The sequence below is a fragment of the Bradyrhizobium sp. KZN70725 genome (assembly GCF_055264925.1).
This window is the reverse complement of record NZ_JBUYWT010000014.1, coordinates 1-56,619: the sequence shown is the minus strand read 5'-3', so window position 1 is coordinate 56,619 and position 56,619 is coordinate 1. Positions and strand designations below refer to the sequence as shown.

The following is a 56,619-nucleotide window of genomic DNA, read 5'->3' as shown; positions in this document are numbered from 1 at the left end:
AGACGCCCCATTCGATCGAGGCGCGGCCGTTGCCGTCGACGCCGACGATGCCGAACGGATTGCCGTAGCGGCCGAGGAAGCGCCGGGCATTCTCGGGCGAGTCCTTGTAGTTGATGCCGATGATCTGGAAGCGCTTGTCCTTGCCGAGCTCGGTCAGCAGCGGCGCCTCGTCGTGACAAGGCACGCACCACGACGCCCAGACATTGACGACCGAGACCTTGCCCTTGAAGGCGGCGGGATCGAGCCCCGGGACCGGCGCGCCGTCCCGCACCAGGCCGTCGAGCGCGGGCAGGGCGGTCTGCGGCGCCGGCCGGCCGATCAGCGCCGACGGGATTTTCGAGGGATCGCCGCCATAGAGCCGCAGCAGGAACAGCCCGGCGAGGCCGAGGAAGATCAGCAGCGGCAGCACCACCAGCAGGCGGCGGGCTTGCGGCGGGCTGTTGGTTGCCTGATCGCTCATCTTATATCCGCCGCGCTGCGGCCGGAGCGACGCGTCACGCCGCTGGCCTCGATCTCCCTGAGGCGCGCCTGTTGCCGGCGATAGTCGGCGATGATCCAGACGATCAGCAGCAGCACGACCGCCGCGACCAGCGCGTAGGAGGTCACGATGAAGGAGGCGTAGGGACCAAGCGCCATCGTGTCACGCCGCTCCAATTTCGTTTGACGCGCTTTGATCGCGCGAACCGGTCGTGAACGAGACGCGGCTGGCCTGTATCATCTGCAGGCTGCGCACGCGCCGGCGCAGGATCTCGTTGCGCATCGCCGCCAGGTGCAAGGTGATGAACAGCAGCGAGAACGCGATCGCCATCACCAGCAGCGGCCACAGGAACGCCTTGTCGAGCGTCGACCCGCCGGCGCGAAACACCGAGGCCGGCTGATGCAGCGTGTTCCACCAGTCGACCGAGAACTTGATGATCGGGATGTTGATCGCGCCTACCAAGGTCAGCACCGCCGCCGCCCGTGCCGCACGTGACGGATCCTCCACCGCGCGCCACAGCGCCATCAGGCCGAGATACATCAGGAACAGGATCAAGACCGAGGTCAGGCGCGCATCCCACTCCCAATAGGTGCCCCACATCGGCCGGCCCCACAGCGAGCCGGTGACGAGCGCAAGGAAGGTGAAGGCGGCGCCGATCGGAGCGGCGGTCTTTCCGGCGACGTCGGCGAGCGGATGCCGCCAGACGAGCGTGCCGAGCGCGGCCACGCTCATGACGCCCCAGACGAACATCGACAGCCACGCATTCGGAACGTGGATGAACATGATCTTCACCGTGGCGCCCTGCTGGTAGTCGTCGGGCGCCATCGCCGACTGGTAGAGCCCGATCGCGAGCAGGATCGCGGTCACGCCCGCGAGCCACGGCAGGATGCGCGCGGTCAGCGCCAGAAACTTGGTCGGGTTGGCGAGGTCGGTCAGCGTCATGGCACCCTGATAATCGTCCGACGTGTCGCAGGCAATTGGCCGATTTCCTCCGGGCGAGATTTGATCGGGCTCATTTCAGTCCAGCCCGTGCCGCAGGCTCGCGGCGGCGGCAAAGGGGCCGATCACGAGGCTGGCAAGCGACAGCGCGCAGAGGATCGAGAACGGCGTTCCAAACGGCAAAGGGCCCGATATCGCCGCCTGCGAGGCCGCAACCCCGAAGATCAGCACCGGGATCGACAGCGGCAGCACCAGCACCGCCAGCAATAGCCCGCCGCGATGCAGCGTCACCGCCAGGGCCGCGCCGATCATGCCGGTGAAGGTCAGCGCCGGTGTTCCCGCCAGCAGCGTCGCGGCGACCGCAAGCGTCGCGGTGCCGTCGAGATTGAGCAGCAGGCCGAGCACCGGGGTTGCGATGATCAGCGGCAGGCCGGCGGCGATCCAGTGCGCCAGTGCCTTGGCGGCGCAGGCGAGTTCCAGCGGCGTCCGGCTCATCACGATGAGGTCGAGCGAGCCGTCCTCGTGGTCGGCCGTGAACAGGCGGTCGAGCGTGAGCAGGCTCGCCAGCAACGCGCCGAGCCAGAGGATGGCGGGCCCGAGCCGCGACAGCAGCGCGAGATCCGGTCCGACCGCGAACGGCATCAGCACCGTGACGGTGAGGAAGAACAGCACGCCGATCAGCGCACCGCCGCCGACGCGCAGCGCGATGCGGATGTCGCGCCGGATCAAGGCGCCAAGCGCGCTCATGCCGCGCCTCCCATCCGCAGATCGCGCGCATCGATGCCGAGCGGCAGATGCGTCGCCGCGACGATCAGGCCGCCCCGTGCGAGATGGTCGCGCATCAGGTCGATGAACAGCGCCTGTCCGGCCGCATCGAGCGCCGATGTCGGCTCGTCCAGCAGCCACACCGGTCGCCGCACCGAGAGCAGGCGCGCGATCGACAGGCGGCGGCGCTGCCCGGCGGAGAGGTAGGCCGCCGGCAGATGCGCGGCGTGGTCGAGCGCCACGGCGGCAAGGCACTGCCCGGCATCCTTGGTCTCGCCGCCGAGGAATTCCCGCCAGAAGGACAGATTTTCCGCAACGCTCAGCGCCGGCTTCAGGGCGTCGCGGTGGCCGAGATAGTGGGCCTGCTCAGGCAGGCTGAGCTCGGCGTCGCCGCCTTCGAGCGCGACCACACCCTCGGCGGGAACCAATAGCCCGGCGAGGACGCGCAGCAGCGAGGTCTTGCCGGCGCCGTTAGGGCCGCTGATGGCGAGCGCCTCGCCTGACGTGGCCGACAGATCGAGGCCGGAAAACACCTCGCGTCCGCCGCGCACGCATTTCAGATTTCGTCCCGAGAGCCGCATGGTTCGTCTTGTCACAGCCCTCTGAAATCTTTCGCTACCGCGTGAGAATTTTTGGGTCGCGCAACGCTGTCGCACGCTTGTCGGTGTGGCGGCGCTTCTAGAAAGGTTCTATAAGCCCGGAACTTGATGCAGCACACACAATCGGCGGCCGCAACCCACCCCAGGCCATCCCTTGGCCAGTGTCGATCGCCGGTGTTTAGTTACCCTTGCCGGGTATAACTGAGAATTGGGATTCCTCGCATGACCTCGCTCGACAGCTTCAAATGCCGCAAGACCCTGAAGGTCGGCGGCAAGTCCTACGTCTATTACAGCCTGCCCCAGGCAGAGAAGAACGGACTGAAGGGGATTTCGAAGCTGCCGTATTCGATGAAGGTTCTGCTGGAGAACCTGCTGCGCAACGAGGACGGCCGCACCGTCAAGAAGGAAGACATCGTTGCGGTGTCGAAGTGGCTGAAGAAGCGCCAGCTCGAGCACGAAATCGCGTTCCGCCCGGCGCGCGTCCTGATGCAGGATTTCACCGGCGTCCCGGCCGTGGTCGACCTCGCGGCGATGCGCAACGCGATGCAGAACCTCGGCGGCGATGCCGAGAAGATCAACCCGCTGGTGCCGGTCGATCTCGTCATCGACCACTCGGTGATCGTCAACTTCTTCGGTGACAACAAGGCGTTCGCGAAGAACGTCACCGAGGAATACAAGCAGAACCAGGAGCGCTACGAGTTCCTCAAGTGGGGCCAGAAGGCGTTCTCGAACTTCTCGGTGGTGCCGCCCGGCACCGGCATCTGCCACCAAGTCAATCTCGAATATCTCGCGCAGACGGTGTGGACCAAGAAGGAGAAGATGACGGTCGGCCGGAAGACCGGCACCTTCGAGGTCGCCTATCCCGACTCGCTGGTCGGCACCGACTCGCACACCACGATGGTCAACGGCCTCGCCGTGCTCGGCTGGGGCGTGGGCGGCATCGAGGCGGAGGCCTGCATGCTCGGCCAGCCGCTGTCGATGCTGCTGCCCGAAGTGGTCGGCTTCAAGCTCAAGGGCCAGCTCAAGGAAGGCGTCACCGCGACCGACCTCGTGCTGACCGTCACCCAGATGCTGCGCAAGCTCGGCGTGGTCGGCAAGTTCGTTGAATTCTTCGGCCCGGGCCTCGACTATCTCTCGGTCGCGGACAAGGCGACCATCGGCAACATGGCGCCCGAATACGGCGCGACCTGCGGTTTCTTCCCGGTCGATGCCGCGACCATCGATTACCTGAAGACCTCGGGCCGCAAGGCCGATCGCGTCAAGCTGGTGCAGTCCTACGCCAAGGCGCAGGGCCTGTTCCGCACCGCCAAGTCGACTGACCCGGTGTTCACCACCACGCTGACGCTCGACCTCGGCGACGTCGTGCCGTCGATGGCCGGGCCGAAGCGCCCCGAAGGCCGCATCGCGCTGCCGGCGGTGTCGACCGGTTTCGCGACCGCGCTGGTCGGCGAATACAAGAAGCCCGAGGGCGAGCAGAAGCGTTATGCGGTCGAGGGCCGTGACTTCGATCTCGGCCATGGCGACGTCGTGATCGCGGCGATCACCTCCTGCACCAACACCTCCAATCCGAGCGTGCTGATCGGCGCCGGCCTGCTGGCGCGCAAGGCGGCCGCCAAGGGCCTCAAGGCCAAGCCGTGGGTGAAGACCTCGCTCGCGCCGGGCAGCCAGGTGGTGGCGGAGTATCTCGCCAATTCTGGCCTGCAAGCCGATCTCGACAAGGTCGGCTTCAACCTCGTCGGCTTCGGCTGCACGACCTGCATCGGCAATTCCGGCCCGCTGCCGGAAGACATCTCGAAGTCAATCAACGAAAACGGCATCGTCGCCGCCGCCGTGCTGTCGGGTAACCGCAACTTCGAAGGCCGCGTCTCGCCCGACGTGCAGGCGAACTACCTCGCCTCGCCGCCGCTCGTCGTCGCGCATGCGCTCGCCGGCACCGTGACCAAGGATCTCGCGGTTGAGCCGCTCGGCATCGGCAAGGACGGCAAGCCGGTGTTCCTCAAGGACATCTGGCCGACCGCCAAGGAGATCAACGCCTTCATGAAGAAGTACGTCACCGCGACGATCTTCAAGAAGAAGTACGCCGACGTGTTCAAGGGCGATACCAACTGGCGCAAGATCAAGACCACGGAAAGCGAGACCTATCGCTGGAACATGAGCTCGACCTATGTGCAGAACCCGCCCTATTTCGAGGGCATGAAGAAGCAGCCGGATCCGGTCACCGACGTGGTCGACGCGCGGATCCTCGCGATGTTCGGCGACAAGATCACCACCGACCACATCTCGCCGGCCGGTTCGATCAAGCTGACCTCACCCGCCGGCAAGTTCCTCAGCGAGCACCAGGTGCGTCCCGCCGACTTCAACCAGTACGGCACGAGGCGCGGCAACCATGAAGTGATGATGCGCGGCACCTTCGCCAACATCCGCATCAAGAACTTCATGCTGAAGGGTGCCGACGGCAATATTCCGGAAGGCGGTTTGACCAAGCACTGGCCCGACGGCGAGCAGATGTCGATCTACGACGCCGCGATGAAGTACCAGCAGGAGAGCGTGCCGCTGGTGGTGTTCGCCGGCGCCGAATACGGCAACGGCTCGTCGCGCGACTGGGCCGCAAAGGGCACGCGCCTGCTCGGCGTGCGCGCGGTGATCTGCCAGAGCTTCGAGCGCATCCATCGCTCCAACCTGGTCGGCATGGGTGTGCTTCCGCTCACCTTCCAGGACGGCACGTCGTGGTCCTCGCTCGGCCTCAAGGGCGACGAGAAGGTCACGATCCGCGGGCTGCAGGGCGACCTGAAGCCGCGCCAGACGCTAACGGCCGAGATCGTCTCCGCTGACGGCGGCAAAAAGGATGTCCCGCTGCTCTGCCGGATCGATACGCTGGACGAGCTCGACTACTATCGCAACGGCGGCATCCTGCATTATGTGCTGCGCAAACTCGCGGCCTAAGGCCCCTTTGTTTGAGCATGGTCTGTCCGGAAAACCGTTTCACACTTTTCCGGACCATGCTCCAACGCGGATTTGTGATCGGTGCCTCACTGCTTAGTGAGTAGCGGCTAAAAAGAAGGCGGCCTATGAAAAGGCCGCTTTCTCGCGTTTTGGGGCACGCAAGTTCAGGGACAGACTTCATGCTCCGTACAATTACGGATGGAAATCATCACGACTGGTTCGCAGTATGACAGCGATGATGGCCTATAACTGTATCTCGCGATGGTCCAGCGCCCTTGGTATCTGCGCAATCGTCGCGATCATCCGCCCCGCCCACGCCGATCCGCGTGCCGTCGTCGAACTCTTCACCTCGCAGGGATGCTCGTCCTGTCCGCCCGCGGACAAGATCATCGGTGACCTCGCGAAGGACCCCAACGTCATCGCGCTGAGCATGCCGATCGACTATTGGGACTATCTCGGCTGGAAGGACACGCTGGCCGATTCCCGTTTCAGCGCGCGCCAGAAGGCCTATTCGCATGTTCGCGGCGACCGCGACGTCTACACGCCGCAAGCCGTGATCAATGGCTCCGCGCATGTGATCGGCAGCGATCGCGCCAGTATCGAGGACGCCATCAAGGACACCGAAAGGAGCGGCAGCGTGATGTCGGTGCCCGTGACGATGACGCTGAGCGGCAAGCAGATCAACGTGTCGGTCGCCGCATCGAAGTCGCCGGCCGTGTCGCGCGGCGAGGTCTGGATCTGCTCGATCTCGAAGTCGGTGCCGATCTCGATCGCGCGCGGCGAGAACCGCGGCCGCGAGATCACCTACCACAACGTCGTGCGCAATCTCCTCAAGGTCGGTGACTGGAACGGTTCGTCCGGGAGCTGGACCGTGCCGCTGGAGAACATCACGCGTGACGGTGTCGATGCTGCGGCGGTGTACGTCCAGGACGGCAACCGCGACAAGCCGGGCCCGATGCTCGGCGCTGCCTTCACCTCACTTCACTAGCGCCTCGCTGCGGTAAGGCGCGATGCGCTGGCTTCCGCCGGTCGCACGCATGTTTTCGTGCAGCCGCATGGCGACAAACCTGCATTCAGTGATCTGCCGAAAGGAAGGCGCCGGTGCTTGGCGCGCGCGTCTTGCTTGCGCAGGTCCCAAAACAAAAAGGACCAACTTTCGTTGGCCCAGTGTTGGGATTTGACTCCCCTGCGAACAGGCCCGATCCCGACGGCCCCGGGGGGCTGGGGGCTGAGGAATCCGGAACCGAAAGGACCGGGCCAACGCAGGATTTCCTTTTCGCAGGGCAGCGGGGCGGGCGATGGGCGGAAGTGGGGCAGCAATATGATTCCGCTAACGTTCCCGTGACTCTGCGGTTTTTCGGACAATCCGCCGCGCGCGGCGGTGGTTAAGGCCCGGTTGCATTGCGATTGGCCCCTTGCGGGCCCGCGCGCTTAGCGCGATCATGTTACTCTCGTGACGATCCCGAAGAGGGGCCTTCGGAACCCGATCGCCACCGAGGTGACAGGAGGCGCTCGATGAGTTTGATCTCGGAGGACACTGATCCGAGCGGGAGTCGTGCCGCGGCGCGCACCGCCGCCGCGACCCCTCAGCCCAATCGCGTGACTTTCAATCGACTTGAACTCAACCGCATTCTCAATCTCTACGGCCGCATGGTCGCCGACGGCGAGTGGCGCGATTATGCGATCGACTTCCTGAAGGACCGTGCCGTGTTCTCGGTGTTCCGGCGCGCGTCGGAAGTGCCGATCTACCGGATCGAGAAGGACCCCCGGCTTGCGCGCAAGCAGGGCATGTACAGCGTGATTTCCGCGACCGGCCTGATCCTCCGTCGTGGCCATGAACTCGAACGCGTGCTGTTCGTGATCGATCGCAAGCTGTCGCTGGTGTAAGCGCGTCAGGTCAGTCCGCTTGTAGCCCGGATGGAGCCAAGGGGCCGCGCGAACGCGCGCCCGATGACAGGCTCCGCGCAATCCGGGGAAGCTGTACTCGCGTGGTAAGACCGTCCCGGATGTCGCTTCGCTCATCCGGGCTACAAATCCGCTGATCCGGCGGCACAGTTGTGCCCGAGTTTCGTAGCCCGGAGGAGGCAACAGGGCGCGCGAACGCGCTCGATGGCAGGCTTCGCGCAATCCGGGGCCGTTGAAGCCCGGATGAGCCTGTCCCGGATTTCGCTTGCGCTTCATCCGGGCTACATCACATCTCGCCTCGCCCAAAAGAAAAGCCCCGGCGGAATGGCCGGGGCTTGGATTTGATCGGCTCGCTCGAGGCGCTTAGTCGCGCTGGCCGAGCAGCTGCAGGAGCAGCGTGAACAGGTTGATGAAGTTCAGGTAGAGCGACAGCGCACCAGTGATTGCCGCACGCTCTGCCATCACGCCACCCTGCGAGGCGTAGCCGTAGATGTAGTCGTTCTTCAGCCGCTGGGTGTCCCAGGCGGTGAGGCCCGCGAACACCAGCACGCCGACCACCGACACGATGAACTGCAGCGCCGAGCTCGCCAGGAACAGGTTGACCAGGCTCGCGATGATGATGCCGATCAGACCCATGAACAGGAACGAGCCCATGCCGCTCATGTCACGCTTGGTGGTGTAGCCGTAGAGGCTCAGCGCACCGAACGTTGCCGCGGTGATGAAGAACACGCGCACGATCGAGGTGTGCGTGTACACCAGGAAGATCGACGACAGCGACAGACCCATCAGCGCCGAGAACACCCAGAACAGGAGTTGGGCGGTCGCGGGCTGCAGGCGGTTGATGCCGGCCGAGATGACGAACACCATCGCCAGAGGGGCGAGGATGAACAGCCACTTCAGCGGGCTCACGAACATCGCGTAGCCGAACTGCGTCAGATAGGCGTTGCCGAACTTGGCGACGGCGGCCGACTGGTCGGTCGTCACCGCACCCATGTAGACGCCGAGCGCGGCGAGGCCGGTGATGGCCAGGCCGATACTCATGTAGTTGTAGATGCGCAGCATGTAGGCGCGCAGACCGGCGTCGACGGCCGCAGCGTCAATGCGCCCGGCGGCCCGGCCGAAAGGAGAAGCGTAGTTGCGGTCTAGGTCCGACATGGTCGAATTCCCGTGGTTGGTCCCGGTGGAGCGCAAGGGATTTGCGGCGCCGGTCGTAAATCTATCTCAGATGGCTCGGTTTGCGGAACATTAATTCCGTGTCATTCAAACCGACTATCCGACCCGATTGGTATGTGGGAAATTAACACATCCGACGCAAGCTTCCACGCGCGGCCGAATGTCGCTCTGCCCTAGCATCATAGGCAAAAACGGCGCTCGCGCCGCTACATTTTGTCACAAATTCCGCAACACTGAGGCCGGCTTCTGGTTTAGCGCGAGCAGCGTCCCGGCGAGCCCCAGTCCGACCGTGACGACCAGCGCGGCGACCACGACCAGCGCGGCGCTGCCGGCCTGCCAGATAAAACTCAGCGTCATCAGCCTAGTCACGATCAGCCAGGCCGCGATCGAGCCGGCGATCACCCCGAACACCGCGGTTGCAAAACCGATCATCAGATACTCCAGCGCGTAGGCGCCGAGCAGTCGCACCCGCGTGGCGCCGAGCGTCTTGAGAATCACGGCGTCATAGACGCGGTGGCGGTGTCCGGCGGCGAGCGCGCCGCCGAGCACCAGGATCGCGGAGATCAGCGTCACGGCGCTGGCGCCGCGGATCGCCAGCACCAGATTGCTGACCACGCTGCCGACCGTCTCCAGCGCCTCGCGGACCCGCACGCTGGTCACCATCGGGAACGCGTCGGCGACCTGCTTGATGATGCGCGCGTCGTCGGCGGAATCGGCGTGTGGTTCCGTCAGGGTCGCGACATGGCTGTGCGGCGCACCCCTGAAGGCATTCGGCGAGAACACCAGCACGAAATTGATGCCGAGGCCCTGCCAGTCGATGTTGCGCAGGTTGGCGATTTTCGCCGGCACGTCGCGTCCGAGCACGTTGACGACGATCTCGTCGCCGATCTTCAACGACAGGCCGTCGGCGATCTTCTTCTCCATCGAGACCAGCGGTGGCCCGCTGTAGTCCGGCCCCCACCATTCGCCCTCGACGATCTTCGAGCCCTTGGGAATTTCGCCGGTGTAGGTCAGGCCCCGGTCGCTCTGCAGCACCCACTCCGAATCGACCGACGGCTTGAGCTGGTCGGCCTTGACGCCGCGCGCGGCCACGATCCGTCCGCGCAGCATCGGTACATCCTCGACGGTCGAGCCGGCGGCGACCTTCGCCAGGAAGGCATTGAAGCGGTCGGCTTCGGTGGAGGGGATGTCGATGAAGAAGAACGACGGCGCCCGCTCCGGCAGGGCGGCCAGGAATTGCCGGCGCAGATTGCCGTCGATCTGGGTGATGGTGACGAGCACCGCCAGCCCGAGCCCCAGCGACAGCACCACCGACGGCGTCAGCGCGCCCGGCCGGTGGATGTTGGCGATCGCGAGCCGCAGCATGGTCATGCGGCTGCGCGGCAGCCGCCGCGCCACCGCCATCAGGAGCTCGGCGATTCCGCGCAGCAGCAGGAACACCGCGATCGACGAGGCGACGAACACGGCAGCGACCCGCTTGTCATAGGCAAGCCCGATCGCGACTCCGATCAGGAGCGCGATCACCACGGCCATCAGCGCCAGATAGCTCCAGCGCGGGCGATGCCACTCGCTGGCGACGGTCTCGCGGAACAGCGCGGCGACCGGCACGTCATGGACACGGCCGAGCGGCCACAGCCCGAACGCCAGCGCGGTGAGCTGGCCGTAGAGGAAGGACAGCGCGAGCTCGTCGGGATGCAGCGCGGGCACCACCGGCAGCGGCAGCAGCTTGCCGAACAGGCCGACGATGACGAAGGGGAGCGCGGCGCCGAGCACGAGCCCGATCACCGAGCCGATCCCGGCCAGCACCACCACCTGCGTGCAGTAGATCGTGAAGACGTCGCGGCCGGTGGCGCCGAGCGCCTTGAACGAAGCGATGACGTCGCGGCGCCGGTCGATATGGCTCTTCACCGCGTTGGCGACGCCGACACCGCCGACCAGTAGCGCCGCGAGGCCGACCAGGGTCAGGAACTGGGTGAAGCGGTTGATGGTGCGCTCGAGCTGCGGCGAGGCATTGCTGCGGCTGCGGACCTCCCAGCCGGCCTCCGGCGCGGCGGTCCGCGCGCCGTCGATCAGCGCGGTGGTGGCGCGATCGTCGTTGGCGCCGTCAGGCAGCTTCACGCGGTAGATCCAGCGCACCAGGCTGCCCGGTTGCAGCAGGTCGGTGGCGTGCAGGCTGGCTTCGCTGACCAGGAAGCGCGGCCCGAGGCCGACGCCGCCGGCAAGCTTGTCGGGCTCGGCCACCACCACGCTGCGGATCTGGTAGGTCGCACTGCCGATGGTGACGCGGTCACCGAGCTTCAGGTCGAGCCGCGCCAGCAACGTCGAATCGGCGGCCGCGCCGTAGACGCCGTCGCGTTCGGCAAGCAGATCGGCGACCGGCATGTTCGGCTCGAGCGTCAGCTCGCCGAGCATCGGATATTTGCCGTCGACGGCCTTCAGCTCGACCAGCGCCAGCTTGCCGTCATTGCTGCGGGCCATCGCGCGCAGCGTGGCCGCGATCGAAACCTCGCCGCGCGTGCGCAGATAGGCGACCTCGTTGGGTTTGGCCTCGCGCGAGATCAGCGAGAATGCGACGTCGCCGCCGAGCAGCGTACGTCCCTCGCGGGACAGGCCGTCGCCAAGGCTCGCGGCGACCGAGCCGACGCCGGCAATCGCCATCACGCCGAGCGCGATGCAGGCGATGAACACGTAGAAGCCGCGCAGGCCGCCGCGCAATTCGCGCAGCGCATAACGGAAGGCAAGCGACGACGCGCGGCTCTGCACCGCGGCTTCGGACGCGATGCTCATGTCGTGGATTGTCCGTCGATGCGGCCGGAGCGCAGCCGCACGACGCGGTCGCAGCGCTGCGCGAGCGCGAGATCGTGCGTCACCAGCACCAGCGTCATGCCGCGCTCGGCGTGCTTGGTGAACAGCAGGTCGACGATCTGCTTGCCTGTCGTCTCGTCGAGATTCCCGGTCGGCTCGTCGGCAACGAGGATCGCGGGATCGGGCGCGAGCGCGCGCGCGATCGCGACGCGCTGCTGCTCGCCGCCGGAGAGTTGCGTCGGATAATGATGCAGCCGCTCGCCGAGCCCGACCGATTGCAGCTCCTGCGCGGCGCGCGCAGCGGCATCGGGATTGCCGGCGAGCTCGAGCGGCACCGCCACGTTCTCCAGCGCCGTCATGGTCGGGATCAGATGGAATGACTGGAAGACGATGCCGACCTGGCGGCCGCGGAAGCGCGCCAGCGCATCTTCGTCGAGGGCATTGAACGAGGTGCCGTTGACGACCACTTCTCCACTGTCAGGACGTTCGAGCCCCGCCATTACCATCAGCAAGGTCGACTTGCCCGAGCCCGACGGGCCGATCAGGCCGATGGCCTCACCCGCTGCCACACGAAGGCTGATATCTTTGAGGATATGGACCCGTGCCGCGCCGGTGCCGAGCGAGAGATTGACGTTCCTGACGGCAATGGTGTCCGGCTCGACGTCGGTCAGTGAAGAGGATTCGATGAGACTGTCCATGGTTCGGTCATATGGCACTTCCGCGTCTGCGGTCGAGGGCCGGTTGAGAATCTTCGTGCACATACTCGTGTTGCTTATGGGCTTGATGACGGCGGCCAGCGCGCAGACGCCAAGGCTGGAGAATGGCCCGGAGAAGGGCCCGGCGAAGCCGATCAAGATGGTGGTTCTGGGCGATTCCCTGAGCGCCGGGTACGGCCTCCCGGGCCCGGCGGCATTCCCGATCCGGCTGCAAAAGGCGTTGGAAGCCAAGGGGATAAAGGTCGAGATGAGCAATGCCGGGGTGTCCGGCGACACCGCCTCGGGCGGCCGCGAGCGGCTCGACTGGTCGGTGCCTGATGGAACCGATGCCGTGATTGTCGAGCTTGGCGCCAATGATGCCTTGCGCGGCATCGATCCCGCCGTCACGCGTGCCGCGCTCTCCGACATCATCACAAAGTTGCAGGCGCGCAAGATCGCCGTGCTCTTGTGCGGCATGCTCGCGCCACCGAACTATGGCAGTGAGTATGCAGCGAAGTTCAACGCGATCTATCCGGATCTCTCGAAGACCCTTGGCGTGCCGCTCTATCCGTTCTTACTCGATGGGGTTGCCGCCGACGCGAAACTCAACCAGGCCGACGGCATGCATCCGACGGCAGCAGGTGTGGACATCGTTGTGAAAAATATCCTGCCCACAGTGGAGGCATTTCTCGGCGCAATATCAGGGCAACGCAGTTGAAGCGCAGGCAGTGAGCCGTGCCGTGTCCGTAGGTTTACGAGCTGTTAACGGGTCATGCTTCGCAGAGTCACATATCTCGGGTACAAATAGGCATCGGTGATTCGTCGCCGGGCCGTTACAGGGTGCGGGCTCCCAAAACCCGCGCCAAGCATCGAGGATTATTGCGATGCCGCGTCTGTTCACTGGACTGGAAATTCCGGCCGATATCGGCCAAACCCTCTCCAGCTTGCGTGGCGGCCTTCCCGGCGCACGCTGGATCGATCCCGAAAATTATCACGTCACTCTGCGCTTCATCGGCGATATCGATGGCATGTGGGCCAACGAGATCGCGACGATGTTGTTTCGGGTAAACCGCAAGCCGTTCGAGGTCAAATTGCAGGGCCTGTCGAGCTTCGGCGGACGCAAGCCGCGCGCGGTGGTTGCCGCCGTCGAGCCGAGCCGGCCGCTGATCGAACTGCAGGCCGAGCTCGAGCGGATGATGCAGCGGATGGGGCTCGATCCCGAGGGCAGGAAATTCACGCCACATGTCACGCTCGCTCGTCTGCATGACGCTTCGAGCCAGGACGTCGCGGATTATCTGTCCGTGCGCGGCTACTTCCCGAGCCGCAGCTTCCTGGCGGACCGCTTCGTGCTGTTCTCGTCGCGCGCGTCGACAGGCGGCGGCCCCTATGTGGTCGAGGATTCCTACGCGCTCTGCGCGTGAGCCTCTTCACCTCGCCCCGCTTGCGGGGAAAGGTCGGATCGCATCGAAGATGCGATCCGGGCGAGGGGGTACGGGTCCGTCGATAGAGCGCGTCGGGTGGTGAGAGCCCCTCACCCCGGCCCTCTCCCCGCAAGAGTGGGGCGAGGGAGAGGAAAGTGCATACCCCACTGGCACAATTCACGGCTTGCAATTTGCCGCACACTAGGGCCGTAAGGTGGGCTCATGCTGTCCACCTCGCCCAGTTCCTTTCTCGAGCTCTACAAATCCCTGGTCGCCTCCGGCGCGATCGAGGCCGATCCCGCCCAGGCCCGCGCCGCCGAGGCATTCGGCGCGCTGGATGAGCGGCTCGCGAGCTACAAGCCGCAGCGCAAGCAAGGCCTGTTCGGGCGGCTGTTCGGCGGCGACAAGGACGACAAGCCGCCGCGCGGGCTCTACGTCCACGGCGAGGTCGGTCGCGGCAAGACCATGCTGATGGATCTGTTCTTCCAGCAGAGCCCGGTCGAACACAAGCGCCGCGCGCACTTCCACGAATTCATGGCCGAGGCGCATGAGCGCATCTACGGCTACCGTCAGCAGATCGCGCGCGGCGAGATCGCGGACGGCGACGTGATCGCGCTCACAGCGCAGGCGATCTTCGACGAAGCCTGGCTGCTCTGCTTCGACGAATTTCACGTCACCGACATCGCCGATGCGATGATCCTCGGCCGGCTGTTCGCCAAGCTGTTCGATCTCGGCACCGTGGTGGTCGCGACCTCGAACGTTGCGCCTGACGATCTCTACAAGGGCGGGCTCAATCGCGCGCTGTTCGTGCCGTTCATCGCGCAGATCTCCGACCACATGGACGTGCTGCGGCTCGATGCGCGCACCGACTTCCGGCTGGAGAAACTCGTCGGCGTCAAGATGTGGCTGGTGCCCGCGGATGACGCGGCCGATGCCGCGCTCAACGCGGCCTGGCGGAAGATGACCGGCAATGCCCCGTGCAAGGCACGCCTCATTCCGATCAAGGGACGCATCCTGAACGTGCCCTGCTCGGCGCACGGCGTCGCGCGCTTCAGCTTCATGGACATCTGCGAGAAGCCGCTTGCCGCGTCCGATTATCTCAGGCTCGCGCACGACTACCACACGATCCTGATCGACCACATTCCGGTGATGGATTACGCCGAGCGCAATGCCGCCAAGCGCTTCATTTCGCTGATCGACACGCTCTATGACAATGCCGTGAAGCTGATGGCCTCGGCCGAGGCCGATCCGGTGTCGCTGTACCTTGCGACCGACGGCGTCGAGGCGATGGAGTTCAAGCGCACATCCTCGCGCCTGATCGAGATGAGCTCGGAATCCTACCTGGCGCTGCCGCACGGCCGGAAGGACTCCTCGGCGAGCGGCGCGTCGACTGGCCTTGTCGAGACCTGAATTCAGTCTCGATATTTCGTCTTGCGCGCGGTCCGGTTCGGCGCAACTTTTCGTGTCTCCGGGGCGGATGTTGCTGGCATGCCTGATCGAATTCCAGGCAGGGCCCGCAATCGGGCAGGCCGTGACTTGAATGGATCATTCGAAAGGGATAACCACCCTTGCAACCGACTTCCCTCCCTCCCGTACACAGTTCAAAGGACTGATTTCCCATGGCACGCGACAAGATTGCTCTGATTGGCTCCGGACAGATCGGCGGAACGCTGGCGCACCTCGTCGGCCTCAAGGAACTCGGAGACGTCGTGCTGTTCGATATTGCCGAGGGCGTGCCGCAGGGCAAAGCGCTCGACATTGCGCAGTCGTCGCCGGTCGACGGTTTCGATTCCAATCTGGTCGGCGCCAATTCCTATGAAGCGCTCGACGGCGCCAAGGTCTGCATCGTCACCGCCGGCGTGCCGCGCAAGCCCGGGATGAGCCGCGACGATCTCCTCTCCATCAACCTCAAGGTCATGGAGCAGGTCGGCGCCGGCATCAAGAAGTACGCGCCCGACGCCTTCGTCATCTGCATCACCAACCCGCTCGACGCCATGGTGTGGGCGCTGCAGAAGGCCTCGGGCCTGCCGCACAAGAAGGTGGTCGGCATGGCCGGCGTGCTCGACTCCGCGCGTTTCCGCTATTTCCTGGCCGACGAATTCCACGTCTCGGTCGAGGACGTCACCGCCTTCGTGCTCGGCGGCCACGGCGACACCATGGTGCCGCTGACCCGCTACTCGACTGTCGCCGGCATTCCGCTGCCCGACCTCGTCAAGATGGGCTGGACCTCGCAGGCGCGCATCGATGAGATCGTCGATCGCACACGCAACGGCGGCGCCGAGATCGTCAACCTGCTCAAGACTGGCTCCGCCTTCTACGCGCCGGCTGCGTCCGCGATCGCGATGGCCGAGAGCTACCTGAAGGACAAGAAGCGCGTGCTGCCCTGCGCCGCCTATCTCAACGGCGAGTACGGCGTGAAGGACATGTATGTCGGCGTGCCGGTCGTGGTCGGCGCCAAGGGTGTCGAGCGCATCGTCGAGATCGAACTGGCGGGCAAGGACCGCGAGGCTTTCGACAAGTCGGTCGGTGCGGTGCAGGGCCTGGTCGACGCCTGCAAGAAGATCGCGCCCGATCTGCTCGGCAAGTAATCTCGATTGGCAATGGCCCGATAGGCGGTTTCAATCGCCTGTCGGGTGCAAGGCGATGAAATTCCGGCGGATTTTTTAGTTGCGCGAGCTTTGGTATATGGTATGCCAGTCTCAAGGCTGACGTAAAAGGTCGCCGCACGAGGGTTTGGGAGCGTCTTTCCATGAATATCCATGAATACCAGGCCAAGGCTTTGCTGCATGAATTCGGCGTGCCGATCTCGCGCGGCGTGCCGGTGCTGAAGCCGGAAGAGGCCGACGCGGCGGCCAAGCAGCTGCCCGGCCCGATCTGGGTAGTGAAGAGCCAGATCCATGCCGGCGGCCGCGGCAAGGGCAAGTTCAAGGAAGCATCGGCCGGCGACAAGGGCGGCGTCCGCATCGCCAAATCGGCCGCCGAGGTCGCCGAATTCGCCAAGCAGATGCTCGGCGCGACGCTGGTCACGGTGCAGACCGGTCCGCACGGCAAGCAGGTCAATCGCCTCTACATCGAGGAAGGCTCCGACATCGACAAGGAGTTCTACCTCTCGATCCTGGTCAATCGCGAGACCTCCGAAATTTCCTTTGTGGTGTCGACCGAAGGCGGCGTGAATATCGAAGAGGTCGCGCATTCGACCCCGGAAAAGATCGTCTCGTTCTCGGTCGATCCCGCGACCGGCATCATGCCGCATCACGGCCGCACGGTTGCCAAGGCGCTGAAGCTGACCGGCGATCTCGCCAAGCAGGCCGAGAAGCTGACCGGCCAGCTCTATGCCGCCTTCGCCGCCAAGGACATGGCGATGCTCGAGATCAATCCGCTCGTCGTCACCAAGCAGGGCCAGCTGCGCGTGCTCGACGCCAAGGTGTCATTCGACAGCAACGCGCTCTATCGTCATCCGGACGTGGTCGCGCTGCGCGACGAGACCGAGGAAGACGCCAAGGAGATCGAGGCGTCGAAATACGACCTCAACTACGTCGCGCTCGACGGCACGATCGGCTGCATGGTCAACGGCGCCGGGCTCGCCATGGCGACCATGGACATCATCAAGCTGTATGGCATGGAGCCGGCGAACTTCCTCGACGTCGGCGGCGGCGCCAGCGTGGAGAAGGTCGCGGCCGCGTTCAAGATCATCACCGCCGATCCGAACGTGAAGGGCATCCTGGTCAACATCTTCGGCGGCATCATGAAGTGCGACGTGATCGCCGAGGGCGTGGTCGCCGCGGTGAAGCAGGTCGGCCTCAAGGTTCCGCTGGTGGTGCGCCTCGAAGGCACCAATGTCGAGCAGGGCAAGAAGATCATCCGCGAGAGCGGCCTCAACGTCCTGCCCGCCGACAACCTCGATGACGCTGCACAGAAGATCGTGAAAGCCGTCAAGGGAGGCTAACGATGGCCGATCATCTCGACGCTCCGACACCGCTGGACGAACACCGCAAGCTCGCGGCGTTTGCGGGCGAGTGGAGCGGCGAAGAGATGGTCTATCCGTCGCGCTGGACCGCGGGCGGTCCGGCCACCTCGCAGGTCGTTGCGCGCATCGCGCTCAACGGCTTCTACCTGATCCAGGACAGCGTGCAGACCCGCGACGGCAAGGAGAGCTTCGCCACCCACGGCGTGTTCACCTACGACCGCGACGATCGGGCCTACAAATTGTTCTGGCACGACTCGCTCGGCTACTACCCGCCGTCACCGGCGTCCGGTAGATGGGCGGGCAAGTCGCTGATCCTGGTGCGCGGCTCGCTGCGCGGCAATGCCCGTCACGTCTACGAGGTCGTCGACGACAACACCTACAACATGAAAATCCAGTTCTCGCCTGACGCGGAAGGGTGGGCCGACGTGCTCACCGGCGTGTACCGGCGTATTCACTGAGCATGATCCGGAAAAGTGGTCTCCGGTTTTCCGACAAGATCATGCTCAAACCATAGAGTCCCATCACCGATCGTCTCGCGAAAGCATCTCGAACCATGTCCATTCTGATCGACAAGAACACCAAGGTCATCTGCCAGGGCTTCACCGGCAAGAACGGCACGTTCCATTCGGAAGCGGCGATCGCTTACGGCACCAAGATGGTCGGCGGCGTGGCGCCGGGCAAAGGCGGCTCGACCCATCTCAACCTGCCGGTGTTCGACACCGTCGCCGAAGCGCGCGAGAAGACCGGCGCCGACGCCAGCGTGGTCTATGTCCCGCCGCCGGGCGCAGCCGACGCGATCTGCGAGGCGATCGACGCGGAAATCCCGCTGATCGTCTGCATCACCGAGGGCATCCCGGTGCTCGACATGGTGCGCGTGAAGCGCTCGCTGTCGGGCTCGAAGTCGCGGCTGATCGGGCCGAACTGCCCCGGCGTGATGACCGCCGGCGAATGCAAGATCGGCATCATGCCGGCCAACATCTTCAAGCCCGGCTCGGTCGGCATCGTCTCCCGCTCCGGCACCCTGACCTATGAGGCGGTGTTCCAGACCACCCAGGAGGGTCTAGGCCAGACCACCGCGGTCGGCATCGGCGGCGACCCTGTCAAGGGCACCGAGTTCATCGACATGCTGGAGATGTTCCTGGCCGACGAGAAGACCAAGTCGATCGTGATGATCGGCGAAATCGGCGGCTCCGCCGAGGAGGACGCCGCCCAGTTCCTCAAGGACGAGGCCAAGCGCGGCCGCAAGAAGCCGATGGTCGGCTTCATTGCCGGTGTCACCGCACCTCCCGGCCGCCGCATGGGCCATGCCGGCGCGATCATCTCGGGCGGCAAGGGCGACGCTGGTTCCAAGACCGCGGCGATGGAAGCCGCCGGCATCAGGGTGTCGCCGTCGCCGGCGCGCCTCGGGCACACGCTCGCGGAAATGCTGAAGTAACCGCCGTCCGGCGAGTTCCCTTCGAGGTTTGGCGTGATTTGGGGCGGGTTCTCCTTGGGGAACCCGCTCTTTTATTGCGTTTTGGTGCCGGAATGCCGATCAATAAAAAATGAAAATAAATTCATTTCTTAGTTCTTTTAGGCAGGAATATCTGTCCTACATAGGGTAAAGGGTATCAATCCAGCCGGCGCACTTCCAGACCGGCATCAGCGCCGTCTCCTACGCGCGAACCGAAAAAATCACCAGGACTGCCCATGTCTCGCCAAGACGCGAACGCCGCTTTTGCACTCTCATCATTCCTGCAGGGCACCAACGCCGCCTACATCGACGACCTCTACGCCCGCTACGAGCAGGACCCGTCGTCGGTCGACGCCGAATGGCAGGATTTCTTCAAAAGCCTGAAGGACGCCCCGGCCGATGTCCAGAAGAACGCCGAGGGCGCCTCGTGGGGCCGCGACAACTGGCCGGTGACGCCGCGCGACGAGCTGACCTCGGCGCTCGACGGCAACTGGGCCCAGGTCGAGAAGGCGGTCGGCACAAAGCTCGCGGCCAAGGCGCAGGCCAAGGGCGCCGAACTGTCCGATGCCGACGTCCATCAGGCCACCCGCGATTCGGTTCGCGCACTGATGCTGATCCGCGCCTACCGCATGCGCGGCCATTTCCACGCCAAGCTCGATCCGCTCGGCATCGAGGCGCCGCGCGACCGCGAGGAGCTCGATCCGCGCTCCTACGGCTTCACCGAGGCGGACTTCGATCGCAAGATCTTCCTCGACCACGTGCTCGGCCTCGAATACGGCACGCTGCGCGAGATCGTGCAGATCTGCGAACGCACCTACTGCCAGACGCTCGGCGTCGAATTCATGCACATCTCGAACGCCGCGCAGAAGGCGTGGATCCAGGAGCGCATCGAGGGGCCGGACAAGGAGATCTCGTTCACGCCCGAGGGGCGCCGCGCGATCCTCAACAAGCTGATCGAGGCGGACGGCTTCGAGAAGTTCTGCGACACCAAGTTCACCGGCACCAAGCGCTTCGGCCTCGATGGCGGTGAATCGCTGATCCCGGCGCTCGAGCAGATCATCAAGCGCGGCGGCAATCTCGGCGTGAAGGAGATCGTGGTCGGCATGCCGCATCGCGGCCGCCTCAACGTGCTGACCCAGGTGATGGGCAAGCCGCACCGCGCGCTGTTCCATGAGTTCAAGGGTGGTTCCGCCAACCCCGACTCGGTCGAAGGCTCGGGCGACGTCAAGTATCACCTCGGCGCCTCCTCGGACCGCGAGTTCGACGGCAACAACATCCATCTGTCGCTGACCGCAAACCCGTCGCATCTCGAGATCGTCGATCCGGTCGTGATGGGCAAGGTGCGCGCCAAGCAGGACCAGCACGGCGATCCGCCGGATATGCGTATCTCCGTGCTGCCGCTGCTGATGCACGGCGACGCGGCATTCGCAGGCCAGGGCGTGGTGGCTGAATGCTTCAGCCTGTCCGACCTGAAGGGCTATCGCACCGGTGGCTCGCTGCATTTCATCGTCAACAACCAGATCGGCTTCACCACCTACCCGCGCTACTCGCGCTCGTCGCCCTATCCGTCCGACGTAGCGAAGATGATCGATGCGCCGATCTTCCACGTGAATGGCGACGATCCGGAGGCCGTGGTGTTCGCGGCCAAGGTCGCGATCGAGTTCCGGCAGAAATTCCACAAGCCGGTCGTCATCGACATGTTCTGCTACCGGCGCCACGGCCACAACGAGGGCGACGAGCCGGCCTTCACCCAGCCGGTGATGTACAAGAAGATCGCTTCTCACCCGTCAACGCTCGAGATCTACGCCAAGCGGCTGGTCGCTGACGGCGTGTTGACCGAGGGCGAGGTCGAGAAGGCCAAGGCCGACTGGCGCGCGCGGCTCGACGCCGAGCTTGAAGCCGGCGCCGGCTACAAGCCGAACAAGGCCGACTGGCTCGACGGCAAGTGGGCAGGCTTCAAGATCGCCGACCAGGAAGAGGACGCCCGCCGCGGCGTCACCGGCGTCGATGTCGCCGTTCTCAAGGATATCGGCCGCAAGATCACCAAGGTGCCGGACGGCTTCCGCGTCCACCGCACCATCCAGCGTTTCCTCGACAATCGCGCCAAGGCGATCGATAGCGGTGTCGGGATCGACTGGGCCACCGGCGAGGCCCTGGCATTCTGCACGCTGCTGCAGGAAGGTCATCATGTGCGACTGTCCGGCCAGGATTCCGAGCGCGGGACCTTCTCGCAGCGCCATTCAGTGCTGATCGACCAGGAGGACGAGAGCCGCTACACGCCGTTCAACCATCTCGGCGGCGAAGACACCGGCCACTACGAGGTCATCAACTCGCTGCTGTCGGAAGAGGCGGTGCTCGGCTTCGAATACGGCTACTCGCTGGCCGAGCCGAATGCGCTGGCGCTCTGGGAAGCGCAGTTCGGCGACTTCGCCAACGGCGCGCAGGTGGTGTTCGACCAGTTCATCTCCTCGGGCGAACGCAAGTGGCTGCGCATGTCGGGCCTCGTCTGCCTGCTGCCGCACGGCTACGAAGGGCAGGGACCGGAGCATTCCTCCGCGCGCCTCGAGCGTTACCTGCAGATGTGCGCCGAAGACAACATGCAGGTGGTCAATCCGACCACGCCGGCGAACTACTTCCACGTGCTGCGGCGCCAGCTGCATCGCGAGATCCGCAAGCCGCTGATCCTGATGACGCCGAAGTCGCTGCTGCGCCACAAGCGCGCGGTGTCGCAGCTCGAGGAGCTCGGCAAGAACGCCACGTTCCACCGCATTCTGTACGATGACGCGCAGATGCTGCCGGACGAGAAGATCAAGCTGGTGCCGGACGACAAGATTCGCCGCGTCGTGCTGTGCTCCGGCAAGGTCTACTACGATCTCTACGAGGAGCGTGAGAAGCGCGACATCGATGACATCTATCTGATGCGCGTCGAGCAGCTATATCCGGTGCCGCTGAAGGCGCTGGTGCAGGAGCTCGGCCGCTTCAAGAACGCCGAAGTGGTCTGGTGCCAGGAAGAGCCGCGCAATATGGGCTCCTGGCACTTCATCGAGCCCTATCTGGAATGGGTGCTCAACCAGATCCACGCACCCAACAGGCGTCCGCGCTATGCAGGCCGTCCGGCATCGGCGGCAACCGCGACCGGCTTGATGTCGAAACATCTGGCGCAGCTCAAGGCGCTGCTCGACGACGCACTGAACTAACGACTTTCATTGAAGCCATGCCCCGCGAATGCGGGGCATCCGGTATCCCGCGTCATCCAGCAGAAGTGCTGTCGTCACGGAGTACCGGATCGCTCGCTTTGCGGGCGGTGGCGGACAAGTTTCACGACCGCAAATTTTGCGACCGCAGGGTTATCGAGGAAAAGACCATGACTGAAATTCGCGTTCCAACGCTCGGCGAATCCGTGACCGAGGCCACGATCGGCCGCTGGTTCAAGAAGGCCGGTGAAGCTGTCGCGGTGGACGAGCCGTTGGTGGAGCTGGAGACCGACAAGGTCACCATCGAGGTGCCCGCGCCGGTGGCCGGTACGCTCGGCGAGATCATCGCCAAGGACGGCGAGACGGTCGCCGTCGGCGCGCTGCTCGGACAGATCAATGACGGCGCCGCTCCGGCCGCCAAGCCGGCTGCTGCGGCTCCCGCCAAGGCCGCCGCACCGGCTGCCGCTGCTGCGCCGGCTGCTGCCGCTGCGCCGAAGGCGCCGCCGGCGGATGCGCCGCTGGCACCCTCGGTCCGCAAGCTGTCCGCTGAAAGCGGCATCGATGCGTCCACCGTTCCCGGCTCGGGCAAGGACGGCCGCGTGACCAAGGGCGACATGCTGGCCGCGATCGAGAAGGCCGCCTCGGCGCCGACCCCGGTCAACCAGCCGGCCGCCGCCGTGCAGGTTCGTGCGCCGTCGCCGGCGGACGACGCCGCGCGCGAGGAGCGCGTGAAGATGACCCGGCTGCGCCAGACCATCGCGCGCCGCCTCAAGGACGTGCAGAACACCGCCGCGATGCTGACGACCTTCAACGAGGTCGACATGACCGAGGTGATGAAGCTGCGGGCCCTCTACAAGGACACGTTCGAGAAGAAACACGGCTCGAAGCTCGGCTTCATGGGCTTCTTCACCAAGGCGGTCGTGCAGGGGCTAAAGGACATTCCGGCGGTCAACGCCGAAATCGACGGCTCTGACCTGATCTACAAGAACTACTATCACATCGGCGTTGCGGTCGGCACCGACCGCGGCCTCGTGGTGCCTGTGGTGCGCGACTGCGACCACAAGTCGATCGCCGACATCGAGAAGTCGATCGCCGACTACGGCCGCCGCGCCCGCGACGGCCAACTCAAGATCGACGAGATGCAGGGCGGCACCTTCACCATCACCAATGGCGGCATCTACGGTTCGCTGATGTCGACGCCGATCCTGAATGCGCCGCAGTCCGGCATCCTCGGCATGCACAAGATCCAGGAGCGGCCGATGGTGGTCGGCGGCAAGATCGAGGTGCGCCCGATGATGTATCTGGCGCTGTCCTATGATCACCGCGTCATCGACGGCAAGGAAGCGGTTACCTTCCTGGTGCGCGTCAAGGAGAGCCTGGAGGATCCGGCCCGCCTGGTGCTGGACCTCTAAGGTCGTATCGCGCGCGGCGTCCGATCGGCTCGGGCGCCGCGATCTGTTGGTTGCTCACATTTGGGGATCAAAGTGACGGATAAGGTCGTTGTCATCACCGGCGGCAGCCGCGGCATCGGCCGCGCCACCGCGCTCGCTGCCGCCGCGCGCGGCTATCGCATCGTGGTCGGCTATGCATCCAACAAGACCGCGGCGGACGAGGTCGTCGCCGCGATCGAAGCCAGCAACGGCAAGGCGATCGCGGTGAAATGCGATGTCGGCAGCGAGCAGGACATCCTGGCGCTGTTCAAGGCGGCCGACGGCTTCGGCACGCTCGGCGCGCTCGTCAACAATGCCGGCATCGTCGGCAAGAGCGGCGTGCGTGTCGACGAGATGTCGGCCGAGCGTATCCAGCAGATGATGGCAGTGAATGTCACCGGCAGCATCCTGTGTGCGCGCGAGGCGGTGAAGCGCATGTCGACCAAGCACGGCGGCAAGGGCGGCGTCATCGTCAACCTGTCCTCGGTGGCGGCGAAGCTCGGTGCGCCCAACACCTATGTCGACTATGCCGCTTCCAAGGGCGCGATCGATTCCTTCACGATTGGCCTCGGCTACGAAGTCGCGAATGAGGGCATCCGCGTCGCCGGCATCCGGCCCGGACTGATCGACACCGACATCCACGCCGCGGGGGGCGAGCCCGATCGCGCGCACCGGCTTGCCCATATGGTGCCGATGAAGCGTGTCGGCACCGCCGATGAAATCGCCAACGCCATCGTCTGGCTGATCTCGGACGAGGCTTCCTATGTCACCAGCGCGATCCTCGACGTGTCGGGCGGTCGCTAGCACACGATCAAGAGCGGGCGGCGGTCTGCCGTCACGATCGCGCCCCGCGTAATTGTCACAGAGCTTAGCTACAGGACCTTCCATCATGGCTTCTTACGATCTCGTCGTCATCGGCACCGGCCCGGGCGGATATGTCTGCGCGATCCGCGCGGCGCAACTCGGCATGAAGGTCGCCGTCGTCGAGAAGGACGCGACGCTGGGCGGCACTTGCCTCAACGTCGGCTGCATGCCGTCGAAAGCGCTGTTGCACGCCTCCGAGATGTTCGAGGAAGCCGGGCACTCCTTCGCCAAGATGGGCGTCAGCGTCCCGGCGCCGAAGCTCGATCTGCCTGCGATGATGAACTTCAAGCAGCAGGGCATCGACGGCAACGTCAAGGGCGTCGAGTTCTTGATGAAGAAGAACAAGATCGACGTGCTCAAGGGGACCGGCAAGATCCTCGGTGCCGGCAAGGTCGAGGTCTCCGGCGACGGCAAGTCCGAGACCGTCGAGACCAGGAACATCGTGATCGCCACCGGCTCCGATATCGCCCGCCTGAAGGGTATCGACATCGACGAGAAGCGCATCGTGTCCTCGACCGGCGCGCTGTCGCTGGAGAAGGTGCCGGAGAAATTGCTGATCATCGGCGCGGGGGTGATCGGGCTCGAGCTTGGCTCGGTCTGGCGGCGTCTCGGTGCGGACGTCATGGTCGTGGAATTCCTCGACCGCATCCTGCCCGGCATGGACGGCGAGGTGGCAAAGCAATTTCAGCGCATGCTCGAGAAGCAGGGCTTCGTCTTCAAGCTCGGCGCCAAGGTCACCGCGGTCGATAGCTCCGGCAAGACGCTGCAGGCCAAGGTCGAGCCCGCCGCGGGTGGCGCTGCGGAAACCATCGAAGCCGACGTCGTGCTCGTCTGCATCGGCCGGGTGCCCTACACCGAGGGGCTCGGGCTGAAGGAAGCCGGCGTTGCGCTCGACAATCGCGGCCGCGTCGAGATCGACGCGCACTTCTCGACCAACGTGAAGGGCATCTACGCGATCGGCGACGTCGTGGCCGGGCCGATGCTCGCGCACAAAGCGGAAGACGAAGGCGTTGCCTGTGCGGAGATCATCGCGGGCCAGGCCGGCCACGTGAACTACGACGTCATTCCAGGTGTTGTGTATACCACGCCGGAAGTGTCGTCGGTCGGCAAGACCGAGGAAGAACTCAAGCAGGCCGGCGTCGCGTACACCGTCGGCAAATTCCCGTTCACGGCGAACGGCCGGTCCAAGGTCAATCAGACCACCGACGGCTTCGTGAAAATTCTCGCAGATGCGAAGACGGATCGGGTGCTTGGCGTCCACATTGTCGGCCGCGAAGCCGGCGAAATGATCCACGAAGCCTGCGTTCTGATGGAATTTGGCGGATCTGCCGAGGATCTGGCACGCACCTGCCACGCGCACCCGACCCGTTCGGAGGCGATCAAGGAAGCCGCGCTTGCGGTGGGCAAGCGCGCCATCCATATGTGATGATCGAAAGTCCGGCGTCAGCCGGGTTGAGATCATAGCGATGCTGCGCCGCCTGCTTCAGCCGTTCTGGGTCCTGCTTGCGATCATCTTCCTGGTCGAGGCTTGGCTATGGGACCATCTCGAGCCGATCGTGGCGCGGGCGGTGGCGTGGATTCCGCTCCGCGCGCTCAAGCAATGGCTTGCCGACCGGGTCGATTCGCTGTCGCCGGCGATGACCCTGATTGTCTTCGTCGTGCCGGTGATCCCGCTGTTTCCGCTCAAGCTGATCGGGCTCTGGCTGCTGGCGAACCAATACTGGTTCAGTGCGGTCTCGCTGATCCTGTTCGCCAAGTTCGTCGGCGTCGGCGTGACGGCCTTCCTGTTCGACGTGACGCGGCCGAAACTGCTGGAGATGCCCTGGTTCGAGGCACTCTATAATTTCGTGATGGCGCTGCGGGCCAAGGCCACCGCGCTGGTCGAGCCAATCAAGCGGCGCATTCGCGAGATGATTAGTGGCGACGGCGAGGGCTGGGCGGCGCGCACGCTGCGCGTGATCGCGCGCTTCCGCAAAAGCGTGCATCAGACCAGCAAGCCTCTTTGATCAAAACTTTCTATTCCGTCATCCTGAGGAGCGCGGAACGCGCGTCTCTAAGGATGCACGGCCCGGCCGGTGGCCGTCGATCCTTCGAGACGCGCGCAAGGGCGCGCTCCTCAGGATGACGGTTCGAAAGCGGCGCGCTGCGCTCAATGCAGATGCAGCAAGTGCGGCTGGAACAGGCCGAGCGCCGTCATCACGATGCCGGCGAGCGTCACCAGGCCGGAGACCCAGGCCAGCGCGATGATGCCCGTAATGATGGTTGCCGACGCCAGCACGATGGCGATCTGGAAGGCGGCGGAGGCAAGCTCGAAATGATGATATTTCGCGGTGGCCTCGTCGCGCTCATGCTCGGCGTGCTTGGCGCGTTCGGAGAGCTGCTCTGAACCCTCGCCGGTTTCCGGCTCCGAGCGGTAGCGCGCCGCGGTCTTCTGCCAATCGTCGATCTGCTTCTGCAGCGCGGCCCTGGCCGCCTCGTCGGTGGTGGTCGCGAGGTTCAGCTTGCCCTGTTCTGCCGCGATCTGCACCGTGGTACGGCGGATGCTCTTGGCCTGGAAGAAAGCCCACAGGTTGGAGGCCTCGACATTCTTGCTGATCGATTCGGTCTGGGCGCCCTTGCCGAGCGTTTCCGACAGCGCCAGGCACAGGGCGATCACGGCGATCAGGAGCGCGATCTTCTTGTTCTCGCCCGAGGCATGCTCGGCATGCTCCGCGTGCTCCATACTTTCATGTGCGCTCATGATTCCCCTCCGGATGAGACCGCGCCACGATTGCCGAATGCGGCGCACAAGGCAAGGGCCGAAGGGTTTTGGGTAACCGTCTGAAGATGAACGGCGCATGACGGCGGCCAAAGCCCGCGCTTTATTTTTTCAGAACCGAACGTTCAACCTCGGGGATGCGCGGAGCGATAGACTTCGAGCAGGCGCTCGCTGTCGATGCCGGTGTAGATTTGCGTGGTCGACAGCGAAGCGTGGCCGAGCAATTCCTGGATCGCGCGCAGATCGCCGCCGCGGCTCAGCAGATGCGTGGCGAAGGAATGCCGCAGCGCATGCGGCGTTGCGCTGTCGGGCAGGCCGAGCGCGCCGCGCAGCCGCTCCATGGTGAGCTGGATGATGCGCGGGCTCAAGGGGCCGCCGCGCGCGCCGACGAACATCGGCCCCGCGGGGCTGAGCTGATGCGGGCAGATCGCGGCATAGTCCGCGATCAATTGCAGCACGTTCTGCAGCACCGGCACCATGCGGGTCTTGTTGCCCTTGCCGGTCACCACGAGCACGTCGCCTTCGCCAGGTTTCGGCACGTCGCGGCGCTTCAGCCCCAGCGCCTCGGAGATGCGCAGGCCCGAACCATAGAGCAGCGCCATGACGGCGGCGTCGCGCACCAGGATCCAGGTCTCGCGGGTTTCGTCCGCGCGCTCGTCGGCGTCGGCAAAGCGTTTCGCCGCTTCCATGTGAATCGGCTTCGGCAGGCTCTTCGCCACCTTGGGCGCGCGGATCGCCGAGAGCGCGCCGACCTTGCCCTTGCCCTCGCGTTCCAGGAATCGTCCGAACGAGCGCAGGCCCGCCAGCGCCCGCATCAGCGACCGCCCGCCGATCTCCTCGGTCCGGCGCATCGCCATGAAGGCGCGCACATCGCTCGCCTCGAGCGCGGAAAATGCCTCAAGCGTCACCCGCGCGCCCCAGTGCCCGGCCAGGAAGGCGAGGCATTGGCGCACGTCCCGGGCATAGGCCTCAAGCGTCTTCGGCGACAGCCGCCGCTCCGCACGCAGATGCGACAGCCAGCGCGTCATCTCCTGCGTGATCGATGCATCGGCGCAGTCGAGCTCGAGTGGTTGGATGGGCTGATCGGTCCGGGCCATGTCCGTGTCTTAAGTCCGTGTCTTAAGGGCTATTGGCGCTGCTCATCTCCTGATTATATCGCACTGCCTTCGTTTACCGTTCGCTAAGACCGCGTAGCGGTGCTAGCCCGGCGCAAAGTTCGGATTCAATGGACCACACCACGCGCCACAACCCAGCCTCCGCATCGACGACACGTGTCGTCGACGTGCTGGTGCCTGTCGCGCTGAACCAGACTTATTCCTACCGCGTTCCGCGCGGCATGGAGCTTGCGCCGGGCGACGTGATCGGCGTTCCGCTCGGGCCGCGCGAGGTGGTCGCGGTGGTGTGGGCGGAAAATGCCAATCCGGATCCGCGGCTGCACAACCGGCTCAAGGACGTCAGCGAGAAGCTCGATGTTCCGCCGCTGAAACCGGAGCTGCGCCAGCTGGTCGACTGGGTCTCCAATTACACGCTGTCGGCACGCGGCATGGTGCTGCGGATGACGCTGCGGATGGGCGAAAATCTCGGGCCGGAGCGGATGCGGCTCGGCGTGCGGCTGGTCGGCGAGCCGCCGCGGCGCCTGACGCCGGCACGCCGGCGGGTGATCGAGGTGCTGTCGGACCGCTTGCTGCACGGCAAGTCGGAGGCGGCCCGGGAGGCCGGCGTCAGTTCCGGCGTGATCGACGGCCTGGTCGACGAAGGCACCCTGACGGTTGAGGCGATGCCGCCGCCGGCACCGCCGCCCGTTCCGGATCCCTCCTACGCGCAGCCGGATTTTTCGCGCGAGCAGCGCAGCGCCGTCGACGTGATGCGGACGCTGGCCGCGAGCGGCAGCTTTCACGTCGCGCTGCTCGACGGCGTCACCGGTTCCGGCAAGACCGAAGTCTATTTCGAGGCGATCGCCGAGAATATCCGCCGCGGCAAGCAGACGCTGATCCTGATGCCGGAGATCGCGCTGACCGGCCAGTTCCTCGATCGTTTCGCGCAGCGCTTCGGCGTGCGGCCGCTGGAGTGGCATTCGGAGCTGACGCCGCGCACGCGCGCGCGCAACTGGGCCGCGATCTCCGAGGGCAAGGCGCCGGTCGTGGTCGGCGCCCGCTCCGCGCTGTTCCTGCCCTATGCCGATCTCGGTCTCATCATCGTCGATGAGGAGCACGACCAGGCCTACAAACAGGACGACGGCGCGCATTATCACGCGCGCGACATGGCGGTGGTCCGCGCCCATATCGCAAAGATTCCGATCGTGCTGGCGTCGGCGACCCCGTCGGTCGAGAGCGAGGTCAATGCGCGCAAGGGGCGCTACCAGCGCGTGGCGCTGCCGTCGCGGTTCGGCGGCCAGCACATGCCGCATATCGAGGCGATCGACATGCGCCGCGCGCCGCCGCCGCGCGGCCGCTTCATTTCGCCGGTGCTGGCCGAGCAGATCGGCCATGCCATCGAGCGCCGCGAGCAGGCGCTGCTGTTCCTCAACCGCCGCGGTTACGCACCGCTGACGCTGTGCCGGGCCTGCGGCCACCGCTTCGCCTGCACCATCTGCGATGCATGGCTGGTTGATCACCGGTTCCGGCAGCGGCTGGTCTGTCATCATTGCGGCTTCTCGATGCCGCGCCCGAATATCTGCCCGCATTGCGCGGCCGAGGAATCGCTGGTCGCGGTCGGGCCCGGCGTCGAGCGCCTGCAGGAGGAGGCCGCCCACATCTTCCCCGAGGCACGGACGATGGTGCTGTCGAGCGATCTCATCACCTCGATCGAGACCATGCGCAGCGAGCTCAACGAGATCGCCGAGGGCCGCGTCGACATCATCATCGGCACCCAGCTGGTGGCGAAGGGCCACAACTTCCCGCGGCTCAATCTGGTCGGCGTCATCGACGCCGATCTCGGCCTGAGCAATGGCGATCCGCGCGCCGCCGAGCGGACGTTCCAGCTGCTGAACCAGGTGGTCGGCCGCGCGGGCCGCGAGCAGGGCCGCGGCGTCGGCTTTCTGCAGACCCATCAGCCGGAGCATCCGGTGATCAAGGCCCTGATCGCCAATGACCGCGAGGCGTTCTATGCCAGCGAGATCGAGATTCGCGAGCGCACCGGCTACCCGCCGTTCGGCCGGCTGGCGAGCCTGATCGTCTCCGCCGGCGACCGTCCGACCGCGGAAGGCTTCGCCCGCAAGCTCGCCGCGGTGGCGCCGCTCGATGAGCGGATCCAGGTGCTCGGCCCCGCCGAGGCGCCGCTCGCCGTCATCAAGGGCCGCTATCGCTTCCGCCTGCTGGTGAAGTCGCTGCGCAATGTCGATCTGTCGCAATATCTGCGCGAATGGCTGGAATCCGGTCCCAAGACCAAGGGCAATCTGAAGCTCGAGGTCGACGTCGATCCGCAGAGCTTTTTGTAAGCAGCTTCAATCTTGACCGTCATTTGCGAGGAGCGAAAGCGACGAAGCAATCCATCGCTCCGCGCATGCGGGTCCATGGATTGCTTCGCGGAGCCTGTCATCCGGCGGCGCTTCGCGCCGACCGGGTGGCTCGCAATGACGCAGGCTGGCGGCCGCAGCCCGCAAAAGAAAAAGCCTGCCGTCATTTGCGACGGCAGGCCATTTTTTGGCGCGAAGCAGGCCTCGCGGCCGTTACGCAACGCAACGCTTACTGAAGGCGCTTACGAGACGACCTCAGCGGTGACGCGGCCGACGCCGGCACCGGTCAGGCCGATGGCGCGTGCTGCGCCGGTGGAGAGGTCGAGCACGCGGCCGCGGATGAACGGGCCACGATCGTTGATGGTGACGACGACGCTGCGGCCGCCATGGGTGACGCGGAGCCTGGTGCCGAACGGCAGCGAGCGGTGGGCCGCGGTCATGGCGTTCTGGTTGAAGCGCTGGCCGGAAGCGGTGCGGCTGCCCGACTCATTGCCGTAGAAGGAGGCCATCCCCGAGAACGAGTGGCCGCCGGACGGCTGGATCGATGCATTGGCGTCGCGCCAGGACGAGCCTTCGGCGCGGGCGTGGTGATGATGGTGGTGGCGATGATGGTGGTGCCGGGACTTCGCGGACGCCTCGGTCACGCTGCCCCCGACCAGAATAGTTGCGGCTACAAAAGCAAGCGCCGTACGCGAGCGGGTTACGTTGCCCGCCGCCTTCTTGATATTCAGCATTGATAAGACCCTCAGACAGTATTGCCGCTAACGCGGCAAGTGGAACCCCCGTCCCTTCGTTGACCAAGGCCGTTTGGTTTCCCAATGAGGCACGAATTGGGCAGTAAATCCGGATTATCTCGTGCTGAAATATCTTGTTACCGCCTTGGGGTAGTCAATCGATGTTCAGTAATCTTGCTGTTTAACCAATTTTTAACGACCAATATACTTGCCAATACTGATTATCGAGGCGACGGTAAGTTTTCGGTAAGTAATCGCTAAATGAAACAGCAGCCGGCCAGGAGTTCCCTGCGCGCTCGGCCATAGGCCCATGCAAATTTCGATGGAACAAAATCGCGGCGGCGCGAATCGGGTTCGGCGCGCCGCATTTCCGCGCGCCAAATTTTCCGGTTCGGCCACCGGCTGCGGTCGGCAAAAAGCGCATGCGACAAGGCGGCACTCACGATGCCGTCATGTTGCACCTGCGCGATTGCTATGTTAGCAAAGCCGCGATTTTAACGGTCCCGGCACGTCCTGTGCCGGTCGAAAATCGAAGTCCCGCTTGAATTCCAAGGGCTTGGATCGCTAGGCGCTGCTTTGGTGGCGACGGTTTTTCCCTTGCGAATTTGACAGCAAAAAAGAGCGAGCTCGTGGCTGCTGAAGATCCGTCCGTTTCGGGAGTGTCCGGTCGTTATGCAACGGCCCTGTTCGAGTTGGCGCGCGACGAGCAATCCGTCGATCAAGTCCGGGCCGACCTCGACAAGTTCGAGGCCTTGCTCAACGAGAGCGCCGATCTCAAGCGCCTCGTCCGCAGCCCGGTGTTCGCCGCCGACGCCCAGCTGAAGGCGCTGACCGCGGTGCTCGACAAGGCCGGCATCTCGGGCACGTCGGCCAAATTTCTCAAGGTGCTCACCGCCAATCGCCGGCTGTTCGCCGTTGCCGATGTGATCCGCGCCTATCGCGCGCTGGTGGCGAAGTTCAAGGGCGAGGCGACTGCGGAAGTCACCGTCGCCGAGCAGCTCAGTGACAAGAATCTCGACGCGCTGAAGGCCGCACTGAAATCAGTGACGGGCAAGGACGTCGCGCTCAACGTGAAGGTCGATCCCTCCATTATTGGTGGCCTGGTGGTCAAGCTCGGCAGCCGCATGGTGGATAGTTCGCTTCGCACCAAACTCAATTCGATCAAGAACGCGATGAAAGAGGCAGGCTGATGGACATCCGCGCCGCAGAAATTTCTGCGATCCTCAAGGACCAGATCAAGAATTTCGGCCAGGAAGCCGAGGTCACCGAAGTTGGCCAGGTGCTGTCGGTCGGTGACGGTATCGCCCGCGTCTACGGTCTCGACAACGTTCAGGCCGGTGAAATGGTCGAGTTCGAGAACGGCACGCGCGGCATGGCGCTCAACCTCGAAACCGACAACGTCGGTATCGTGATTTTCGGCGCCGACCGCGAGATCAAGGAAGGCCAGACCGTCAAGCGCACCCGCGCGATCGTGGACGCGCCGGTCGGCAAGGGCCTGCTCGGCCGCGTCGTCGACGCGCTCGGCAACCCGATCGACGGCAAGGGCCCGATCCAGGCCACCGAACGCAAGCGCGTCGACGTCAAGGCGCCCGGCATCATTCCGCGCAAGTCGGTGAACGAGCCGATGGCCACCGGCCTCAAGGCGATCGATGCGCTAATCCCGATCGGCCGCGGCCAGCGCGAGCTGATCATCGGCGACCGCCAGACCGGCAAGACCGCGATCGCGCTCGACACCATCCTGAACCAGAAGCCGCTCAACGCCCAGCCGGACGAGAACCTCAAGCTGTATTGCGTCTACGTCGCAATCGGGCAGAAGCGCTCCACCGTCGCGCAGTTCGTCAAGGTGCTCGAAGAGCAGGGCGCGCTGGAATACTCGATCATCGTCGCGGCCACCGCGTCCGATCCGGCGCCGATGCAGTACATCGCGCCGTTCACCGCCTGCACCATGGGCGAGTACTTCCGCGACAACGGCATGCACGCCGTGATCATCTATGACGACTTGTCCAAGCAGGCCGTCGCCTATCGCCAGATGTCGCTGCTGCTGCGCCGCCCGCCGGGCCGCGAAGCCTATCCGGGCGACGTGTTCTACCTGCATTCCCGCCTGCTCGAGCGCGCCGCCAAGCTCAACAAGGAGCATGGCTTGGGCTCGCTGACGGCGCTGCCGGTCATCGAAACCCAGGCCAACGACGTGTCGGCCTACATTCCGACCAACGTGATTTCGATCACCGACGGCCAGATCTTCCTGGAAACCGATCTGTTCTTCCAGGGTATCCGTCCCGCCGTGAACGTCGGTCTGTCGGTGTCGCGCGTCGGTTCGTCGGCGCAGACCAAGGCGACCAAGAAGGTCGCCGGCAAGATCAAGGGTGAGCTCGCGCAGTACCGCGAAATGGCGGCGTTCGCGCAGTTCGGTTCGGACCTTGACGCTTCGACCCAGCGCCTGCTCAACCGCGGCTCGCGTCTGACCGAACTTCTGAAGCAGCCGCAATTCTCGCCGCTGAAGATGGAAGAGCAGGTCTGCGTGATCTGGGCCGGCACCAACGGCTATCTCGATCCGCTGCCGCTCAACAAGGTGAAGGCGTTCGAGGACGGTCTGCTGTCGCTGCTACGCGGCAAGAACGCCGACATCCTCGATGCGATCCGCACCAGCCGCGATCTGTCCGACGACACCGCCGCCAAGCTCAAGACGGCCGTCGAGGGCTTCGCCAAGACGTTTGCATAACGAATGGGGCGTCGCCCGGCTCGCCGCCGGGCGTGACGAACGGAGGCTTGCGATCTGACCATTGTGGTCGGATCGCCGGGGTGAACGAAGAATGGCGTCACTAAAAGACATGCGGGTCCGCATCGCCTCGACCAAGGCGACGCAGAAGATCACCAAGGCTATGCAGATGGTCGCAGCCTCGAAGCTGCGCCGCGCGCAGAACGCCGCCGAAGCGGCGCGGCCCTATGCCACCAAGATGGATGCGGTGATTTCCAACATCGCCGCGGCAGCCAACGGCACGCCCGGCGCGCCGGCGCTGCTCGCCGGCACCGGCAACGATCAGGTGCACCTGCTTCTGGTCTGCACCGGCGAGCGCGGCCTGTCCGGCGCGTTCAACTCCGCCATCGTGCGCCTGGCGCGCGAACGGGCGAACGCGCTGCTCGCGCAGGGCAAGGAAGTGAAGTTCTTCTGCGTTGGCCGCAAGGGTTACGAGCAGCTGCGGCGGACCTTCGAGAAGCGCATCGTAGAGCATCTCGACCTGCGTTCGGTGCGCCAGATCGGCTTCGTCAATGCCGAGGATATCGCCCAGAAGGTGCTGGCGCGGTTCGAGGCCGGCGAGTTCGATGTCTGCACGCTGTTCTACTCGCGCTTCCAGTCGGTGATCGCGCAGATCCCGACCGCGCAGCAGATCATCCCGCTGGAGGTGGCTGCGCCCGCGGCCAATGCGGCGCCCTCCACGTCCTACGAATACGAGCCTGAGGAAGACCAGATCCTCGGCAGCCTGTTGCCGCGCAACCTCGCGGTGCAGATCTTCCGCGCGCTGCTGGAGAACAACGCCTCGTTCTATGGCGCGCAGATGAGCGCGATGGACAGCGCGACCCGCAATGCCGGCGAGATGATTCGCAAGCAAACCCTGATTTACAACAGAACCCGTCAGGCCCAGATCACGAAGGAGCTGATCGAGATCATCTCCGGCGCTGAGGCGGTCTAAGGCAGATTTCGAAGGAGAACAGTCCATGGCTACAGCAGCCAACCAGATCGGTCGCGTTACCCAGGTCACGGGCGCCGTGGTCGACGTGCAGTTCGAAGGCCACCTTCCGGCGATTCTGAACGCGCTCGAGACCAAGAACGGCGGCAACCGCCTGGTGCTCGAAGTCGCGCAGCATCTCGGCGAATCGACCGTCCGCACCATCGCGATGGACATCACCGAGGGCCTCGTGCGCGGCCAGGAAGTGACCGACACCGGCGAACCGATCCGGGTGCCGGTCGGCGAAGGCACGCTCGGCCGCATCATCAACGTCATCGGCGAGCCGATCGATGAAGCAGGCCCGATCAAGTCCGACGGCCTGCGCGCCATCCATCAGGAAGCGCCGACCTATACCGACCAGTCGACCGAAGCCGAAATTCTCGTCACCGGCATCAAGGTCGTCGACCTTCTTGCTCCGTATGCGAAGGGCGGCAAGATCGGCCTGTTCGGCGGCGCCGGCGTCGGCAAGACCGTGCTGATTCAGGAGCTCATCAACAACGTCGCGAAGGCGCACGGTGGTTACTCGGTGTTCGCCGGCGTCGGCGAGCGCACCCGCGAAGGCAATGACCTCTATCACGAGTTCATCGAATCGAAGGTCAACGCCGATCCGCACAATCCGGATCCGAGCGTGAAGTCGAAGTGCGCGCTGGTGTTCGGCCAGATGAACGAGCCGCCGGGCGCCCGCGCCCGCGTCGGTCTGACCGGTCTCACCGTTGCCGAGCACTTCCGCGACCAGGGCCAGGACGTGCTGTTCTTCGTCGACAACATCTTCCGTTTCACCCAGGCCGGCTCGGAAGTGTCGGCGCTGCTCGGCCGTATTCCTTCGGCGGTGGGTTATCAGCCGACGCTCGCCACCGACATGGGCGCGCTGCAGGAGCGCATCACCACCACCCAGAAGGGCTCGATCACCTCGGTGCAGGCGATCTACGTGCCGGCCGACGACTTGACCGACCCGGCGCCCGCCACCTCGTTCGCGCACTTGGACGCCACCACGGTGCTGTCGCGCGCGATCTCGGAAAAGGGCATCTATCCGGCGGTGGATCCGCTCGACTCGACCTCGCGCATGCTGTCGGCGCTCGTCGTCGGTGACGAGCACTACAACACCGCGCGCATGGTCCAGCAGATCCTGCAACGCTACAAGTCGCTGCAGGACATCATCGCCATTCTCGGCATGGACGAATTGTCGGAAGAGGACAAGCTGACGGTCGCCCGCGCCCGCAAGGTCGAGCGCTTCCTGTCGCAGCCGTTCCACGTCGCCGAAGTGTTCACCGGCTCCCCCGGCAAGTTCGTCGACCTCGCCGACACCATCAAGGGCTTCCGCGATCTCTGCCAGGGCAAGTACGACCATCTGCCGGAAGCGGCGTTCTACATGGTCGGCACCATCGAAGAAGCCGTCGAGAAGGGCAAGAAGCTGGCGGCCGAAGCCGCTTAAGCTTTGGGATGTCGTCATCGCTGGACTTGATCCGGCGATCCATCGCACGAGCAGTATTTTGATTGATGGACCCGCGGGTCGAGCCCGCGGGTGACAGCGCAAAGAACGGAAAGACCATGGCCACCTTCCACTTCGATCTCGTCTCTCCCGAAAAGCTCGCCTTCTCCGGCGAGGTCGATCAGGTTGACGTCCCCGGCGTGGAGGGTGATTTCGGTGTGCTCGCCGGACACGCTCCGGTCATCGCCACGGTTCGTCCGGGCATCCTGACGATCACGACCGCCGGCAAGCGCGAGAAGGTGATCGTGCTCGGCGGCCTTGCCGAGGTGTCGGACAAGGGCCTCACCGTGCTCGCCGACGTCGCGACCGCGCTTGCGGACATCGATCGCGCGAAATTCGCCGAGACGATCAACGAGATGCAGGAGAAGCTCGCCGAGAAGGAGGGCTCCGAGCTCGACCACGCGATCGAGCGGCTCGACCACTTCAAGAGCATCCAGCAAGAGCTCAACACGACGGCTATGCACTAAGGCGCGGTTGCCGACCGGCGATCGCGCCGCCATGTCGAGTGAGCCGACCCCTTAGTGGAATAGCTCACACTTTTTCTATCATAGCCTGAGAAGGCTTGAATAATTCAACGCTCGCCACGCCCTGGCGAGCGTTTCAATGCTTGTTGCGCGCGGGATCGTCTGGCGGCATTCTCCCCGGCATATCTGGGTTCGGGGGCCGCTACTCATGAAGCGCAAGGTCGCAGCGATCCTCGCGGCCGATATCGCAGGTCAGAGCCGATTGGTTGCCGACGATGAGGAAGAGACGCTGCGGCGGCTCGCCTCTTCTCGACAAGTCCGCTTCTTCGCGGTCGGCCCGAACGAACGACCTGCAAATATGTGAAGCAGCTTGCAGCAAGGATCGTGCACAAATGACAAGCTGCAGCGCGATGACGATTTGGCCCGACCGCATCGCGATTTCATTCCTGACATAACGGACAAGCTGCCGTGCTGACCTTCACCACCGATGCTCTCCGCCCCCAGGACCGTTTCGAGCACTGGTGCGAGGTGCGCGGCAAGAGCCTGTTCGGGGTCACGATCGAGCTCGAGCGCGACAAGAGAGCCGATTTCCGCGGACACTTCTCGGCGACGCCGGTGGGCAGTGCCGTGCTGGCGCAAATGTCGGCTTCCTCCTACCGCGTCAGCCGGACCGCATCCGACATCGCGCGCGTTCCGAGCAACAGCCTGCATCTCGCCTGGCAGGTGCGCGGCCCCGGCCACATGAATATCGGTCGCGATCGTGTCCAGTTCGTGCGCAACGGCGACCTGGTGTTCGGCCATTCCAATCTTCCGTTTGCCTCGACACCCGAACGGACCGACGGCTTTGACTTCTTCAGCCTCAAGATCCCGGTCACCGACGAGCTCGTGCTCGGCGCGCGGATCGAGGATGCGCCGCCGGTCGCGCTGGCGCGTGATGCGAGCCTGACCCGGCTTGTCGGCGCCATGTTCCGCTCGATGACGCGAGATCTCGCGCAAGCCGGGCAGTTCGCCGACGACGTTGCGCATATGGTGCGCCTGGCGCTGCTCGCGCGCGGACGCGTGCGGCCACGCCAGGACGAAATCCGTGCCGCGCTGCATGCGGGCTACCTTCATGCCGCCCGCGAAATTCTGTTCCGCGACCTGCATCGCGCCTCGCTCACGCCGGCCGCGGTTGCCGCCGAGCTCGGCATCTCACTGCGGCAATTGCATGCGCTGTTCGAGCCGACCGGCCTGTCATTTGCGCGGACGCTGACGGCGGCAAGGTTGAAGGCGGCGAGGCGCGCGCTCTACGCCATACGGGAGCGCAGCATCGACGAGATCGCGTTCTCGTGCGGCTTCGACAGCATCGCGACCTTCTATCGCGTCTTCCGTTCGACCTACGGCATGACACCGGGCGACGCGCGGCGCATACCGCCGCAGGATCAGCCGGCGAATTCCGCGAACCGGGTCGCGACCGCGCGATAGACGTCGCGGCGGAACGGCACCACGAGATCGGCGACGCGGTCGAGGCGCTCCCAGCGCCATTGATTGAATTCGGCGGGCTGGCCGTTGCGCGGCGTCAATGGATCGATCTCCTCGTCGCGTCCGGTGAAGCGCAGCGCAAACCATTTCTGCCGCTGGCCGCGGAACTTGGCGAGCCGGTGCGATGCCGGCCCGTCATAGGCGGGGAATTCGTAGGTCATCCAGTCGGTCTCGCTGAGATAGTCGGCGTTGACCGCCCCGGTCTCCTCCCACAATTCGCGCATCACGGCCTGGCGCGGATCCTCGCCGGCGTCGATGCCGCCCTGCGGCATCTGCCATTCGAGGCCGGGCAGCACGATCTCCGGACCGTCGTCCTTGATCCGGTGGCCGATCAGCACGCGTCCGTCGGCGTTGAACAGCGCGATGCCCACATTGGGGCGATAGGGCTTATCTGATGACATTCAGTGGGTACGTCGCGCGTTGACCCGGTCGGCTACTTGGCCGCCAGACCGGCAAATTCCTTCACGACGCGCTCATAGACCGGACGCTTGAACGGCACAATCAGCCCCGGCAGATTCTTCATCGGCTCCCAGCGCCAGGTGATGAACTCGGCCTTGTGGCCTCCGCCCGGATTGGCGACGTTGATCTCGTTCTCATCGCCGGTGAAGCGCAGCGCGAACCATTTTTGCCGCTGTCCGCGATAGCGGCCCTTCCAGGCGCGGCCGGCGACGGTGCGCGGGATATCATAGATCAGCCAGTCCGAGACCTCGCCGAGCTTCTCCACGGACTTGATGCTGGTCTCCTCATAGAGCTCGCGCCGCGCCGCCTGAAACGTATCCTCGCCGGGATCGACGCCGCCTTGCGGCATCTGCCAGACATGCGCGTCGTCGACATGCTCGATGCCGCCCGCGCGGCGTCCGATGAAGACCAGCCCCGCAGTATTCAGCAGCATGATGCCGACGCAGGTTCGATAGGGCAGGTCTTCATAACGTGCCATGCTGCCGCTACCTCGCACATTTTCTGGAGCCGCCCGACCCGGCCCCCCCGGCAAGGTCTCGAGCTGCTCCAACGGATTGAATCTTTAGCCCGATTTTGATTTCAGCATCGCCGTTGTCAATGGCACAAGCATAATGCCCTTGGAGTCCAGTGTCTTGAGCCAGGCGCCGAGCCGCTCGATCGAGACCGGCAACGCCGAGGCGACGCCCACCGCTGCGCCGCGTTCCTTGGCGATGGTTTCCAGCTTGACCAGGGCGCGGTCGATTTCCGCCGACGTCGGCACCGCGTCGATGGCGAAATCGGCCTTGGCGAACGGCAATGCCTGCCCCGCGGAAAGGTTCTGCGCGACGCTACGCGGGGTGGAACCGTCGTCGAAATAGCTCAGGCCGCGCTTTGCCGCTTCGCGGACGATGGGCTGCATCACGGGATCGGCCGCAACGAACCGGCCTCCCATGAAATTGGCGATCCCGGCATAGCCCTGCAGGCGGCTGAGGTGCCAATAGAAGCGGTCGAGGTTCTGCTCGCTGCTCAGCGTGGTCAGCAGGGTTTGCGGCCCGGGATCATTGTCGGGATAGTCGAACGGCTCCATCGGGATCTGCAGCAGGATCTCGTGACGCTGGGTCCGGGCACGTTCCGCAAGCTTGCCCGGATCGGAGCCATAGGGCGTGAAGGCCAGCGTCACCGCCGGCGGCAGCTTCATGATGGCGTCGGTGGTCTTGGCGGCGCCGACGCCGAGGCCGGCGACCACGATGGCGACCACGGGCATCCGGGCGGCCTTGGCGCGGTCAGCCTCGGCCGCGTAGACCGTGAACGGCTTCAGGCCGTCGGCGATCACCGGGATCATGCCGTAGCGTGACTTTTCCAGCAGGCGCGGATCGATGCCGGTCATCGCAAGTGGCGGCGTATCGCCGTCGGCCTTGTCGGCCGGATCGCCGGCGCCGATCACCACGTCTTGGCGCTTGCCGCTGGAGCCGTCGATGATGGTGACGGTTCTCGCGTCGCTGGCTGCGGCCGGGGCCTTGGCGGCGGATTTGGCCGCCGGTTCGGCCGCCGCCTGGGCGGCTGGAGCGTGCTTGTCGTCGTCGGCGGCGGGCGGGGGATTGCGCAGCGTGACACGGGCGATCGGCTCGCCCCCGAGCGGGTTGTCGTTGAACAGCGCGATGCCGACAAAGCCGACCAGCACGAGCCCGAGCAGCACGGCGAGCGCCTGCATCGCCGTGAATGGCAGGCGAAACCGGCGCGTCCTGCCCACGGTCGTCTGCCCAAGCGGCGTGCTCAGTTCGTCGGCCGCTTCTGCCATGACCCTCCCCGAATCAACAGCGCGAACGATAGCACGATGCGGTGCAATCCCGCGCGTGCCGGCCTGCCCGGCAAAGCACGGTTACGGGCGGACACCGAAAGCAGAAAGGGCGGCCCGCGGGCCGCCCTGTTCGCCGAATCGATCGGATTAAATCAGTTCGCGGCCTTGTTGCCCGGCTTGTCGACCGCGGCCTTGTCGCGCGCGGCCTCCGGCGCCGCTGGCGCGCTCGAGGTCGACTTGATGCCGTGCAGCAGGTCGTCGGCCATCTTCAGCGCCTTGTCGTCCTTGGCGTCCGGCGGGACGTAGGACTGCGAGCCGGTCTTCTCGTCGCCGTCGTTCTTCAGATGGCCGCGCAGCGAAGCTTCGCCCTTGGTGTCGGTGCGCGCCTTCAGCTCTTCCGGCACGTCCTGCAGCACCTCGATGTCGGGCACGATGCCCTTGGCCTGGATCGACTTGCCCGACGGCGTGTAGTAGCGCGCGGTGGTCAGGCGCAGCGCGCCATTGCCCGAGCCGAGCGGGATGATGGTCTGCACCGAGCCCTTGCCGAACGAACGGGTGCCGACCAGCGTCGCCCGCTTGTGGTCCTGCAGCGCGCCGGCGACGATTTCGGAGGCCGATGCCGAGCCGCCGTTGATCAGCACGATCACCGGCTTGCCCTTGGTCAGGTCGCCCGGATGGGCGGCGCGGCGCTGGGTTTCCTCGGCGTTGCGGCCGCGGGTCGAGACGATCTCGCCACGCTCCAGGAAGGAGTCGGACACCGTGACCGCTTCTTCGAGCAGGCCGCCGGGGTTGTTGCGGAGATCGATGACGTAGCCCTTCAGCTTGTCGCCGATCTGGCCCTGCAGATTGGTGATCTCCTTCTTCAGGCCTTCGGTGGTCTGCTCGTTGAAGGTGGTGATGCGGATATAGGCGATGTCATCGGCCTCGACGCGCGCACGCACCGAGCGGACGCGGATGTTGTCGCGCACCAGCGTGACGTCGATCGGATTGTCCTGGCCCTTGCGGATGATCTTGAGCTTGATCTTGGTGTTGACCGGACCGCGCATCTTCTCGACGGCCTGGTTCAGCGTCAGACCCTGCACCGCCTCGTCGTCGAGGGTCGTGATGATGTCGTTGGCCATGATGCCGGCCTTCGAGGCCGGGGTGTCGTCGATCGGCGAGACGACCTTGATCAGGCCGTCTTCCATCGTGACCTCGATGCCGAGGCCGCCGAACTCGCCGCGGGTCTGCACCTGCATGTCGCGGAAGCTCTTGGCGTCCATGTAGCTCGAGTGCGGGTCGAGGCCGGTCAGCATGCCGGAGATCGCGGATTCGACCAGCTTGCTGTCATCGGGCTTCTCGACATAGTCGCTGCGCACCCGCTCGAACACGTCGCCGAACAGATTGAGCTGGCGATAGGTGTCCGACGTCGCGGCGCGCGCGCTCGATCCCATCAGCACAGCGCGGGGCTGCGTAACGAAAAGCGTCAGGGCCGCGCCGGTGGCGGCGCTAAGGAGAATTACCGAAGTCTTGCGCATCATCCGCGAACCTTTTCGCCTTCATTTGCGGCCCACCATGGACCTGGATCGATTGGAGTGCCGTCTTTCCGGAACTCGACATAGAGCACTGGCTGGCTCGCATTTGTCGCGAGAATGGATGCAACTTGGGACGTCGACCCCATGGTCGCAACCGGCTCCCCCGTAAGTACAAACTGGCCGATGTTTACCGAAATACGCTCCATCCCGGCGATCAGGACATGATACCCGCCCCCGGCATTGAGGATCAAGAGTTGTCCATAGCTACGGAAAGGACCAGCGTAAACAACCCAGCCGTCACACGGGGTTGTGACCTGCGCGCCCGGCTTGGCTGCCAAAGAAATGCCTTTTTGTACGCCCCCCGCGCCGTCGGAACCGCCAAATTCGCGAATCTTGGTACCGTTCACGGGATAGGAGAACAGGCCCTTGGCCGAGGCGAAAGCGACCGCCGGGCTCATGCGGGCCGGGTCCTTGAGCGCCCCCAGATTCGGCTTGCCGTTAACCGTCGCCGGCGCTCCCTGGAGGCTGGCGGTGGCGGCGGCCTTGGCCGCGCTCTTGAGATCCTGCTCCATCTTGGCGATCAGGGTCTGCAGATTGTCGGCCTGCTTCGACAGCGCGATGGCACGGGCGCCTTCGGCCTCCATGTCCTTTTCGGCCGCGCTCTGCTGCCGTTGCCGTTCGTCGACCAGCGCCGCCAGCCGGGTCTGGTCTTCCTTCAGCTTGTCGCGGTCGGCCGCCAGCGCATCGCGTTCGGTCGAGATGGTCTTGCGCAGCGCCACCAGCTCGCCGAGATCGGCCGCAAGCTTCTCGGCGCGGACGCGCAACTCCGGCACCACGGCGCCGAGCAGCATTGCGGTGCGCAGCGATTGCAGCGCGTCCTCGGGCCGCACCAGCAGCGCCGGCGGCGTGCGTCGCCCGGCGCGCTGCAGCGCGGCCAGCACCTCGATCACCTCGGAGCGGCGTGAATCGAGCGAGGCGCGGATTTCGCGCTCACGGCCGTCGAGCGGCTGCAGGCGTGCCTCGGCGTCAGCGATCCGCGTCTCGACGCCGCGGACCTGGCCGGCAATATCGATCAGCTGCTGATTGAGCTTGCTGCGGTCCTGGCCGATCGCGGCGATGTCGGCCTTCAGCTTCTCCTGCAGCTCGGTCGCCTTGCGCTGCTGCTCGCGCGCGGCCTCGAGTTCCTGTTCGCGCTGCTTGATCGCATCGGGCGATGGCTCCGCGGTTGCGGCCTGCTGCGCCGGCGGCGCGGATTGCTGCGCTGGTGGTGTCGCTTGCGCGTGCGCCGCGGCCAGCGGATAGGCGGCGAACATCGCGATCGACAGCGGCAGCGATGCCGGCAGCCGGCGGCGGCGCGCGGTGCCGGCATACGAAGCCGAATACGAAGCTGTGTCCCGCTTGTGCTGCATTCGCGTGAGTTCAGTGGTTTCGACTGTCCGTCACCACGCCTTACGCGCGATGATAGGGGTGGCCGGCCAAAATGGTTGCGGCGCGATAAATCTGTTCCAGAAGCATGACGCGGACCATTTGATGCGGCCAGGTCGCGGAGCCGAATGCAATTCGCAACAAAGCCTTGCGCTGCAATTCAGGCGAAAGTCCGTCTGCGCCGCCGATCACGAAGACAGTATGTGCTGTTCCCTCGTCGCGCCAGCGGCCGAGCTGCCGGGCAAAGGTCGCACTGTCGATGCTCTTGCCGCGTTCGTCGAGGGCGACCAGCGCGTGCTTCTCAGGCAGCAATGCGGAGATCGCCGCAGCCTCCTCGGCAATGCGCGCGGCGGTGTCGCGCGCGCGGCTTTCCGCGATCTCGTGGATCTCGAGGCCGCGAAACCCGAGCTTGCGGCCGATATCCTCGAAGCGCTCGCGGTAACGCTCGGCGAGCTCCCGTTCAGGGCCCTGTTTCAGACGGCCGATGCAGATCACGACAAGGCGCATCAACGCAGACTAGCTGCGCTGCAGCCGATTCGCATCGGCCTCGAACCCCCTTAGACCGCCGCGACCGCCGGGTTCTGAGTCCACAACCGCTCGAGGTTGTAGAACTCGCGCACCTCAGGCCTGAACACGTGCACGATCACCTCGCCGGAATCGATCAGCACCCAGTCGCAATTGGGCAAGCCCTCGACATGGATGTTCTTGACCCCGTTCTCCTTGAGGCTCTTCGTCACATTTTCCGCGATCGCGCCAACGTGCCGGTTAACCCGGCCGGTGGTGACGATCATGTAGTCGGAATATGCGGATTTGCCCCGAAGGTCGATGGTGACCGTCTCTTCCGCCTTCATGTCCTCGAGGCGGGAGAGGATCAGGCTCAGCGTCTTGTTGGCATCCGGTTTGTCGGCGTCCGGTTGCGCCTGCAAGGCCGCGGTTTTCGTCGATGTTTTACGCGCAGTCTTTGGAACCTTGGGTAAAACAGACTTTGACAATACAGATGTGGCCAGGGACCATTCCTTTCACTGTATCGCGGGTGCCGAATCCTCGGCCCCACGCGCCATACTACGCATGTGGGGTTAATGGTTTCAATATTCCAGTAACCCTTTTGCGCTTCATGCCGTTCTCCAGCTCCCGTCCGGGTTCCGAAGTCCGGTCGAAGACAGATTGGATTTCATTCCTGTCAGGAACACCCATGCCGGCGCCTGCTGGTCGGCCAGCCGTGTCGCCTGATTTTCGGGCATGCGATAGCGCGCGAGCGCCTGCGCCGCCGGTGCGGCAAGGGCGCGGAAGCTTTGGGGCGGACGGTCGATCACGGCAATCGGGACATCGGACGCGATGCGCCGCCAATCTTTCCAGCGATGAAATTGCGCGAGATTGTCAGCGCCCATGATCCAGACGAAGTGCACGCCGGAGACACGGCGGCGCAAGTGGATGATCGTGTCCACAGTGTAGCTGACGCCAATGACAGCTTCGAGACAGCTGATGTCGATGCGCGGATCATCGGCAACGCGGCGCGCGGCCTCGGCGCGCTCGGCAAGCGCATGCAGGCCGTCATGGTTCTTCAGCGGGTTGCCCGGCGTCAGCAGCCACCACACGCGGTCGAGCTGCAGGCGCTTGAGCGCAAACAGGCTGATGGCGCGATGCGCGGCGTGCGGCGGATTGAACGAGCCGCCAAGCAGCCCGATGCGCATGCCGTTGGTATAGAACGGAAGCGCCTGGGCTGCGGATAACGACACGCTCGATGCTTGCTGCAATGGCTTACCGTGCGCGTGCGACAATGATCACGGCCGCGTCTGCCCGGTGCCGTGGACGCGGTACTTGAAGCTCGTCAGCTGCTCGGCGCCAACAGGCCCGCGGGCGTGGAATTTGCCGGTAGCAATTCCGATCTCAGCGCCGAAGCCGAACTCGCCGCCGTCGGCGAACTGGGTCGAGGCGTTGTGCAGCACGATCGCCGAATCGACTTCGTTGAGAAACCTTTGCGCGGCAGTGGCATCCTCCGTCACGATCGCATCGGTGTGATGCGAGCCGTGATTTTGAATATGCGTAATCGCTTCATCGAGACCGTCGACGATCCTCGCCGAGATGATCGCGTCCTCGTATTCGGTGTCCCAGTCCTCGTCGGATGCGGGCTTCACCCTGGCATCGACGCCCTGCACGGCGTCGTCGCCGCGCACCTCGCAACCGGCATCGATCAACAGCTCGACCAGCGGTTTCAGCTGCGTCGCGGCAGCGTTGCGATCGACCAGCAGGGTCTCGACGGCGCCGCAGACGCCGGGACGGCGCATCTTGGCGTTCAGCACGACCGCCTTGGCCATATCGAGCCTGGCGCTGGCATCGACGTAGATGTGGTTGACGCCCTCGAGATGCGCGAACACCGGAACGCGTGCCTCCGCCTCGACGCGTGCGACGAGACTCTTGCCGCCGCGCGGTACGATCACATCGATGCCGCCGTTCAATCCCGTCAGCATCAGGCCGACGGCCGCACGGTCACGGGTCGGCACCAGGGTAATCGCGGCCTCGGGCAGGCCGGCTTCACGCAGGCCCTGCACGAGGCAATCATGGATCGCACGGCAGGAGCGGAAACTGTCCGAGCCGCCGCGCAGGATCACGGCGTTGCCGGACTTCAAGCACAGCACACCAGCGTCGGCGGCGACGTTGGGGCGGCTCTCGAAGATCACGCCGATGACGCCGAGCGGCACGCGGACGCGTTCGATGGTCATGCCGTTCGGCCGCTGCCAGCTTTCGGTGACGGCGCCGACCGGATCGATGATCTCGCGCACGGTCGCAACGCCATCGGCCATGCCGGCAACGCGCGCCTGGGTCAGCGTCAGGCGGTCGACGAAGGCGGAGGTCATGCCGCTCGCGCGCGCCTCGGCAACATCCTCGGCATTGGCGGCGAGGATGGCCGGCGCGTCGGCGCGGATCGCGCGCTCGATCGCGGCGAGCGCCCGGTCCTTCTGCTCCGGCGGCGCCAGCGCCAGCACGCGCGCCGCGGCGCGCGCCTTGGCGGCGAGGTCGGTCATCAGGGCAGTAAGATCGGCGTTGCCGTCGATCGCCTTCAGGGGGGCGCTCATGAAACTACCAGCTTTGGACTAAGGCCATGTTCTAGCATGGCAATTGAAGGGTGGCGAGGCGCGGAACCGGCATGGCAGGTGGGCGGCAGGCCGCCTCGCTCGGCCAATGGCCTATCCAGTGGCTTATTTGGGCGGGATCGCCCCGGCCGGGCCGATCACGAGGTCGTCGCGATGGATCATCTCGGACCGGCCGCTGATGCCCAGAATGGTCATCACGTCGGGCGAGGAGCGGCCCATGATCTTCTCGGCGTTCTCGGCGTCGTATGCGACCAGGCCGCGGCCGATCTCGTGGGTGTCGGGGCCGCGCACCACCACGGCATCGCCGCGGGCGAACTGGCCGTCGACCCGGATCACGCCAGCCGGCAACAGGCTCTTGCCGGCGCGCAGCGCCGCCACCGCGCCGGCATCGATGGTCAAGGTGCCCTTTGGCTCGAGTGAGCCCGCGATCCAGCGTTTGCGCGCGGTGACGGGATTGGCGGGGGTCAGGAACCAGGTGCAGCGGCCGCCGTCGGCGATCGCAGCAAGCGGATGCTCGATCTTGCCCGATGCGATCAGCATGTGGGTGCCGGCCGTGGTCGCTATCTTCGCGGCTTCGATCTTGGTGGTCATGCCGCCGCGCGACAATTCGGACCCGGCCGAGCCGGCCATCCCCTCGATCTCCGAGGTGATGCTTTCGACCACCGGGATCAGCCTGGCGTCGGAATCGAGCGCGGGCGGCGCGGTGTAGAGGCCGTCGATATCGGACAGCAGGATCAGAAGATCCGCGCTCGCCATGGTGGCGACGCGGGCGGCGAGGCGATCATTGTCGCCATAGCGGATCTCGGTGGTCGCGACCGTGTCATTCTCGTTGATCACGGGCACCGCGCCCCATTCCAGCAGCTTTGCGATCGTCGAGCGCGCGTTGAGATAGCGGCGGCGCTCTTCGGTGTCCTGCAGCGTCACCAGAATCTGCCCGGCGCCGATGCCGTGATGGCCGAGCACCTCCGACCAGATTCGCGCCAGCGCGATCTGGCCGACCGCTGCGGCAGCCTGGCTCTCTTCGAGCTTCAGCGGGCCGCGCGGCAGCTTCAGGCGGCTGCGGCCGAGCGCGATCGAGCCCGACGACACCACCATGACCTCGCAGCCTCGCTTGTGCAGCTTTGCGATGTCCTCGACCAGCGCGGCGAGCCAGGACGCGCGCACCTCGCCGGCCTGCGAGTCGACCAGCAGCGATGAGCCGACCTTGACGACGATGCGGCGAAAGTTCTTGAGCGCGGGGCGTTTCATGGATTTGGTCTGGCAGGAAGGTGGAAGCAATAGACGCCACAATGTGGCTTGGGAAGTCCAGGCGTTGCGCGGCTTGTGCCGTTCAACCCTGCGGCACCGGCGTCGCCCACGGCTCCGCCTGACCCTTGGCCTTGTTGGACACCGGCGCTTCGCCGATCACGTCGACCAGCGCGCGCAGCGCATCCTGCACGCCTTCGCCGGTCGCGCCTGACAGCAACAGCGGCGTCTTCTTCGCCGCCCGCTTGAGGCGGTCCTTCTGCTTCTTCAGTTCGTCGGGCGCGACCGCGTCGATCTTGTTGAGCGCGACGATCTCGATCTTGTCGGCGAGATGGCCCTCATAGGCTTCGAGTTCGGTGCGCACCGTCTTGTAGGCCTTGCCGGCATGCTCGCAGGTCGCATCGACCAGATGCAGCAGCACGCGGCAGCGCTCGACGTGACCGAGGAAGCGGTCGCCGAGCCCGGCGCCTTCATGCGCGCCCTCGATCAGGCCGGGGATGTCGGCGAGCACGAATTCGCGGCCGCCGAAATTCACCACGCCCAGCTGCGGATGCAGCGTGGTGAAGGGATAGTCGGCGATCTTCGGCCGTGCCGCGCTGACCACCGAGAGGAAGGTCGATTTGCCGGCATTGGGCAGGCCGACCAGCCCGGCGTCGGCGATCAGCTTCAGCCGCAGCCAGATCCAGCGCTCTTCGCCGGGCGCGCCGGGATTGGCGTTGCGCGGCGCGCGGTTGGTGGAGGATTTGAAATGCGCGTTGCCGAAGCCGCCATTGCCGCCTTCAGCCAGCACGAATTTCTCGCCGAGCTCGGTGAAGTCGTGCAGCAGGGTCTCGCGGTCCTCGTCGAACACCTGGGTGCCGACCGGCACCTTCAGCACGATCGGCTTGCCGTTGGCGCCATGGCGGTCCTTGCCCATGCCATTGGTGCCCTTCTGTGCCTTGAAGTGCTGCTGGTAGCGGTAATCGATCAGCGTGTTCAGTCCGTCGACGGACTCGATGATGACGTCACCGCCGCGACCACCATTGCCGCCGGAGGGACCGCCGAACTCGATGAACTTCTCGCGCCGGAACGCGACGCAGCCGTTGCCGCCGTCGCCCGAGCGAATATAGACCTTGGCTTCATCGAGGAATTTCATGATTTTCACTAGTTAGGGCAGGGTGGCCGCGGCGGCAACCCGGAAAGGCCCTGACTTCTGCGAAAAGCCTTAATTTTCGGGCCTTTTTACGGCCCTTGCGGCTAACTCGGCCGCCGCCGGACCAGGAATTTCTGCATCCCCTCGAGCACCAGCTCGCGGCGCTGGTTGTGCACGGTCGAGCGCAGCGTCACGACGCCGGTGGTCTTGCCCGGCGACAGCTCGATCACCTCCAGCGCGGGGTAGATGGTATCGCCGGCATAGACCGGTTTCAGGAACTTGCTCGATTGCTCGAGGAAGCCGATCAGCGACTCCTCCACGACATAGGGGAACAATCCCGCGCCGGGCGCGGTGTGCACCAGGGTCTGGAAGCCGTGCGCGAGCAAATCAGGCATGCCGCGCGCGCGGCAATATTCGACGTCGTAATGGATCGGATGTGTGTCGCCGCTGGCGGTCTGGAACGCCGCGAACACCGCCGAGGTCTGGGTCCGGCTCGGAATCACGAAGCGCTCGCCGAGCACGAAATCCTCGAACCAGCGCTGCGCGGGGACCATGCGATGCTGGGTGGGGTCGAATTCGCTCATGCGGCGTTTCCTGCTCTTTTTGTTGCCGGGATGAGCTACCGGTATCGCAGCGGCGCAGGTGCGGCAATCCGTTCAATTCGTCATGCCCGGGCTTGTCCCGGGCATCCACGTCTTTAAAACCGGACGACTCGGGAACAAAAGCGCAAGTCTGCTCATGAGCCTGTTCGCAAAGCTGTCCTCCTACGACGACCGATCGGCGCGGCTCGCCGGCATCGGGTTGATGCTGCTGTCGATCTTCATGTTCTCGTTCGGCGATGCGATGGGCAAATTCATCGTCGCCACCTATTCGGTCGGGCAATTGCTGTGGCTGCGCGCCTGTGCGGCGCTGCTCGTGCTGCTGCCGATCGTGTGGCAGCGGCGCGCGGATTTTCTGCATCTGGAACGCCCGTGGCTGCAATTGCTGCGCGTCACGCTGTCGACGGTGGAGGTTGCGGCGTTCTTCCTGGCGACCGTCTATCTGCCGCTCGCCGACGTCATCACCTACTATCTGGCCGGACCGATCTTCGTCACCGCGATGTCGGGCCTCGTGCTCGGCGAGCATATCGGCTGGCGGCGCTGGACCGCGATCCTGGTCGGCTTCTGCGGGGTGTTGATCGCGCTTCGGCCGTCGGCGCAGACCATCAGCTGGCCGGCAATGATCGCGCTCGGCGGCAGCCTGTCGTTTGCGGTGCTGATGCTGATCACGCGCTCGCTGCGCGCGACGCCCGATATCGTGCTGGCGACGTCGCAATTCGGCGGCACCTTCATCCTGGGCCTCGTGCTCTCGCCGTTCGGCTGGGTGACGCCGTCAGCCGGCAGCCTCGTGCTGTTCTTCACCGCCGGCATCATCTCGGTCGCGGCGCTGCTTTGCGTCAATCGTTCGCTGAAGCTCGCGCCGGCGAGCGTGGTGGTGCCGTACCAGTATTCGATGATCGTCTGGGCGGTGATCTTCGGCTTCGTGGTGTTCGGCGACGTGCCGTCCTGGGCCACCATCGTCGGCGCCGCTGTCATCATCGCGGCCGGCCTCTACATCTTCGTGCGCGAGCAGCAGCTCGGACGCACGGATTCCGCGATCAATCCGCCGGCGTGATGTTTACCCTCCCCTGGAGGGGGAGGGTCGACGCGAATGCAATGAGCGGCGGGGTGGGGTGAAGGTCTCTCCTCATCCAACGGTGCCCGAGTGGAGAGATCACCCCACCCCGTTGCGCCTTCCGCTGCGCTTCATGCGCAACGACCCTCCCCCTCCAGGGGAGGGTGAAGCCAAAAGCCTCAGCTCTCCCGCCGGGTCGAGTTGTTCCAGCGCTTCAGCGACGTCCAGACACCGCGTGACAGGCGGAAGCAGTCGACCGGGCTCGAGGAGCCCAGCGCCTCGAAGCGGTGCAGCTCGACGCCGCCCCACTGGAAGCCGCACTTCTCGAGAATGTTGCGCGACGACGGATTGACGACGCGGGCGCCCGAGATCAGCTGGTCGAGATCGAACTCCTCGAAGAAGTAATCGATCACCGCGCGCGCAGCCTCGGTGCCGAAGCCCTGGCCCCAATAGTCGACGCCGAGCCAGTAGCCGAGTTCGGCCGATGTCTCCTCGCGCCAGTCGATGCCGACCATGCCGATCGGCGTGTGATTGTTCTCGATCAGGAAAACGGTTTCGCGCCCGCCGGCGCCGAGCGCGCGCACGAAGTCGATGGCGTCGTCCTGGGTATAGGGATGCGGCAGGCGGCGTGTGTTCTCCGCGATGCGGCGGTCATTGGCGAGGCGTGCGATTGCTTTTACGTCCGCGAGCGTCGGCTTGCGCAATGTCAGCCGTTCTGTCTCGAGGACGCAAGCTCTTGCCTCGCGCAAGGTCGGCGTCGGGATGTCCTGCAACATGTCGAGCTCCTGTGATGCGAAAAAATCGGTACGCAACGCTTGGAACGTCACGCGCGGTCGAAGTGGAATGCGCGCAACAAAAAGGGGAGGCCGGTCATCCCGCCTCCCCTTGGAGCCCTTTGCGACTCCGCCGGTTCAACAGGACCCGGCGGACTCATGTGTGTCCACCGTCTACTCGGCCGCCTCTGCCATCGGAATAACCGATACGAATGTGCGGCCGTTGGCTTTGGCACGGAACTCGACATGACCCTCGACCTTGGCGAAGAGAGTATGATCGGTGCCCATGCCGACATTAAGGCCAGGATGCCAGGTGGTGCCGCGCTGACGCGCGATGATGTTTCCGGGGATCACGCGCTCGCCACCGAACGCCTTGATGCCAAGGCGCTTGCCCTTGGAATCACGCCCGTTGCGCGATGAACCGCCTGCTTTTTTGTGAGCCATGGCTCGTCTCCGACTTCGCTTTGATCTCTAGATCAATTCCTTGACGGAATCATTTCACGTTTTGTCACGCTTCACATCTGAAAGCGCGACGATCACTTCTTCTTAAGCCTTGGCCGCGGCCTTCTTGGCCGGAGCCTTCTTGGCGGCCGGCGCCTTTGCGGGCGCCTTCTTCTTGGCCGCCTTTGGCGCTGCATCCTCGCCATCGGCGGGCGCTGCGACCTTTTCCTTCTTCGGCCGCGGGCCGACGGTCGGCTTGGCGTTATCGGCGAGGATCTCGGTGATGCGAAGCACCGTGAGCTCGTCGCGATAGCCGCGCTTGCGGCGTGAATTCTTGCGGCGACGCTTCTTGAACGCGATCACCTTGGCGCCGCGCTTGTGCTGCAGCACTTCAGCTGCAACGGACGCGCCTGCCACGGTGGGCGTTCCCAGCACCGGCGTATCACCGCCGAGCACCAGAACTTCGCCAAGCTGCACGATCGTGCCGACATCGCCGGCGATCTTGCCTATCTCGAGTACATCATTCGGAGCGACACGGTATTGCCGGCCGCCGGTTTTGATGACTGCGAACATCGTTTGATTCCTTCGTGTTCGATCCCGGCCTCGGACGATTCGCCCGGGTCGGCTTTTTGTTCAGTCGCTATGGGTTGCGTGTCTCGTGCGAAGGGAATGAATTCCCAAATGGTCCGCACAAAAACGATCGGCGCGAGAAATCCCCGCGCCGGATGGGGGGACTTATAGCCGCAAACGACCGAGAGTCAAGGTAAAGCAGGGCAAAAACCGGCCAAAAATGAAGGGTTTGGCATGGTTTTGGCCGAGATTGGCGGCTCAAGCCTGCGCCTGGGCCGCGATCCTCGCGTGGCGTCGGATTGTCTGGGGCGGCTGGCCCAGCACCCGCAAGAACGCCCGCCGCATCCGTTCGCGGTCGGCAAAGCCGGTCTCTACGGCAATTTCGTCCATCGAATGGCGGCCGTCACCGATCAATTCGCGCGCCGCCTCGACCCTAAGATGCTCGATCGCCTTGGCCGGTGACTGGCCGGTCTCTGAACGGAAGGCGCGGCTGAACTGGCGCGGGCTGAGCCGTGCGACGGCGGCCAATTCCTCGACCGAGAGCTCGTTGCGCAGATGCGCCTTGGCGTAATTGAGCGCGTTCTGGATACGATCGGATTTCGGGTCGAGCTCGAGCAGCGCCGAAAACTGCGACTGTCCGCCGGTGCGGCGGTGATAGACGACGAGCTTGCGCGCCACCGAGCGGGCGACCTCGACGCCGAGGTCATGCTCGACCATCGCCAGCGCCAGATCGATCGTCGCGGTCATGCCGGCCGAGGTCCAGATCGGCCCGTCGACGATGTAGATGCGGTCCTGCTCGACTTTCAGCTTGGGAAAGCGCGCCTGCAGCTCGGCGGCGTATTGCCAATGCGTGGAGACGCGCCGGCCGTCGAGCAGGCCGGCTTCGGCGAGCGAGAAGGCGCCGACGCAGGGCGCGGCGATGCGCTGTGACGCCGTCAGGGCGCGGCGAACATAGTCGGTCAGCTTCGGTGACGCTGGATGCAGCTCGGTGCCCGCGCCGACGAACAGCGTGTCGAAGCTGCGCGCGCTGAACGCTTCGGTCTCGACATTGAAGCCCGCGGATGACCGCACCGGGCCGCCATTCTCGGACAGCAGTGTGACCCGGTAGAAATTTTCACCCGCCACCAGATTGGCGATCTCGAAGGCGGTGATGGCGGTGAAGCCCATCACCTGGAAGCCCGGGAAGACGACGAAGCCGATCTCCTGCATGGAACCCTCCAGCCACGATACATGTCCTAAAAAGGTGTATATATGACATTTAAGCCATGCAAGGGGGCTTGTAAAACTTGAGCCGCGGCCAAAACCGGCCGCCCAGGTCAAACAGGAGACCAACATGACCAAGTCAGCCAAAGGAACGGCGCTCGTTACCGGTGCGTCGTCCGGAATCGGTGCCATCTACGCGGACCGGCTCGCACGGCGTGGCTACGATCTGATCCTCGTCGCACGCAACCGCGAGCGCCTCAATGGGCTTGCCAAGCGTCTGTCGGCGGAGACAGGCCGATCGATCGAGATCGTTGCCGCCGACCTCGGCAAGCGCGGCGACGTGTCACGGATCGAATCCATTCTGCGCAGCAATACCGGCATCAGCCTGCTGGTGAACAATGCGGGCGTCGGTGCAACCGCGCCGCTGCTCGCATCCGATGTCGACAAGATGAGCGACATGATTGCGCTCAATGTCGATGCGCTGATGCGCCTGACCTATGCGGCGGTGCCGGGATTTGTCGCGCGCGGCAACGGCACCATCGTCAACATCGCCTCGATCGTCGGTGTCGCGCCCGAAATTCTCAACGGCGTCTACGGCGGCAGCAAGGCTTTCGTCCTCGCCTTGACGCAGTCGTTGCAGCATGAGCTCAAGGACAAGAACATCCGGGTCCAGGCCGTGCTGCCGGGCGCCACCGCGACCGAATTCTGGGGCGTGGCCGGTACGCCGGTCGAGCATCTGCCCGGCGAGATCGTGATGAAGGCCGAGGACATGGTCGATGCCGCGCTCGCCGGTCTCGATCAGGGCGAGGTCATCACCGTGCCTGCGCTGCCGGATGCCGCCGATTGGCAGGCCTATGAGTCTGCCCGCCAGAAGCTGATGCCGAACCTGTCGCGCAGCACGCCTGCGGCGCGCTACGGGCTGAAGGCCGCCTGACGCCCCTGCGAAAATTGCGTCCCGCGCAGGCCGAGTGCCCGAACGCGGGACGCAACCATTTGAGTTCCCGGCCGTTACAGCATGATCCGGAAAAGTGCGAAGTGGTTTTCCGAAATGATCATGCTCAAACAATAGTGCAGGCAACCTCAAGCGGGCAGGCAAGGGCGAATGGCTGAAGACGCTGGATTGACCACGGGCATCGCGCACCACGGTGCCGCGCGGTTGCCGTCTGTCGACATCGACAGCTTCAACATCGAGCTGAAGGACGACGAGGGCTTTCTCGGCGATCGCGCCTCGAAGGGCGCGTTCCGCAAGATCCTCGACCGCTGGCGCAAGCCGCTGCGCAAATCGGACGAGGATCCGTTCGGCGACGAGCCGTCGGACAAGATCAGCAAGAAGAAGCTCGATGAGCTGTTGGTCGGCGACGACACCGAGGCCTCGGCGGTCGTGCACAGCGCCATCGAGGAGTTTGCGCAGGAGCTCGCCCATGTGACGCGGCGCTTCCTCAACACCAAGGCCTGGGCCAAGACCGAGCGCATCGTGGTCGGCGGCGGCTTCCGCGACTCCAGGCTCGGCGAACTCGCCATCGCACGCACCGAGATCATCCTGAAGTCGGAGGATTTCAAGGTCGATTTGCTGCCGATCCGCTTTCACCCCGACGATGCCGGCCTGATCGGCACGCTGCATCTGGCGCCATCGTGGATTTTCGAGGCCCATGACGGCGTCCTCGCCGTCGACATCGGCGGCACCAATATCCGCTGCGGCGTGGTCGAGTCGCGCTGGAAGAAGGCGCCCGATCTCTCCAAGGCGGCGGTCTGGAAATCGGAGCTGTGGCGCCACGCCGATGACGAGCCGACGCGCGAGGGCGCGGTGAAGCGGCTGGTGAAGATGCTGAAGGAGTTGATTGCCGCCGCCGAGAAGGAGAATCTCAAGCTCGCGCCGTTCATCGGCATCGCCTGTCCCGGCGTCATCAATGACGACGGATCGATCGAAAAGGGCGCGCAGAACCTGCCCGGCAATTGGGAGAGCAGCAAATTCAACTTGCCGGCGAGTCTGGTCGAGGCGATCCCGCAGATCGGCGATCATGACACCGCGATCGTGATGCACAATGACGGCGTGGTGCAGGGGCTGGCCGAGGTCCCGTTCATGCAGGACGTCGCGCGCTGGGGCGTGCTGACGATCGGAACCGGGCTTGGCAATGCCCGCTACACCAATCGCAAGCGGGAGAACGGCAAGGACGAGAAGAAGGCCGAGAAGAAAGACAAGGATGACGAGAGCGAAAAGAGCGAGAAAAAGGCCAAAAAAGCCAGGAAAGCCGACGCCTGAGCCGTGCGGGCTTCAGCGATCGTGCGCGCTCCATCCGGGCTACGGTCTGCCTTCTCCTTCCCCCTGAAAGGGGGAAGGTCGGGATGGGGGTCAGCCGCAGGCGATGCTGTTTGCGGAGAGAGCAGATCTCCACCCGCTTTGCTCTGGCGAGCAAAGCGACCTCCCCTTTTCAAGGGGAGGTAAGCATGCGTAGATGGGGTAACGGGCCGGCCGCCCGCTCGCTACGGCGCAATTTGGAAGCGCGCTCGCGAGCGGCCTGTTGGTTGGAAGGCGGTCGTCCCTCAAACTGATGGTGTTCA

At 64.9% G+C, this 56,619-nt stretch carries 53 protein-coding genes (1 of these 53 only partly in view); 26 read left to right on the top strand and 27 right to left on the bottom strand.

Annotated features, from left to right (window positions below):
• From ACZBJS_RS15935 to ccmA, 5 genes are all read right to left on the bottom strand, one after another.
• On the bottom strand, window positions 1-460 hold the 5' portion of the coding sequence (locus ACZBJS_RS15935) for a DsbE family thiol:disulfide interchange protein (RefSeq protein WP_057020936.1). It extends 134 nt beyond the left edge of the window; the window shows 460 of its 594 coding nt (coding positions 1-460); it begins with the start codon at window positions 458-460; the stop codon falls past the left edge of the window.
• Window positions 457-636, bottom strand: a complete 180-nt coding sequence (gene ccmD / locus ACZBJS_RS15930; RefSeq protein WP_057020935.1) for a heme exporter protein CcmD — start codon at window positions 634-636, stop codon at window positions 457-459. Before ccmD ends, ACZBJS_RS15935 begins: the two co-directional genes overlap by 4 nt.
• Window positions 637-640: 4 nt before the next feature.
• Window positions 641-1,420 carry a heme ABC transporter permease gene (locus tag ACZBJS_RS15925; RefSeq protein WP_057020934.1) on the bottom strand — a complete coding sequence of 260 codons (780 nt, stop codon included), beginning with the start codon at window positions 1,418-1,420 and terminating at the stop codon, window positions 641-643.
• 75 nt (window positions 1,421-1,495) lie between these two features.
• Entirely contained in the window at window positions 1,496-2,164 is a 669-nt protein-coding gene (ccmB, locus tag ACZBJS_RS15920) for a heme exporter protein CcmB (RefSeq protein ID WP_057020933.1), read from the bottom strand.
• A complete protein-coding gene (ccmA, locus tag ACZBJS_RS15915) occupies window positions 2,161-2,763 on the bottom strand; it encodes a heme ABC exporter ATP-binding protein CcmA (RefSeq protein WP_253638307.1) in 603 nt (200 codons plus the stop codon). Before ccmA ends, ccmB begins: the two co-directional genes overlap by 4 nt.
• A gap of 240 nt (window positions 2,764-3,003) precedes the next feature.
• Between ccmA and acnA the strand changes: the two genes are divergently transcribed.
• From acnA to ACZBJS_RS15900, 3 genes are all read left to right on the top strand, one after another.
• Window positions 3,004-5,724 (top strand): aconitate hydratase AcnA, encoded by a 2,721-nt coding sequence (acnA, locus tag ACZBJS_RS15910; RefSeq protein WP_229190000.1) that lies wholly within the window; start codon window positions 3,004-3,006, stop codon window positions 5,722-5,724.
• A gap of 226 nt (window positions 5,725-5,950) precedes the next feature.
• Window positions 5,951-6,712: a DUF1223 domain-containing protein gene (locus ACZBJS_RS15905; protein ID WP_057020930.1), complete on the top strand. Its 762-nt coding sequence runs from the start codon at window positions 5,951-5,953 to the stop codon at window positions 6,710-6,712.
• A 527-nt stretch (window positions 6,713-7,239) separates the two neighbouring features.
• On the top strand, window positions 7,240-7,611 hold the full coding sequence (locus ACZBJS_RS15900; RefSeq protein WP_028340822.1) for a DUF2794 domain-containing protein: 372 nt from the start codon (window positions 7,240-7,242) through the stop codon (window positions 7,609-7,611).
• A gap of 381 nt (window positions 7,612-7,992) precedes the next feature.
• Here the strand turns inward: ACZBJS_RS15900 and ACZBJS_RS15895 are convergent, their stop codons facing one another.
• The 3 genes from ACZBJS_RS15895 to ACZBJS_RS15885 form a co-directional block, all read right to left on the bottom strand.
• On the bottom strand, window positions 7,993-8,784 hold the full coding sequence (locus ACZBJS_RS15895; RefSeq protein ID WP_021078796.1) for a Bax inhibitor-1/YccA family protein: 792 nt from the start codon (window positions 8,782-8,784) through the stop codon (window positions 7,993-7,995).
• 234 nt (window positions 8,785-9,018) lie between these two features.
• On the bottom strand, window positions 9,019-11,589 hold the full coding sequence (locus ACZBJS_RS15890; RefSeq protein ID WP_463438863.1) for an ABC transporter permease: 2,571 nt from the start codon (window positions 11,587-11,589) through the stop codon (window positions 9,019-9,021).
• Window positions 11,586-12,305, bottom strand: coding sequence for an ABC transporter ATP-binding protein (locus ACZBJS_RS15885; protein ID WP_028336302.1), 720 nt, complete (start codon window positions 12,303-12,305; stop codon window positions 11,586-11,588). The genes ACZBJS_RS15890 and ACZBJS_RS15885 overlap by 4 nt, the downstream gene beginning before the upstream one ends.
• Before the next feature lie 55 nt (window positions 12,306-12,360).
• Here ACZBJS_RS15885 and ACZBJS_RS15880 point away from each other — a divergent pair, with 55 nt between their 5' ends.
• The 12 genes from ACZBJS_RS15880 (at window position 12,361) to ACZBJS_RS15825 (ending at window position 26,637) form a co-directional block, all read left to right on the top strand.
• A complete protein-coding gene (locus ACZBJS_RS15880; RefSeq protein WP_410469806.1) occupies window positions 12,361-13,020 on the top strand; it encodes an arylesterase in 660 nt (219 codons plus the stop codon).
• A 166-nt stretch (window positions 13,021-13,186) separates the two neighbouring features.
• On the top strand, window positions 13,187-13,723 hold the full coding sequence (thpR, locus tag ACZBJS_RS15875) for an RNA 2',3'-cyclic phosphodiesterase (RefSeq protein WP_057020928.1): 537 nt from the start codon (window positions 13,187-13,189) through the stop codon (window positions 13,721-13,723).
• A gap of 222 nt (window positions 13,724-13,945) precedes the next feature.
• Window positions 13,946-15,133 carry a cell division protein ZapE gene (gene zapE / locus ACZBJS_RS15870; protein ID WP_316398399.1) on the top strand — a complete coding sequence of 396 codons (1,188 nt, stop codon included), beginning with the start codon at window positions 13,946-13,948 and terminating at the stop codon, window positions 15,131-15,133.
• A 209-nt stretch (window positions 15,134-15,342) separates the two neighbouring features.
• On the top strand, window positions 15,343-16,311 hold the full coding sequence (gene mdh, locus ACZBJS_RS15865) for a malate dehydrogenase (protein WP_028336306.1): 969 nt from the start codon (window positions 15,343-15,345) through the stop codon (window positions 16,309-16,311).
• A gap of 161 nt (window positions 16,312-16,472) precedes the next feature.
• A complete protein-coding gene (gene sucC, locus ACZBJS_RS15860) occupies window positions 16,473-17,669 on the top strand; it encodes an ADP-forming succinate--CoA ligase subunit beta (protein WP_057020926.1) in 1,197 nt (398 codons plus the stop codon).
• 2 nt (window positions 17,670-17,671) lie between these two features.
• The gene (locus tag ACZBJS_RS15855; RefSeq protein ID WP_076834630.1) at window positions 17,672-18,148 is read left to right on the top strand and encodes a DUF1579 family protein; all 477 of its coding nucleotides are present in this window, start codon (window positions 17,672-17,674) and stop codon (window positions 18,146-18,148) included.
• A gap of 95 nt (window positions 18,149-18,243) precedes the next feature.
• Window positions 18,244-19,125, top strand: coding sequence for a succinate--CoA ligase subunit alpha (gene sucD, locus ACZBJS_RS15850; RefSeq protein WP_028340814.1), 882 nt, complete (start codon window positions 18,244-18,246; stop codon window positions 19,123-19,125).
• A gap of 254 nt (window positions 19,126-19,379) precedes the next feature.
• Window positions 19,380-22,340, top strand: coding sequence for a 2-oxoglutarate dehydrogenase E1 component (locus ACZBJS_RS15845; protein ID WP_076834628.1), 2,961 nt, complete (start codon window positions 19,380-19,382; stop codon window positions 22,338-22,340).
• 167 nt (window positions 22,341-22,507) lie between these two features.
• The gene (odhB, locus tag ACZBJS_RS15840; RefSeq protein WP_076834705.1) at window positions 22,508-23,749 is read left to right on the top strand and encodes a 2-oxoglutarate dehydrogenase complex dihydrolipoyllysine-residue succinyltransferase; all 1,242 of its coding nucleotides are present in this window, start codon (window positions 22,508-22,510) and stop codon (window positions 23,747-23,749) included.
• Window positions 23,750-23,821: 72 nt separating this feature from the next.
• Window positions 23,822-24,571 carry an SDR family oxidoreductase gene (locus ACZBJS_RS15835; protein ID WP_057020974.1) on the top strand — a complete coding sequence of 250 codons (750 nt, stop codon included), beginning with the start codon at window positions 23,822-23,824 and terminating at the stop codon, window positions 24,569-24,571.
• Between the two features lie 85 nt (window positions 24,572-24,656).
• On the top strand, window positions 24,657-26,057 hold the full coding sequence (lpdA, locus tag ACZBJS_RS15830; protein WP_057020923.1) for a dihydrolipoyl dehydrogenase: 1,401 nt from the start codon (window positions 24,657-24,659) through the stop codon (window positions 26,055-26,057).
• Window positions 26,058-26,097: 40 nt separating this feature from the next.
• Entirely contained in the window at window positions 26,098-26,637 is a 540-nt protein-coding gene (locus tag ACZBJS_RS15825; protein WP_225163860.1) for a hypothetical protein, read from the top strand.
• 143 nt (window positions 26,638-26,780) lie between these two features.
• Here ACZBJS_RS15825 and ACZBJS_RS15820 read toward each other — a convergent pair whose 3' ends face one another.
• Together ACZBJS_RS15820 and ACZBJS_RS15815 are read right to left on the bottom strand one after the other, a co-directional pair.
• On the bottom strand, window positions 26,781-27,371 hold the full coding sequence (locus ACZBJS_RS15820; RefSeq protein ID WP_316398400.1) for a DUF4337 domain-containing protein: 591 nt from the start codon (window positions 27,369-27,371) through the stop codon (window positions 26,781-26,783).
• Between the two features lie 143 nt (window positions 27,372-27,514).
• Window positions 27,515-28,486: a tyrosine recombinase XerC gene (locus tag ACZBJS_RS15815; protein WP_316398401.1), complete on the bottom strand. Its 972-nt coding sequence runs from the start codon at window positions 28,484-28,486 to the stop codon at window positions 27,515-27,517.
• 128 nt (window positions 28,487-28,614) lie between these two features.
• Between ACZBJS_RS15815 and ACZBJS_RS15810 the strand changes: the two genes are divergently transcribed.
• Window positions 28,615-30,825, top strand: a complete 2,211-nt coding sequence (locus tag ACZBJS_RS15810) for a primosomal protein N' (protein ID WP_463438862.1) — start codon at window positions 28,615-28,617, stop codon at window positions 30,823-30,825.
• A 260-nt stretch (window positions 30,826-31,085) separates the two neighbouring features.
• On the opposite strand, the gene ACZBJS_RS15805 is transcribed toward ACZBJS_RS15810, so the two are convergent.
• Entirely contained in the window at window positions 31,086-31,577 is a 492-nt protein-coding gene (locus tag ACZBJS_RS15805; protein WP_229189994.1) for a septal ring lytic transglycosylase RlpA family protein, read from the bottom strand.
• 629 nt (window positions 31,578-32,206) lie between these two features.
• On the opposite strand from ACZBJS_RS15805, the gene ACZBJS_RS15800 reads away from it, so the two are divergent.
• From ACZBJS_RS15800 to ACZBJS_RS15770, 7 genes are all read left to right on the top strand, one after another.
• Window positions 32,207-32,767 (top strand): F0F1 ATP synthase subunit delta, encoded by a 561-nt coding sequence (locus ACZBJS_RS15800; protein ID WP_229189993.1) that lies wholly within the window; start codon window positions 32,207-32,209, stop codon window positions 32,765-32,767.
• Window positions 32,767-34,296, top strand: a complete 1,530-nt coding sequence (gene atpA / locus ACZBJS_RS15795) for a F0F1 ATP synthase subunit alpha (protein ID WP_028340804.1) — start codon at window positions 32,767-32,769, stop codon at window positions 34,294-34,296. The genes ACZBJS_RS15800 and atpA overlap by 1 nt, the downstream gene beginning before the upstream one ends.
• A gap of 91 nt (window positions 34,297-34,387) precedes the next feature.
• On the top strand, window positions 34,388-35,266 hold the full coding sequence (locus ACZBJS_RS15790) for a F0F1 ATP synthase subunit gamma (RefSeq protein WP_092087080.1): 879 nt from the start codon (window positions 34,388-34,390) through the stop codon (window positions 35,264-35,266).
• A 25-nt stretch (window positions 35,267-35,291) separates the two neighbouring features.
• The gene (gene atpD / locus ACZBJS_RS15785) at window positions 35,292-36,734 is read left to right on the top strand and encodes a F0F1 ATP synthase subunit beta (RefSeq protein WP_016843821.1); all 1,443 of its coding nucleotides are present in this window, start codon (window positions 35,292-35,294) and stop codon (window positions 36,732-36,734) included.
• Window positions 36,735-36,850: 116 nt separating this feature from the next.
• On the top strand, window positions 36,851-37,258 hold the full coding sequence (locus ACZBJS_RS15780; RefSeq protein ID WP_028336321.1) for a F0F1 ATP synthase subunit epsilon: 408 nt from the start codon (window positions 36,851-36,853) through the stop codon (window positions 37,256-37,258).
• Window positions 37,259-37,463: 205 nt separating this feature from the next.
• Window positions 37,464-37,619: a hypothetical protein gene (locus tag ACZBJS_RS15775; protein ID WP_225163875.1), complete on the top strand. Its 156-nt coding sequence runs from the start codon at window positions 37,464-37,466 to the stop codon at window positions 37,617-37,619.
• A gap of 104 nt (window positions 37,620-37,723) precedes the next feature.
• Complete coding sequence (locus tag ACZBJS_RS15770) at window positions 37,724-38,719, top strand: helix-turn-helix domain-containing protein (RefSeq protein WP_316398403.1); 996 nt, start codon at window positions 37,724-37,726, stop codon at window positions 38,717-38,719.
• Here ACZBJS_RS15770 and ACZBJS_RS15765 read toward each other — a convergent pair.
• From ACZBJS_RS15765 to ACZBJS_RS15710, 12 genes are all read right to left on the bottom strand, one after another.
• Window positions 38,677-39,177, bottom strand: coding sequence for an RNA pyrophosphohydrolase (locus ACZBJS_RS15765; RefSeq protein WP_316398404.1), 501 nt, complete (start codon window positions 39,175-39,177; stop codon window positions 38,677-38,679). The genes ACZBJS_RS15770 and ACZBJS_RS15765 overlap by 43 nt on opposite strands.
• Window positions 39,178-39,209: 32 nt before the next feature.
• Window positions 39,210-39,713: an RNA pyrophosphohydrolase gene (locus tag ACZBJS_RS15760; RefSeq protein WP_028336325.1), complete on the bottom strand. Its 504-nt coding sequence runs from the start codon at window positions 39,711-39,713 to the stop codon at window positions 39,210-39,212.
• 84 nt (window positions 39,714-39,797) lie between these two features.
• On the bottom strand, window positions 39,798-41,012 hold the full coding sequence (locus tag ACZBJS_RS15755) for a divergent polysaccharide deacetylase family protein (protein ID WP_168857719.1): 1,215 nt from the start codon (window positions 41,010-41,012) through the stop codon (window positions 39,798-39,800).
• 152 nt (window positions 41,013-41,164) lie between these two features.
• Window positions 41,165-42,532: a S41 family peptidase gene (locus ACZBJS_RS15750; RefSeq protein ID WP_057020912.1), complete on the bottom strand. Its 1,368-nt coding sequence runs from the start codon at window positions 42,530-42,532 to the stop codon at window positions 41,165-41,167.
• Entirely contained in the window at window positions 42,529-43,935 is a 1,407-nt protein-coding gene (locus tag ACZBJS_RS15745; protein WP_316398405.1) for a murein hydrolase activator EnvC family protein, read from the bottom strand. The genes ACZBJS_RS15750 and ACZBJS_RS15745 overlap by 4 nt, the downstream gene beginning before the upstream one ends.
• A 40-nt stretch (window positions 43,936-43,975) precedes the next feature.
• Window positions 43,976-44,458, bottom strand: coding sequence for a 23S rRNA (pseudouridine(1915)-N(3))-methyltransferase RlmH (gene rlmH / locus ACZBJS_RS15740; protein ID WP_057020910.1), 483 nt, complete (start codon window positions 44,456-44,458; stop codon window positions 43,976-43,978).
• A 50-nt stretch (window positions 44,459-44,508) separates the two neighbouring features.
• A complete protein-coding gene (gene rsfS, locus ACZBJS_RS15735) occupies window positions 44,509-44,877 on the bottom strand; it encodes a ribosome silencing factor (RefSeq protein WP_016847840.1) in 369 nt (122 codons plus the stop codon).
• Window positions 44,878-45,063: 186 nt separating this feature from the next.
• Window positions 45,064-45,687: a nicotinate-nucleotide adenylyltransferase gene (locus ACZBJS_RS15730; protein ID WP_080583350.1), complete on the bottom strand. Its 624-nt coding sequence runs from the start codon at window positions 45,685-45,687 to the stop codon at window positions 45,064-45,066.
• 45 nt (window positions 45,688-45,732) lie between these two features.
• On the bottom strand, window positions 45,733-47,025 hold the full coding sequence (locus ACZBJS_RS15725) for a glutamate-5-semialdehyde dehydrogenase (protein WP_316398406.1): 1,293 nt from the start codon (window positions 47,023-47,025) through the stop codon (window positions 45,733-45,735).
• A 123-nt stretch (window positions 47,026-47,148) separates the two neighbouring features.
• Window positions 47,149-48,291 (bottom strand): glutamate 5-kinase, encoded by a 1,143-nt coding sequence (gene proB / locus ACZBJS_RS15720; protein ID WP_016847843.1) that lies wholly within the window; start codon window positions 48,289-48,291, stop codon window positions 47,149-47,151.
• Between the two features lie 82 nt (window positions 48,292-48,373).
• The gene (gene obgE, locus ACZBJS_RS15715; RefSeq protein WP_038384668.1) at window positions 48,374-49,423 is read right to left on the bottom strand and encodes a GTPase ObgE; all 1,050 of its coding nucleotides are present in this window, start codon (window positions 49,421-49,423) and stop codon (window positions 48,374-48,376) included.
• 101 nt (window positions 49,424-49,524) lie between these two features.
• Window positions 49,525-50,004, bottom strand: a complete 480-nt coding sequence (locus ACZBJS_RS15710) for a MaoC family dehydratase (protein WP_316398407.1) — start codon at window positions 50,002-50,004, stop codon at window positions 49,525-49,527.
• 154 nt (window positions 50,005-50,158) lie between these two features.
• Here ACZBJS_RS15710 and ACZBJS_RS15705 point away from each other — a divergent pair, with 154 nt between their 5' ends.
• Window positions 50,159-51,073 carry a DMT family transporter gene (locus tag ACZBJS_RS15705; RefSeq protein WP_092090040.1) on the top strand — a complete coding sequence of 305 codons (915 nt, stop codon included), beginning with the start codon at window positions 50,159-50,161 and terminating at the stop codon, window positions 51,071-51,073.
• 179 nt (window positions 51,074-51,252) lie between these two features.
• Here ACZBJS_RS15705 and ACZBJS_RS15700 read toward each other — a convergent pair whose 3' ends face one another.
• From ACZBJS_RS15700 to ACZBJS_RS15685, 4 genes are all read right to left on the bottom strand, one after another.
• Window positions 51,253-51,849 (bottom strand): GNAT family N-acetyltransferase, encoded by a 597-nt coding sequence (locus ACZBJS_RS15700; protein WP_028336336.1) that lies wholly within the window; start codon window positions 51,847-51,849, stop codon window positions 51,253-51,255.
• A 171-nt stretch (window positions 51,850-52,020) separates the two neighbouring features.
• On the bottom strand, window positions 52,021-52,290 hold the full coding sequence (gene rpmA / locus ACZBJS_RS15695; RefSeq protein WP_016847848.1) for a 50S ribosomal protein L27: 270 nt from the start codon (window positions 52,288-52,290) through the stop codon (window positions 52,021-52,023).
• 102 nt (window positions 52,291-52,392) lie between these two features.
• Window positions 52,393-52,860, bottom strand: coding sequence for a 50S ribosomal protein L21 (gene rplU / locus ACZBJS_RS15690; protein ID WP_316398408.1), 468 nt, complete (start codon window positions 52,858-52,860; stop codon window positions 52,393-52,395).
• 255 nt (window positions 52,861-53,115) lie between these two features.
• Entirely contained in the window at window positions 53,116-54,066 is a 951-nt protein-coding gene (locus tag ACZBJS_RS15685) for a GlxA family transcriptional regulator (RefSeq protein ID WP_057020904.1), read from the bottom strand.
• 124 nt (window positions 54,067-54,190) lie between these two features.
• Here ACZBJS_RS15685 and ACZBJS_RS15680 point away from each other — a divergent pair, with 124 nt between their 5' ends.
• Complete coding sequence (locus ACZBJS_RS15680) at window positions 54,191-54,994, top strand: SDR family NAD(P)-dependent oxidoreductase (protein WP_316398409.1); 804 nt, start codon at window positions 54,191-54,193, stop codon at window positions 54,992-54,994.
• Window positions 54,995-55,162: 168 nt separating this feature from the next.
• A complete protein-coding gene (locus ACZBJS_RS15675; protein WP_316398410.1) occupies window positions 55,163-56,320 on the top strand; it encodes an ROK family protein in 1,158 nt (385 codons plus the stop codon).
• Window positions 56,321-56,619 lie beyond the last annotated feature (299 nt).

Coding starts and splice junctions, on each gene's coding strand:
- mdh (WP_028336306.1), top strand. CDS start 15,343: ATGGCACGCGACAAGATTGCTCTGATTGGCTCCGGACAGATCGGCGGA.
- ACZBJS_RS15905 (WP_057020930.1), top strand. CDS start 5,951: ATGACAGCGATGATGGCCTATAACTGTATCTCGCGATGGTCCAGCGCC.
- ACZBJS_RS15745 (WP_316398405.1), bottom strand. CDS start 43,935: ATGCAGCACAAGCGGGACACAGCTTCGTATTCGGCTTCGTATGCCGGC.
- ACZBJS_RS15805 (WP_229189994.1), bottom strand. CDS start 31,577: ATGCTGAATATCAAGAAGGCGGCGGGCAACGTAACCCGCTCGCGTACG.
- ACZBJS_RS15780 (WP_028336321.1), top strand. CDS start 36,851: ATGGCCACCTTCCACTTCGATCTCGTCTCTCCCGAAAAGCTCGCCTTC.
- ACZBJS_RS15820 (WP_316398400.1), bottom strand. CDS start 27,371: ATGAGCGCACATGAAAGTATGGAGCACGCGGAGCATGCCGAGCATGCC.
- sucC (WP_057020926.1), top strand. CDS start 16,473: ATGAATATCCATGAATACCAGGCCAAGGCTTTGCTGCATGAATTCGGC.
- ACZBJS_RS15845 (WP_076834628.1), top strand. CDS start 19,380: ATGTCTCGCCAAGACGCGAACGCCGCTTTTGCACTCTCATCATTCCTG.
- ACZBJS_RS15885 (WP_028336302.1), bottom strand. CDS start 12,305: ATGGACAGTCTCATCGAATCCTCTTCACTGACCGACGTCGAGCCGGAC.
- ccmD (WP_057020935.1), bottom strand. CDS start 636: ATGGCGCTTGGTCCCTACGCCTCCTTCATCGTGACCTCCTACGCGCTG.
- ACZBJS_RS15675 (WP_316398410.1), top strand. CDS start 55,163: ATGGCTGAAGACGCTGGATTGACCACGGGCATCGCGCACCACGGTGCC.
- ACZBJS_RS15700 (WP_028336336.1), bottom strand. CDS start 51,849: ATGTTGCAGGACATCCCGACGCCGACCTTGCGCGAGGCAAGAGCTTGC.
- ACZBJS_RS15765 (WP_316398404.1), bottom strand. CDS start 39,177: ATGTCATCAGATAAGCCCTATCGCCCCAATGTGGGCATCGCGCTGTTC.
- ACZBJS_RS15825 (WP_225163860.1), top strand. CDS start 26,098: ATGCTGCGCCGCCTGCTTCAGCCGTTCTGGGTCCTGCTTGCGATCATC.
- thpR (WP_057020928.1), top strand. CDS start 13,187: ATGCCGCGTCTGTTCACTGGACTGGAAATTCCGGCCGATATCGGCCAA.
- acnA (WP_229190000.1), top strand. CDS start 3,004: ATGACCTCGCTCGACAGCTTCAAATGCCGCAAGACCCTGAAGGTCGGC.
- ACZBJS_RS15685 (WP_057020904.1), bottom strand. CDS start 54,066: ATGCAGGAGATCGGCTTCGTCGTCTTCCCGGGCTTCCAGGTGATGGGC.
- ACZBJS_RS15705 (WP_092090040.1), top strand. CDS start 50,159: ATGAGCCTGTTCGCAAAGCTGTCCTCCTACGACGACCGATCGGCGCGG.
- ACZBJS_RS15680 (WP_316398409.1), top strand. CDS start 54,191: ATGACCAAGTCAGCCAAAGGAACGGCGCTCGTTACCGGTGCGTCGTCC.
- ACZBJS_RS15900 (WP_028340822.1), top strand. CDS start 7,240: ATGAGTTTGATCTCGGAGGACACTGATCCGAGCGGGAGTCGTGCCGCG.
- sucD (WP_028340814.1), top strand. CDS start 18,244: ATGTCCATTCTGATCGACAAGAACACCAAGGTCATCTGCCAGGGCTTC.
- ACZBJS_RS15755 (WP_168857719.1), bottom strand. CDS start 41,012: ATGGCAGAAGCGGCCGACGAACTGAGCACGCCGCTTGGGCAGACGACC.
- odhB (WP_076834705.1), top strand. CDS start 22,508: ATGACTGAAATTCGCGTTCCAACGCTCGGCGAATCCGTGACCGAGGCC.
- ACZBJS_RS15810 (WP_463438862.1), top strand. CDS start 28,615: ATGGACCACACCACGCGCCACAACCCAGCCTCCGCATCGACGACACGT.
- ACZBJS_RS15725 (WP_316398406.1), bottom strand. CDS start 47,025: ATGAGCGCCCCCCTGAAGGCGATCGACGGCAACGCCGATCTTACTGCC.
- ACZBJS_RS15815 (WP_316398401.1), bottom strand. CDS start 28,486: ATGGCCCGGACCGATCAGCCCATCCAACCACTCGAGCTCGACTGCGCC.
- rpmA (WP_016847848.1), bottom strand. CDS start 52,290: ATGGCTCACAAAAAAGCAGGCGGTTCATCGCGCAACGGGCGTGATTCC.
- ACZBJS_RS15760 (WP_028336325.1), bottom strand. CDS start 39,713: ATGGCACGTTATGAAGACCTGCCCTATCGAACCTGCGTCGGCATCATG.
- atpA (WP_028340804.1), top strand. CDS start 32,767: ATGGACATCCGCGCCGCAGAAATTTCTGCGATCCTCAAGGACCAGATC.
- ACZBJS_RS15775 (WP_225163875.1), top strand. CDS start 37,464: ATGAAGCGCAAGGTCGCAGCGATCCTCGCGGCCGATATCGCAGGTCAG.
- ACZBJS_RS15790 (WP_092087080.1), top strand. CDS start 34,388: ATGGCGTCACTAAAAGACATGCGGGTCCGCATCGCCTCGACCAAGGCG.
- ACZBJS_RS15895 (WP_021078796.1), bottom strand. CDS start 8,784: ATGTCGGACCTAGACCGCAACTACGCTTCTCCTTTCGGCCGGGCCGCC.
- ACZBJS_RS15925 (WP_057020934.1), bottom strand. CDS start 1,420: ATGACGCTGACCGACCTCGCCAACCCGACCAAGTTTCTGGCGCTGACC.
- ACZBJS_RS15750 (WP_057020912.1), bottom strand. CDS start 42,532: ATGATGCGCAAGACTTCGGTAATTCTCCTTAGCGCCGCCACCGGCGCG.
- lpdA (WP_057020923.1), top strand. CDS start 24,657: ATGGCTTCTTACGATCTCGTCGTCATCGGCACCGGCCCGGGCGGATAT.
- ccmA (WP_253638307.1), bottom strand. CDS start 2,763: ATGCGGCTCTCGGGACGAAATCTGAAATGCGTGCGCGGCGGACGCGAG.
- ACZBJS_RS15710 (WP_316398407.1), bottom strand. CDS start 50,004: ATGAGCGAATTCGACCCCACCCAGCATCGCATGGTCCCCGCGCAGCGC.
- ccmB (WP_057020933.1), bottom strand. CDS start 2,164: ATGAGCGCGCTTGGCGCCTTGATCCGGCGCGACATCCGCATCGCGCTG.
- proB (WP_016847843.1), bottom strand. CDS start 48,291: ATGAAACGCCCCGCGCTCAAGAACTTTCGCCGCATCGTCGTCAAGGTC.
- zapE (WP_316398399.1), top strand. CDS start 13,946: ATGCTGTCCACCTCGCCCAGTTCCTTTCTCGAGCTCTACAAATCCCTG.
- rplU (WP_316398408.1), bottom strand. CDS start 52,860: ATGTTCGCAGTCATCAAAACCGGCGGCCGGCAATACCGTGTCGCTCCG.
- ACZBJS_RS15890 (WP_463438863.1), bottom strand. CDS start 11,589: ATGAGCATCGCGTCCGAAGCCGCGGTGCAGAGCCGCGCGTCGTCGCTT.
- rlmH (WP_057020910.1), bottom strand. CDS start 44,458: ATGCGCCTTGTCGTGATCTGCATCGGCCGTCTGAAACAGGGCCCTGAA.
- obgE (WP_038384668.1), bottom strand. CDS start 49,423: ATGAAATTCCTCGATGAAGCCAAGGTCTATATTCGCTCGGGCGACGGC.
- ACZBJS_RS15855 (WP_076834630.1), top strand. CDS start 17,672: ATGGCCGATCATCTCGACGCTCCGACACCGCTGGACGAACACCGCAAG.
- atpD (WP_016843821.1), top strand. CDS start 35,292: ATGGCTACAGCAGCCAACCAGATCGGTCGCGTTACCCAGGTCACGGGC.